Below are 57671 nucleotides of genomic sequence, written 5' to 3'. Positions count from 1 at the left end.
AATAAACCCCATCCGTCAGGAAGCGCATCTGCAAACACACCATGAAGGCCAAGATGAGGGCTTTTTGGTGCGGCTTGAACACTGAGGTTTTCTTGCAAAGAAAAAGGAGAAAGATTGCCAAGCCTAGCTAGGTAACTAGCGTCATATTGAAAAAATACTCCCTCGCTATTTTGAGCCAATACGCCCACACCAACCTTGCTTCCATCAGACAATTGGCGACTTACATCAAGTTTTTGTATCACCTTAAATGCCATGTTTTAGCACCTCTTCAATAGATTTAGGTGCCTGTGACGACTCCCTTACCTCCAAAGTAAGCTGATAAAGACGCGTTAAGTCATCTAACGACTGCCAAAGCAATAACAACTGGCGAAAAGATATCTGCCCAGTTAACTCAAACTTCTTAATGGTTGCGGCAGGAACAGTGCTACGCAGTGCAAGAGCATCACGAGACAACTTAGCCTGCTCTCTCAACTTACGAAGATGACTTGAATAGGCAAGCTGCACATCAGACTCAGTCAAAAGTTTATACATAGAAAACCAAAAATAGATACAATAACATCCAATTTAGCACAAATAACACAATATTGGATACTATAATATCTATAATTTAACTGTGCATGATTTAAAAAATAAACAAAGTTAGCGCACAATTAACCTAAGGACATAATAAAAAGTGAGGTTGTAAAAAGCTTGAAAGGTAAAAATTAGGTGGCAATGGAGTACGACCCCTTTTATTCTTTTTTTAGAATAAATTTACCATTTTATTAACATGACGATTAAACGGCTTTGACAGGAAAACCTTAGTTTCGCTAACCCCGTACCCAATATTTACAAAATACTGCCGATACCACTGACCACTATGATAAGTAAAACGACCATTTATATGAAAGCTAGCGGTTTCACCTTTAGATAGGTTTATAAGATTACGGCGAAAACCTCCCCTATTTGGCGCACCATGCTCGTGGTAACTATAGCTAAAGAATACATGTAACCTATTATCGGACTCTGTAAACTCAAACGACCAGTATTTCTTTTGATTTGGAATAACCAAAGTTTCACTTTCAAGGTTAAAACCATTATCTTCGGTTGCCTTGACCTCATGAACAAAGATAGCTGCATCATTTTCAATATGAGGTAACTCTAGCACCCTTGGAACAGAGTTCCTTAGTTTTGAGTTTGGCATCCCTCTTGAAGCTTTGGTCCAATGTGTTTGTATGTTTTGTACGATAATCATGACTTAACGTGTAATATTACTTTGTAGACACCCATGTTAATTAACCTCCATAAAACCCTGCAATCGCATCTTAAAATCAAAGCTTGAACCTTAAGATGGATGTGCAGTTATTTTATCTCTAGTGTTTTGATTTAAATGATTATTTTTTAATTTGTTACAATGGGTGTTTCTGTAAGTACGCTGGTGGCTTAGCTTGTTATGTATTAATTTTCACCAACTCACTAAACCTACAAAATGACTTTGTAAATCTTTCACTTTCGACCACTTTATTGAAGTAGTAATCTAAGTAAATGATTAACTCTAACCTTTTGTCTTCGATAAATATATCACTCATAGGATGAGGTTGTTGAGAATTAAATATAGGATTTTCATATTCTGGGAATTGGTCGATAGTTAGATCAAAAATATGACCATCGACTTCTAACCAAAGATGGTAAACATGATCATAAGCTGATTCAGTGAGCCCACGAATTATTTCAAATTTATTATCAGGGAAGCGCAAAAATAAATAGTAGCCAAGAAACAATGAAGCTCCTTCACAGCAGTTTTCTGGAAAGCTGAAAAAATGAGGGATATCCAATTCGTCTCTATTCTCTAAAAAGACATTTCTAACAATTTTTGATATTTCGACTATCTCAATAATTTTCACCAGACTTTTGGATTAATACATAAAACGCCTAAATAAGGGACTAAAAACTAGTTTGCTAAAATGTGTAGCGAAGTGAAATATAGCCAGCTGTTTCTGTTCCGTTTAAAGTTCTTTTTAGGCCCCCCGAACTCGGAGTGCTTACCCTAGATCTTTAATAGCAAAATCAGGAAATTCAAAGCATTGATCTGATTCCATTGGTTTTGCTATTTTATTCAATAACCCTAAATTAAACCTAACTTCATCATCTGTAATCCGAAATTTTGCTTGAGGAGAAAGAAAAATCACAGGTATCTCAGACAGAAATTCAAACAATAAGGCTGTTCTATGGCGTCCATTGATGAACTGAAGTTTACCATTGTAAAAAAATAGAATTGGAGGCAAAAACTTATTCTCTACCTCAAACCAGTTTTTATGGTACGCCTGCTCAATATTTAAAGATTTTCGGCAATTAAAATCTTCTTTATCAACATATTCGTTAAAGTAATCACGATTGAGAACATAATATCTATCTCCACTATCAAGACAACTACGATTCTTTGAAATAGAGACTCTCAATAATTTCTCCTCTTGCCTAACGAGGGTGTAGAAAAACCCTCACCTTAAAATAAATATATGTATCAAAGTTAGAGCTTTAAGGTGGATGTCCAGTCAAAATGTCCTAAGCAGCATCTCTTGTACTTTTTATCGCTGCCACATGGACACTTTTGATTTCTACCAATTTTTACACGCTTATTCATAGGTTTGCTTTTCGAGGGAAACTTAACTTTCCCGTTCTTTACCTTATATGTGTCATCTATAGCGCGTAAATCAGCCACAATTCTATCCATTTCATCAGACTGCTGGTAAGCAGATACGTGATAAGTAGCAAAGCTAAAACGCCTTCTTGTAGGACTAAAGCAGACTCCGTGCCACGTCTCTGCTTCTATAGAGTACTTTCTCTTTTCACAGTGGGTCACTAATTTCTTATATGCTACATCAGGAGGATCTTCATTACAGTGAATGGTTAAGCCAGTTTTTTCTTCTAGAAGCGGAATTGTTATATCATGATGTCTTTTATCTTGATTATAGAGGTTAATCATTTGCTCGATTGCACCATTGAGCATGTTGATACTTTCCTCACCCAAAGAAAGAAAGTGGTAGCCTAAGTTAAGTAAACCATATTCCTCAGAGCACTTTATATCGTCAATGATAGAACCTATGTGAGTTCCTTGGTGGATGGTTAGCATACCTTTTGGAATTGATGGGCAGTCCTCACCTTCTCTTCTTGCAAGCATAGCCAATTCTAAATCTGATGAAATATCATCTTCTAACATTACTAGGTCAGGCTTACCTTCAAAATATAGATTTTGTTTAAGATAAATGCTCAGTATTACAAGCTCATGATTAGATAATATTGAGTCACCAAAATCAGCTCTTTTTCTTATATAGTCTAAAAAGAATAAAGGTGTATCTAGGATTTCTGCAAGGAGGTCAATGAGAAAAACATCCATAATATATGGCGTTTTAATCTTTTCTGTAGTGGTATATGTTAAAAATTCCCTAGCTTGTGCTGCAAGGGCTGGGTAATAGTCAGAAACCACACATATCGGATGTATAGTTTCAAAATCATTCTGTAAATTTACTATATTTCCATCAATATCTTTTAGCTTGACATTTTCTTTGCTCAATAGTTTTGCGCAAAGATATGCTTGATCGTAAGCATCTTGTACTGCTTTTTTGAAGTCTTCTTCTAGCTGCAAGCTATTTCCTTTGCGAGCGGCAATTGTGAGTTTTTTTGACTTTGCTTGAATTACAATTGCAGTGTTACCAAATACGACAAGGACATCAATTTCCGCGGCTTTATTTCTCCCGTCGAACATATCGATATTTGTATATACATTATTTCTAGCAAAAACCTCAGAGAGTCTTTCCGCAGTGTAATCTTCAGTAAATGCACCTCTGTTTTTGCTAGCAATACTCTTATATTTATTATCTGAATTGAACCAAAAGAAGGGGCTTTCATATTGAGACTCCAAAAGGCTATAGCTCTGAAAAGCAACATAACTATCTACTTCTAGTTTTAGAATAGGAAAAGCATTCTTATAATTAAAATCATCAATACTGTTAAATTCATCCATCCCCTCGTTAGACTCAGACGAAAACGCTTCGATAATTGATTCAATTTGCTCTATCTCTACATCACAGATATTTTTCAGTTCAGATACATTGAACTGAAAAATTGGAAGGTAATTATCTAGAGCCAAACTCTTAGCTTCATTAACTAAAATATTAACTTTATTTATTTGAAGCGCTTCAATTGCACCAAAAACTTTGGCTATATCATCAAAATTAAAACCCTTGTTATCTAAAATCCATTGCGCGTCTTTTTTGTAACGAATTTGAGCCAAATCTCTATACTGATGTTTATATACACCTTCACCCGCATAGAAAATCGCTTCTCTCATAAAATGGGTTTGCGATGATTTTTCAGTCGCATTTCCAGTCAAGAAGTTTGATAAATCAATTGGCCCTAAAAAGCTTCGGTGAAGCTCTTCTAATAAATGCCATATTTTTGAGGCACATTCTTCCAACTCATCTCTAGGTAATGGGTCAAGACTAACATTACTCTTACACATCAAACCTATGATTGAAGATAACTCCGTGCGGGATAACCTAGATTTGTCAAACTGTTGTGATAGTGTTTCCGCGGTTAGACCTTCACCGGCAGTGTGTATGAATGTGTCTTTGAAACAGAACAGCGCAATTACATGAATGAAGCTATCAGTTGAACATAAATTTTCTAGCTCATTGAAAATTTCATCCTCAGTTCTAATTTTTGACTCACCTACCATTATCGTTCCTTCGAATTTATTGCCTAAGTTAATTGGAGAAAGTCATTCTTCAATTTATGACTGACGTTTAACGAGGATGTAGAAAAAGCCTCACCTTAAAATTTATTCTAAAAATTGAGCTAATTTGACTACAAAAACGTGGCGCTACGTGAAATCTGTATAGGTTTAACCATTAAACATCAGAAATATTTAACGTAGCGCGTTGCCATTTTCTATCTCTGACCTTTTTCTACAGCCTCAACAGTCCGCATAACGGGCAAATATACGTTGGCTAAAATACCGAGCCGAGCCCACCTGTATTTGTCCCCCGCTAGCGAAGCGAGTGTTTATTCGTTTGTTATGTTCTCTCAGGTTAATACCACTTTTGAGGCTCTTTATAGTCGCCGCCATTAGGAACAACAAAATATTCTGCACGGCAATTGGGGTAAACGACCTTTATATTTTCACTTGAGCCTTTAACTTGTCCACTTTTACCAAGTAGTGGAAGGTTACGAGTAAAACTACACAGCAAGCTCGCATTATTTCCGGTTGCAAAAGCAATTCTCATTTCATTATTCAACTCAAGCGGTATTTCATTTTGGTTTTGTGGCATAAATTACTTCTAGCACATGACTTTAACCTTAGAAATACTACTGTCGTATCAGTGGCACTAAAACTTTTCGTCTGGTTACAGTGTTTTGATTTGTAAAAAGTCAAATTGGCTTGAAATATAGACTAAGCAAAGCTAATAAACTCACAAAATACGGAAAATAGAGATCTAGGTTTTCTCTGCTTTTGATAAAAGCATTAAACTGATAGTTCGCCTCGAACATAAGAAGTGAAAGAAATTTTCTTCTAGTCCATTTTTTATCGTATCTATTTAGCTCTATATTGGCTGTATAAAAGCAGTCAACGCCATATTCATCAACATTCTCCGAATCATAAGTTAAGTTACGCTTGAAGAGACCAGTAACCTTATAGGAAGGGGATTGAATTCCAGGTTCATCACCTACGTATACCTTAATTGCAGAGCTTAACAAACCAGTGAAATCATGTTCATGGGGATTAAAATTCAACACTCTATAATCACTTAATAAACGAGAACTCCAAAAGTTAAAAAGCTTTTCATGAAACTCCCTTGCATACCCAAAATATCTGAGGGTGAGATAAAGTATAGTGCCCACAAAAAGATAAGATAAACTAGTAGCCTTGGTGAATTTTAACTTGAAAATAAATGTGTTAGCTTCTTCAAGTGTGGCGCCAGTAATATTTAGCGCGATAAATACGACACAAACAGATATCAGAACTTTACGCTTTTTCTTGAGTCCTTCATCATTATCTATCTGGTTTCTGAATTCTTGTAATTTTTTCAAGATAACCTCAATCCTTGATTGGCACATAACAATATTAATATCCGGAAAGGTTCCGTATTTACACACGGAACCTTTTCGCCTTCCCACATCCCCCAGTTCTACCACAGCCTCTAACATATTGCACAGGTTAACTTTCTTGCCTTTGCTTTACCCGCGACTACAAATTCCCCATAAAATTATTGGCTTGTTGAGTGTTCGAGCAAGGACGCTCGAACAAGGCAATCTTTTATAGCTGGGAGCGGCTTATTGCCGCCTCAACATCAAAGCCAAATATTTTATGAATTTAGAATTTGTCTGTCGCAGAGCGTTTCTTGGTTACTTCTTTTGGCGTTTGAAAAGAAGTAACTGGTGAAGCAGGGATGCTTTATCAAAATCCGCAATGGATTGCGGTGAACGAAGTGAATAATCTCAATAAGCGAAGCGCATAAATAAACAACAAGCGCAGCGTTATACTACTTGCCCAGCCACCCAACCACTACTCCAAGCCCACTGAAAATTAAACCCACCTAGCCAACCTGTTACGTCCATAACTTCGCCTACAAAATATAGGCCTTTGACTTTTTTGGCTTCCATGGTTTTTGAAGAGAGTTCGTCTGTGTCTACGCCGCCTAAGGTCACCTCTGCGGTGCGGTAGCCTTCGGTGCCATTAGGCTTGAGTTGCCACTGGTGAAAGGCAAGGGCTGCTTGTTCTAGCTGTTTACCTTGGTATTGTTTTAGTGGCTTGTTCTCAACCCCTAGGTAGGGCAATGCAGCTTGTACATAACGTTTAGGGTAATGGCTAGAGAGGGCGGTACTTAGCTGTACATCAGGCTGCTTTTGTTGGGTTTTTTGTAGTTCTGCCAATAAATCCCCATTGGGGAATAAATCAAATTCTACAGTTTCTCCAGGCTCCCAAAACGACGATATTTGCAGTACGGCTGGGCCACTTAAGCCCCTGTGTGTAAACAGGATGTTTTCGTTAAATGCGGTGTTGTTGCAACTGGCACTGGCATCTAAAGAAATACCGCTTAGCTCGGCCAGTACTTTTTTGTCTTGTTCGTGCAGGGTAAAAGGCACTAAGCCGGCTCGTGTAGGCAACACCTTTAAACCAAATTGTTCTGCTAGTTTGTAACCGTAGGGGCTAGCGCCAAGTTTGGGCATAGACAAGCCGCCCGTGGCCACCACTAATGATTCTGTTTGAAATTGCCCTTTGGCGGTATTCACCTCAAACCCGATATCGGATTTTTCAACCGCTAGAATTTCGCATTGATTGGTAATAGTTACCCCTGCTTTTTCGCACTCGGCTAGCAGCATATTTAAGATGTCTTTGGCGCTGTCATCACAAAAAAGTTGCCCTAGGGTTTTCTCGTGATAGGCAATGCCATGCTCGCTAACCAGCCCAATAAAATCCCACTGGGTATAACGACTTAACGCTGATTTACAAAAATGAGGGTTGTTAGATAAAAAGTTTTCATGGCTGGCGTACATGTTAGTGAAGTTACAGCGGCCGCCACCGGACATAAGTATTTTGCCACCTAGACGTTTGGCATGGTCAAGCACAGTGACATTGCGCCCGCGTTTAGCGGCCTCGATGGCACAAAACAATCCAGCCGCCCCGGCCCCTATTACGATTACATCTACGTTCTTCAAATTTTTATCTACTTATGAAAGCCATGAGGATCGGCGCAGATTATAAAGATTTTCAGCTCAAAAGCCTAAATTATATCTTTGCTAAATATAAGCAAGATACAGGTCATCACCCTCAAGCTATTAGTAGCTAACAGCTTGAGGGGTATAACTAACCTAGCCTTTTTGCAATGCTTCAATACGTTTGTCTAAGGGTGGGTGACTCGAAAATAATTTTTGCACCTTACCTGCACTAATAGCAAAAGCGGCCATTTCGTCTGGCATGGGAGGCACGTCTTGATTTTGCTTTAAACGTTTTAGTGCTGCAATCATGTTGTTGCGCCCTGCAAGGTTTGCTCCTCCTGCATCGGCCCTAAATTCTCGGTATCTTGAAAACCACATAACTATCATCGAGGCAGCTATGCCTAAAATAATTTGAGCAATGATAGATACAATCCAAAACGCTGGTCCGTGGCCTCGCTCTACCTTAAATACTACCCTGTCTACCACATGGCCGATAATGCGAGATAAAAACACCACAAAGGTATTAAGCACACCTTGAATGAGCGTCATAGTGACCATGTCACCATTGGCAACATGGCTTACTTCATGGGCTAACACAGCTTCGACTTCGTTTTCAGTCATGCTATCAAGTAACCCAGTACTTACGGCCACTAATGCATCGTTTTTATTCCAGCCAGTGGCAAAGGCATTGGGGCTAGGATGGTGAAAAATTCCCACTTCTGGCATACCAATTTTGGCTTGTTTAGCTTGGCGTTCTACAGTGCGCATTAGCCATTGTTCGGTTTGATTACTTGGGCGCTTAATTACCTGCACATTCATGCTGCGCTTGGCCATAAACTTAGATATCAACAAAGAAATTATCGAGCCACTGAACCCAATCACTGCCGAGTACACCAGTAACGCTTGTAAATCTAAGTCAACACCGTTTTGCGCCAATAGGCCTTGAAAACCTAACAGACTAAACACCACACTAATCAGCGCCATTACGGCAATGTTAGTGGCTAAAAATATTAAGATCCGAAACATAGTAACACTCCGACGTTACAACCCATCTATTGAGTGTTTAATATGTGGTCAATCTGCTAATTGCTCAATAGCCACTGTGAAATATTATTTTTGTAAATAGTCACAATGGCCCTGCACTAGCAAGCTCCGCTTTGGTGATTTTAGCAGCGGATGTGCTACAACCAGCCATTTTGATGGGCTATTCTGGCAGCTTCAACGCGATTTTTAGCATTTAATTTACTAGATGCCGATGACAAGTAATTACGCACTGTACCTGTAGATAAAAATAGTTTTTCGGCAATTTTTTCGGTACTTAGTCCGTCTTTTGCCAAACGCAGCGCATGGCGCTCTTTGTCTGATAAGGGGTCTTTTTCCATCCAAGATTCAACCATCAACTCTGGCGCAATGGCTGTTCCTCCTTGGTGTACTTTGTGGATAGCATCAATCAAATCCTGCGAAGGCGAGTCTTTTAACAAATAGCCTTTTACCCCTGCATCCATGGCGCGGCGTAAATAGCCACTTCTTGCAAAGGTTGTCAGAATGATAGTTTTACTTTGTACTTGGGTGTCATGAAGTTGCTGCGCAAGCTCTAAGCCTGTCATATCCGGCATTTCAATATCGGTAAGCACTATGTCGACTCTTTCAGAATCTGGGGATTGCACATAGTCAAACGCTTCTTTTCCGTTAGCACAGCTTTGCACCACATTTAGGTTATCTTCTAAGTCTAAAATAGTGGCTAGCGCATTAAGCAACATGGTTTGGTCTTCAGCCAATAATATATTGATAGTTTTCATCTTGATTAATCCTTATCTAGCGCTGGTAAGCTGATTTCGATCAATGTGCCAGCTACCTCGGCACCACTTTGAATATGTAAAAAGCCATTAAATGGTTGCATACGCTCAGCAATGCCCTTTAGGCCATTACCATGCTTTTGCGTAGCGTCAATGCCCACACCATTGTCTTGCACACTTAGTATTATGTTTCCGTTTTGCTTGCTAAGTTTGGCTGTTACAGAGTCGGCCTTAGCGTGTTTAATAATATTGGTGACGAGCTCTCGCAGTACAATTGCCAGCTCTTTGTTTGCCGCTACCTCTAACTCAATTTGTTGTTCGTCGATATTTTCAAATTCATAGTCAAAATTAATATCTAAATTGGCAAACACATTTTTAGCATTGGCAAGCTCACTGAGTAAATCACTGGTGCGATAACCCGATACCACTTCACGTACTTGGCTTAGTGCATTGCGAGAGATATCTTCAAGTTGCTTTATTTCACTGCGGGCTTTTTCAATGTCTTTATCTAGTAACCGCCCTGCCAAATCGGCTTTAAGCGTAATTACTGAAAACGTGTGGCCAATTAAATCATGTAGGTCGCGGGCAATGCGCTCACGTTCGGCAACTTTGGCTAATCGCTGGGTTTCTTTACGGGATAAAATCAGCGCTTGTTTGTTTTCGTGTAAGGCATATTGATAAATATTAACTAGGCCAACAATTAAGGAAAACACCAAAGCGGGCACATAAAAGTAAAACTGAAACTTAAAAATCCAGCTTATCAACACAATCCACACTAAGATGGCAACCAGTACACTAAGTGCATATTTTAGTGGCTTTAACCGGCTACAAAATGCTGAGCCGTAAATAAACAAACTAGTAGCACTGGCTGAAATAAATGCCGAGAGCGTCGCAATCAATATAATGGCCACAATGTGATAAATAACGCTTTGCCCTTTGACCCAAAACGCATGAAAATAAAGACCTAAAAACGCTACTGTGGCGGCCATTATCCACACTAGATCCATTTTATTTTCATTCAACACTGCAACAGGGATAAAAAATAGCGGTAAGTAAACCAGCCAAATATAAGGTGCATATCGCTCGTCTAATCCCTTAGGTAATAACCTAGCATCTATTTTTTGCAGCAGTTGTTTCATCACATTTACTCTACTATTTATAAAATTGCCGTTCTCGTCACTTATCTAAGGTCTTCAATTAATTCGCTTTTTTACGAGAAGCCAAAACAGCAAACACATAAAATATACCACTAAAGAGTGCCAAAATAAGCACATGCCCTGCAACTGAACCACCTGCATCTAAGCCCACCACTTTTAACGCCAATTGCGATAAATGATAAGGAGGTAAAAATGCTGCAAAAGATTGTAAAAACTCTGGCAGCATAGCAATGGGTATCCACAAGCCAGACAAAAAAGACATGGGTAAGTACACCATATTAATTACCACAGGCGCGCTTTGAGCTTTTAAAGACAAGCCCAAGGTCAGCCCTAGTAAGCAAAAAGGTAAACCGCCTAGCACTAAAATAACAGACAACAAACTCACTTGAGACAGGGTTAAACTAATGTCCGTAAGGCTTGCTGCTATGCCACCCAGACTTAGGAGGATCAATACAGAAAACCCCATAGATACAAAAAGGCGACTGATAACTTGTGCGCCACCTGGCATAGGAGACGCCGATTTAATATCTAACCAACCTTGGCCTCTTTCTATTGCTAAGCCAGCACCAAACGAAAATAAAGCTGGCCCCATTACCCCAAATACCCCGTAAGTACATAATAAGTAAATAGCGGCCTGAGGGTTATGACCATTCATCAATACCCCAAAAAATATATAAAATAGTCCCGGGAATAAAATAGCGGGCAATGCAAAGGCTAGGTTACGGATAGACTTAAGCCATTCGTACTTAGTTTCTTGCCAATATACGTTTACGTTTTTGCTGAAAGTCATTGTTTGCTCATTGTTTGAATGTGATTGAAGAGTGTCCATTGGGTTTCTCCTTAAATATCAATTATTGGTTAAGTTGTTTAAATGCTTCTTCAAGGCCGGCGCGCTCTACCGTGACATCCTCTAAATCAGGGTATTGAGCTAATATTTGTTGCAGGCTTTGGCTAGCGTTACTGGTTTGAACTTCAATGTACTTACCGCTTTTAGAACAGCTAACTACGCCTTCAAAACCTTCAAACACGGCGGGGTCTAAGTCTGCACAAAAACGGATAGTGGTATGATTAACACTGGCTTTTATTTCTTCGCTGCTGCCTCTTTTTACGACCTTGCCATCTTTTAACAGTAAAATTTCGTCTGCCAAGGAGTCAGCTTCTTGCAGGTAATGGGTGGTGAGCACAATAGATGTACCTGCACGTTTAAGGTCGCGGATGGCCTGCCACATACTTTGTCTAGACTCCATATCCATACCCACACTTGGTTCATCTAAAAACAGTAATTTGGGGTTACCACAAATACTTAACGCAAATAACAAACGCTGCTTTTCACCACCCGAGAGCTTTTTAGAGTATCTGTTTTGCATCTTTTCTAAGCCTGCATAAGCAAGCACTTTTTCGTAAGGCATGGGGTTAGGGTAATAACTTTGAAAAAGACGAATATGCTCTTTAATTTTTAAAGTTTCAGGTAAGTTAGCCACTTGCAACATAGCGCCAATTAAGCGCTTAGCCTCAAGTGAGCCAGCCTTAGCATTGAACAGATTCACATCACCCGAATCATGACTAAGACGCCCTAATAGAATATTGATTAAGGTTGTTTTACCCGCTCCGTTTGCCCCTAAAATTGCGAGTACTTGACCTGCTTGTATTTCAAGATCCAAATCCACCACTGCAGGTTTCCCTGAAAAAGATTTGTTTAACCCTTTAGCAAAGGCAATCATATTTTGTTGAGACATGTGTGCACTCCGATTACTGTAATTAAGTCGTTGTAAATCATGGGTACACTATGAATCACTTCTGCTCAGACAATCAGAGGCAAGTGTCATCAATTTAATATGACAAATGTCATAAGTTGTCATACCTCAAAAACTTGTCACACTATTTCGACTTGCAGCGGGTATCTTATTTCACACAAACAAAATGCAGACACTAGTAGCACAACAAACGCTAGCAGATCCTAGTACTCAACCCCCAAAAGTGTCCGAGCGAAAACGCCTTAAAAACTGCGGGATATTAGGCAATGCTCTAGGGATACTGCTAGGGTTTAGTGGCTTAGTTTATGGCCTAATAGCCAGTGGTAGGTTAATCATTTAAGGGACCGAAATTTACATAAACTCAGCGCCTATGTACTCTAGTGAACAAAATTAGCAATACGAGACTACTATGCTTGATACTTTTATCGCTGAAGATGGACAAAGTCGTTGTACTTGGTGCCAGTCAACCCAGCAGTATATTGATTACCACGACAATGAATGGGGTTATCCCGTTGTTGATGATCAGCGTCTATTTGAAAAAATCTGCTTAGAGGGGTTTCAGTCTGGCCTTAGTTGGTTGACTATCTTAAACAAGCGAGAAAACTTTCGGGCTGCCTTTGCTAATTTTGATTTTAACCAAGTGGCTAAATTTACCGAGCAAGACGTTGAACGTTTGGTGTTAGATGCCGGTATTATACGCCATCGCGGTAAAATCACCGCAACCATTAACAACGCTAAACGAGCACAAGAAGTCATAGCAGAATTCGGTTCACTGGCTAGCTACTTTTGGCAGTTTGAACCAAAACGTGATGAAAGTATCGCCCCTGAGTTTATGGCCACTTGTGAAGAGTCTATCGCCTTATCTAAAGATTTAAAAAAGCGCGGCTGGAAATTCGTCGGCCCTACGACTATGTATGCTTTTATGCAGGCTATGGGGATGGTGAATGATCATGCCCATGGCTGTGAATTCAGAGCCAAGGCAGCACAATTAAGAAATACGCTAACAAGGCCAAGTATCAAATAAATTAAGGATGGGTAAGATTCCCAGCTTTACTGCGGAGTTAGCTTTACCTCATCTAGCTTTGGATGCCACAGGGTCACCCTATTACGGCCATCAAATTTAGATTTGTATAAGGCTTTATCGGCTCTGGCAATCAACTGCACTGGTGTTAGTTCGTCTGACTGACTATAAGCTATGCCAAAGCTACTGGTGATTTTTATGCCGTTAAAGTTTGCCGTTTCTATTTTTTGGCGTAATTTTGATGCAATGTTTTCAGCATAAGGTAAACCTACGCCCCGCAAGACAATACAGAACTCTTCACCGCCATATCTGGCTATTAGGTCACTCTTTCTAACTGAATCTAGCAAAATCTTTGAGAAACTTCTGAGCACATCATCTCCAGTTTCATGGCCATGGAGGTCATTCACCTTTTTAAAGTGATCTACATCTACCATGATTATGGCCAGTTCGTCGGTTATCTCGTCGTTTTGATAATGGCTTTCAAAAAAGTCAAACAAGCCGCGACGATTATAGCAATTGGTAAGTTGGTCATGGGTTGCTAAATAATCCAGCTCAATATTGCGTTTTTTAGACGCGATAAAGATACGGTAAACATAAATACATCCGCATAAACAAATTAGTAATAAAAAGGCCAATAGAATATTAGCGTAGCGTTTTTTAACTAGTTCTAATTCAGCAATCCTGTTGGTTTGCCCAACAATTTCAATCTCACTATTCTTTTGCGCCAACTTAAGCTTATCAAGGTCAACTTGTTTTCTTAAGGTGGCCAGTTCTGTTTCCATGCTAAAAGAGTCCATTTTAGCTTTTACTATGGTTAAGTTTTGCTCTTCATACTCTTGTGAAATAAGCCAAGCCAGCCTTAGCTTTTCCTCTGCATATGATAATGCTTGTTTATAATCTTGGTTTGCTTTGGCTAATCTTAAAAGGGAGGTGTATGCATCTGACTCTTCATTAAGAAAGCCTTCCTCAACAGAGATTTCAATGGCTTCATTGAGTATCTCAATGGCTTCTTGATTATTGGTATCTGCTAATGCTCTTCCTAGCTTGTTAAGTACTTTAACCTTGTTGATATCTCTGATGTCATTAGGTCCGCCTGCCACTAACGCCAAGGCATCTTTGTAGTATTTTATGGCCTCTTCTCGCATGCCCTGAGCATACTTAATCTCACCAATAATACGCATTGCAATTGTGCTTTTAAGCTTATTATTATCTTGCTGATAAATATCGTAAGCTTTTTGGGCCATATTTAATGCCAGATCAAAATTCTTTTCTTCAAGCTCGATTATGGCTAACTCTCTATAGGCAGAGGCTAAAATTTTAGCGGGCACTTTGTCTTGCGGTAACTCAATGGCTTTTGTATAGAAGACTTTAGCCTGCTCATACTTATATAGGCGGGTGTATAAAAACCCTATTTGAATCAAGCTGTCGGCGACTTTTTTGATATTGTTGGTTTCTAAATAAATTTGGTAGGCCTGAATACTGTATTCTAAAGAGGTTTCATAACGATTGAGGTATCGATAGGCTATACCAATTAGGGTTAAATACTCAGCCGCCTCTTGGTTATCATTTAGCGTTTTTTGTATGTCGTAGCCCTTAAAGGCATAGTCGAGTGCAGCTAAATAATGTTTATTTCTAAGTTCCGCTCCCGCTACATTTTTATATGCTCTGGCTATCCCATTCTCATCACCACGTTGCAGTTGCACATCTAGGCTTTTTTTATGAAAAATAACTGCTTTTTCATCATCATATAAACGTTTATAAATTTGCCCAAGCTGATGGTACGCCGCACCTTTAAGTTCTAAAGCTTTGTTATTATTGAGCCCCTTGAGCTGCTCAATCACTTTAAAGTAAACGTGTTCTGACTCTGTATAAAGCCTCTGTTCGTATAGAATACGTCCCTGCAACTCGAATACGCGAACCGATAACAAGGGGTCATCTGCTTGTAATGCAATAGGCAGAGAACGCTCTAGTGTATCAAGAGCAAACTCATAGTTTTTTTCAGATAAAATTAATTTTGAATAGCTAACTATAGTCAGTATGTATTGGCGGGTATTGTCTGCTTCAAGATAATACTTAGCAGCTTGAGAATAATGATATTTTGCCGCTACTATATCTTTAAGTGGTTTTCGGTATAAGTCTGCGAGTAGTGCATGGGCGTTTGCTAAATGGGATGGTTTGGCAGTTTTAGAGAGCTTAATCAGGTCTAGTGCAATGGCTTCACTTTGCAGGTTATCAACCCCCACTAAGGATTTAGCTTTTTTCAATAAGTCAGAGGGCTTACTTTGGCTGGCATTAGTAGAAACCGAGAGGGCGTGGCCAACAGCAGAAAACCAAAAGCTGCTCAACATAATCAAAGCAGCTAAAAGATAAAAATGTATACGCACAGCCTGTAAGTTAATCAATATTTAGATTTAATCCCGTCCTAGAAAACTTTACCCAAAGCTAAAAAAGCCTAGTAGCCTCTACACTGCACATATAAACACCACATAACAAATTGATGATAAAACAGCCTATCCAATATTTATATACTTAAACCCTTTTCTATTGAAAATAGATTTGTTTACAAGCTTTAGTCGCCAAGGGGTTTTAATAAGGATTGCAGTGTATTTGAGTCTAATCCTACTGACTTTTCGCTGAGCTGATCAGACAGCACCGCATTTGCCAAAGCGCTTTTATTGGATTGTAACTCTAATATTTTTTGTTCGATTGAGCCTTCTATTACTAGTTTATATACAAATACGGGTTTGTCTTGGCCTATACGATGGGCACGGTCAGTGGCTTGGCTTTCTACTGCCGGGTTCCACCAAGGATCGTAATGGATGACCACATCTGCTTCAGTTAGGTTTAAGCCTGTACCACCTGCTTTTAAGCTAATTAAAAATACAGGCACCTGACCATTTTTAAAGGCATTGATGACTTTTTGTCTGTCTTTGGTAGCCCCAGTTAGTTTTACGTAGCCAATATCTTGTTTTTTAAGTTCTGGCTCGATGAGTTGCAACATAGAGGTAAACTGCGAAAACACTAAGATGCGGCGGCCCTCAGCCACTAACTCAGGTAGCATATCCATTAAATAGGCAAGTTTAGCGGACTCTTTCACTTTTTGAGCGGTAGACAAGGACAATAACTGCGGGTGGCAGCACACTTGTCTTAGCTTTAACATGGCATCTAGAATTTCAATCTGGCTGCGCATTAACCCTTTGGTTTCAATAATGGCCTTTAACTTACTGTCCATAGTTAAACGCACATTTTCATAGAGCTCTGCTTGCTTACCTTCTAACCTAATACTGCTAATAATTTCTGTTTTTTGCGGTAACTCTTTGGCTATTTTGTCTTTGGTACGGCGCAAAATAAAAGGTTGAATACGTTGATTCAAAACCTGCTGCCTTTCTACTGACTTTTGCTTTTCTATTGGTGTTCTAAACAGTTTTGTAAACTGAGTTTGGCTAGATAAAAAGCTTGGCAGTAAAAAGTTAAACTGCGACCACAGTTCGCCAAGGTGATTTTCCATTGGCGTACCCGTCATACATAGCTTGTGCTTGGCATTTAGGGAAAGTAGCGCACTATAGAGCTTGGTTTTAGGGTTTTTGATGTACTGAGCTTCATCTAAAATCAGATAGTGAAATGCTAACTTTTCATAGTACTCAATGTCTCTGACAATTAAGGCATAGCTGGTAATGATAACGTGCTGCTGGTGCATGTTTTCAAAGTTACTTTGGCGTTTATCACCATGCATTACTACATGATTAAGGCCTGGGCTGAATTTTTCTATTTCAGACTGCCAGTTAAACACCACACTAGTGGGCGCTATAATAAGCGCTGGACTACTAAGGCGGCCAGCATTTAACTCAATGGTAAGGTTTGCTATGGCTTGTAAGGTTTTACCCAACCCCATGTCATCAGCTAAAATCCCAGATAGTTGGTATTCCCGTAAAAACTGTAACCAGTTTAAACCCGTTTGCTGATAATCACGTAAAGTCGCGTTGATATCTTCAGGACACTTAACAGGCTTTATACCATCAAAATTTTTCAGCTTGTTGGCGACTTCTCTTAGTGCTTTTTCACCGCGGCTAACTATGCCTTGGCCATCAAGTACATCTAAGGTTTGCGGGCTTTGTAACCGAGATAAAGTTAGCTTGCCTTGTTTATCAAGGGCATTTGGAAGGAAAAGCTCAACAAACTGATTTAACAAAGGCTTGATAACGCTCAATTGCAGGGGCAGTGAGTGACCTTTTCCCATGCTGATATACACAAACTGATCTTCGTTTGCGGTTGTAGATAACAGCTCTTCTTTTGATAATTGACTGATGGCACTTTGCAAAATAGGAAATAACGCCCTTGGCTTACCATTAATCTGAATATCAATTTGCAAAGAGAAGAAGTTGTTATCTTGCTCTTCTATTTCTGCATCAATACTTCCCACGTCACTGGTAGAATAGTAAAACCCATTAGCGGTACTTACCTGCCAACCTTGGGCACTTAATCCCGGAATAACTTGATGTAGCACCCTAGGCCAGTCATTTTTGTTTAACCTAAGAATATACTCATTGGGCTGAAACCCACTTGGTGAGTAGTCAGGCAGAGACTTAAACCCTGCTTGATGCAGTATTTCAATGGCTTGCTTTTCAAACCATATATTTCGCGTTAGCGGATCTGCATCTGTTTCAATGACGGTATCTTCACTATGGGGGTTAACATCCACTTCGTTATAAGCAAACACTAACTTAGCCATAGAGCCGTCAGGGGTATATTGGGGAGAAAAAAGATGCAGCTTTGGTGTTGGTGTAAAGAGGTCTTTGTCTACCTCGATACTTGGCGCACCTATAACATCAAACTCATCTTGCATAAAAGTTTTAAGCTGCGGCAATACCCAGCTTAACTGTTGTTGGTTCACCACTGGCATTTTCAACATAGACACTGCTCGACTGGGATCCATGGCAAAATCAATGTAGCCGATAGTATGCTGTTTGGTATCTAAGTAACTAGGTGGATTCGTATAAAGGACTTCAACCGAGTCGTTTTCAAGTTCATAGTTTAAACTAAATGAGCCTTTACGTTTTTCTTGCCAATTAAAGCTAGCTCTACAATCTGTCCCCAGGGTTAACGGAGCGCTATTCATGTTTTTCCAATAACAGCGACCGGTTTCGATAACACGCTTAATTAAGGAGAAATCTTGATAGCAGCCACGGGCATTTTTGGCACCAATCAAATCCGCCAAAATATGTCTTTCATTATTGCTTAAGTTTTTATCTTTAAGATCATGGTCAGACAAGTAAACATTGCGCATGCTTTTACTTAAATCGCCACTTTTAAGGGCTCTCGAGCGACAAATAGATAATGTCACACCATGCTTTTTATCAAACTCTGTAGATTCAAGAATATAAACATACACTTCACTAGAATAAGGTTCGGCTTCGATGCTAGTGGTTTGCAGCGCCGTTAGCCACTCCTCAACTAGGGTGTTAGATGCCGCACCAAAGTTTGAAGAATCATCTAAAGAGAGGGATGTTAATGCCGCGGCATGTTTACAAAAATAGCGTACAGGACAGGTACAGTATGCATCGACCTCGTCATTTTCTACCTCTATGACCACCTCAAAAGTATCTGAAGAGCTTTCACTGCGAACCGTGCCAGACACAGAAACGTCAGTTACTTTAATAGAGTCTTTATTGACGTAACCGAATTCGGCAAGACGCTTACCTTTATTCCAGTCACGGGTAGCAAAATGTTCTTTAACAACGGACAACGAAAGCATATAAATCTCAAACAGCGGAATATTAGGCCAATTCAAAACACCTATTTAAAACATCCAAGGGTAAACTAGCAACAGGTAAATCAATATATCGTATCTTTGCTTTATCACTGCCGCAAGGCTTTGAGCTTAAGATATCAGATGATTGTAACCTTTCTAATTACAAAGTACCTGATTGCTATCTTGATTTTGCTGTTTAAGATTTAAATATAAGCGTATACCGCAAGTCCATTAAATAATTGACCACTACGCATAGTTCCAGCGAATTCAGAACAAAACTCCGTTATTAAGTCATGTCTGTTCCTTTTTTAAAAAGGAGAACGCGGTGCTAAATTCGCTGAGATATTCCCAATCGGCGACAATTACTCAATGGAATTGGTATTACATTGTGGATTTAAGGGTAGCGATATCAGTAAGTAGGTAATCTATAGAAGCACTGTTAAGGCCATTATAGATACCGCGAATATGTCTATTTTTATCAATTAATAGCAAGGTTTCGGTATGCAAAAAATCGTTAGTATTTTGAATATTACCTAAATCTTCACTAGCAAAATAAGCGCTTTTAGCTAACGAATAAATACGTTCTTTGTCACCTGTCACTAAGTACCAAGTTGAACTTTCAATACCATGCTCTTCAGCATAATCTTTGAGTATCTCTTTAGTATCTGTGGTGGGCCGAATTGAGTGCTGCAGTATTTTTACATCTGGATCATCTAAGTAAGTGGTTTGTACTTTGTTCAATTTAGAGCGTATTTTGGGGCAAATACCTGGACAAGTGCTAAAGAAAAAGCCTGCCACATAAATTTTATCTTCAAAGGTTTTTTCAGTAACAGAGTTACCATCTTGGTCTGTAAAGCTAAACGCTGGAATGCGATGAAAGCTTTTAAGTTCAGGGCTATCGGCGTCTAACCAATGGGGTGAAAACTCTTGGCTGTTGTAATAAGGCAAGCTCTCTGCTGCATGAACTGATGCTCCCAACAAAGAAATTAGTAACAGCCAAACAGGGCTAGATACTCTCATCGAATTTTTCTCCCTTTGCTTGGGCTTGATAATAACCCGGTGAAATAACTTCATTTTCCAAGCCAACACAACTATTTGCTTTTTTAAGTCCATAGGTCCGCCCATTCTTATACTCAAAATTAGATGATAACTTGCCGTTTTCGCGCCAAGCTTGCTGTAGCCCAGCCGGTTTACCCATCTTGTAATTAAACCGTTTAAATTTGGCACCACTTCGATACCAGCGCCAAGCAACGCCTTCTGGCTTGCCTGTGATATAGAAAAACTCAGACCGGCGCTTACCGTTTACCCACCAACTTCGGCTAAAGCCGTCTCTTTGACCATGGTTGTAATTGGCGTGGTAAGCCAGTTTTCCATTGGTGAACCACTTTTTGGCAAAGCCTTGACGCCGACCATTTACAAACTCATCTGCTGTAGCCAGCTGACCAGAATCAAAGTAACTAACCATTACCCCAGTAAAAGGCTTATTTTGGTATACCCGCTGGCCTTGCTTATTAATGCTAACGTCTGCTTTGAGCACCTTGGCATTAGGCTGATAGCACAGCACTAGCCAAACAATACCAGCCACCAATAAAGTCAGTATTACGCACCATATGAGGGTGGGTTTATTAGTTGATATCACTCGGTGTACCCTGGAAATTACCTGGGAAAATCAAATAGTATTCACCATTAAGATATTGCTCATTAGAGATATGATAATGGTATTCCCCTTCCTCTGACTCTGAATAAAGGGTTAAGCCAATGTGACCATTTGATTCATCAAGATCGCTGGGATACTCCCCAGTTTCATAGTCTCTGCGACCATAAATGAAAAAACCATCCGCCATAATTCCAACGAGTCCGTCATCATCATACGAAATAGCCTTTGGCTCGATATGATAATGGTAGGTTTCTGGCCCCGTGTGGGCACCATTACGGTCAAACCCCTGAATCACTCCAAAAGATACGTCACCATTGCCTTCAGAATCATTAAAAATAGGTGCGCCACTAATTGCAATGCCAATTGCACCGAGGGGTGTAGCCGAAGGCGTGGCTGCCAGCTCTGGGGCTACAGGCACAGTTAAATCATAATCATTAATATAATCTTCAATGTCACCTGGTGATCTTTGTTGATTAAATAACTCTGCATCTTCTGGTTCAACATACAAACCACTGGCATTAGCTGCATCCCAATAAGAGGAGGTATGATCAGGTTTACCTGCAGACTCTAAAGACACAGTACAGCCGTCTTCAGATAACACTACAGTCACGTTTGGTGCGGCGACAAATTCTAAAAATGCACTAGAAAGCTCGGTAACAGGGGCATCACACGCAGTAGAAGTATCTGTATCTGTGTCGGTATCAGTGCTGCCGGTATTAATACTGCTACTTTGGGTGTCAGAAGAACCACCACAAGCTGTCATCGCTAAGGCAATAAGCAAATAGCTAAGTAAACTGAATATAGGTTTAGTAAGACTCATAAATTTTCTCTTTTAAAAATAGGAGCTTAGTAGGCGGGCACCAATAAGGTATGTTCTGCCGAGGGGCAGCCACCACTAGTTAATGGCTAAGATAGCAATAAACACACAGACAGATTGTGTAAACAATATGCAATATTTAGATAGTGAAAGGGCTAAAGCCAAGTTGTTAAGACTGACTTTAGCCGCAAGGTGCAGAAGAGGTAGAAGGGGTTAGCTAATGGACAAAAAACAGAACGATTTCTACCGCAATCAAAATAATAATAATCCACTCTAAAAACGAAGAGTGTTTATGGTTTTGTTCCGCCGCTAACATCTCATGTAGCTCATTGATGGTAGCCAGTTTCATTGTCAGTAACTCTACTCTCGGTTTTAAGTCTAAGTACTTACTTACCGCTAAATACTTGTGCTCCTCTTCTGGGTATTCCCAAAAAAATTCCGGCGTATCGAGCAAGTTAAAATGCAACAATATGTCACTTTTAGTACTAAATAAGGCTCCCCGTAACATAGACAACTTTTTACGACTTAAGGGAATTTTGCCTGTACTTGCTAATGTGGTTGAAAGATAAGCATTGTCTTTGATGGTGCGCTCTGCCAATACTTCAAACCTGCCCAATTTAGCAGATTGAGCTAAACCGTGACTTACCGCCAATAGTGTCATGGTGGTGTGATCTGACAAATAAATGCAATCGTCTACCAATGCCAAATTGCCACTTTCGGATAACTTAAAGTGAAACGAATCGCTATCTTTTTGAGGGTTGGCTTTTATAACATGCTCACTTATCACCTCTGTTAGCTGAGCTTTTTTGCTTTCGCTCAGCCCCCAAAATAAAACCACACCGTAATCAAACACAAAGACTTGTCCTTTAGGTGTACTGACACTTAAAGCGTCGCGGTAACGTTTCACGAAATAGGTTTTACTGATCTTATTGATTAGCGATTCAAGACGTATATTATTACCTAGTAATGACACCTCTACCATATCGGTTGCAAAGTTAATCATTGGTTATTGCTCCTGTAAGCTAGCTTTAGATATCACTAAAGCTGTACGTAATTTTGTTTTTCCGTAGCTTGAAAGCTTCATAAAGTCATCAAGAGCCACGGGTATATGTTGGCAATCAAAACCCGCAGCATGATGCTCGGGCACACTTGGGTCATGTAAGTAAAAACATTCATCATCAAGGGCAGTAATGGTGACCCAATGGGGCACTTTGTATCCGTCCATCTGATAGGTACTGATAAGGCTCAGCACCTTGCTGCCATTTTTTAATGCTTGTTTTAAATCATGTAAATCAAAGTCTTCAAAGCTAATGGGTATCTGGTGTTGTTGGGCTCGTTGCAAAAACTGTTGCTCAACCAATTCAACGGTTTGTTTTTTCACATCTTGTCGCACCCCAGAGGTAAACAAAGGCAATGCTTGATTGATGTAAACCGCAACGTTAAAACCACGATGTTTCGCTGACAAAGCCAGGCCCAAAGGGTGACAACCTCCGTGGCCCGCCATCATAAAAACCGTGGTGGCCTCGCGCCATATATCAAATTCTAATTGTTGATCCATTTCAGTTGCCGATTCTAAGCTGGCCATAGCCATCATTAGCGCTGCGGGGCCGCAGGTAAAATCAGTGGTCTGTGCATACCAAGGATAAGAAGGTAACAACTTAACCGCAGAAGCCTGCTTGATAGACTTTTGCATACGAAAAGCATCACGGTTGTTCTCATAGTACCCTTGGTAATCTCCAAAAATTTTATAACCTAAGGACTGATATAGGCCGATTGCACTTTTATTGGTTGTCTCTACCTCTAACCTTAAAAATAGTTTACCTGCCAAAAGCGTTGCCTTTTCGAGCGCTTCCATAAGAGCGCGCCCAATACCCTGCCCTGCATAATCTGGGGCAATGGCAATCGAGTACAGCCTAGCTAAACCAGTGCCTTTGCGCATAATAACCAAACCATAACCCACTATGGTTTCACCTTTATAGGCAACCAAAAACACGCGATTTACAGCTTTTATCCAATATAGAAAGCTGCGTTTACTTAGCCTGTCTGTTTCGAAACATGCCGTTTCAATAGCAATAAGCGAGGCTAAATCGGCCATAGCGACGTCGCGAATAGCCACAGCTTGAGTGGCTTGTAAGTCTAACTGCGCCGCCATAATTAACGCCCCCTTTGCTCAAGACGGTTAGCAAACTCTTGCATCACTTGCATGTATAGCTCGTAACCTAAATAGCTATCTTCAACTTTATGTTCAATGCTAGGGTTGTCATTGACTTCAATAACATAAACCTTGTCACCCACTTGCTTTAAATCAACGCCATAAAGGCTATTACCAATAAAAGAACAAGCTTTGATGGCGGTTTCTAATACTTCTCTTGGCACCTCAAATGTCGCCATGGTTTCAAAGCCACCAGAGGAAAACCGTTTAGCGCCATGGTTGTATATTTGCCAGTGGTTACGGGCCATATGATAACGACAGGCATAAATAGCTCTGCCATTTAATACACCAATGCGCCAGTCATACTCTGTATACAAATACTCTTGCACTAAAATAATGGCCGACTCACCTAACCACTCATTTAACTTTTGCTCTAATGTTTTACGATCAGCAACCTTAAGCACACCTTTTGAGAATGAGCTTTCTGGCAACTTCAATACCATAGGGTAGCTAAAGCACTGCTCTAAGCTATCTAAGGTATCTGGAGACGCATCTGACACAAAGCGTGTGTTTGGCGCAGGCACTGAGTTGTAGCTAAAAGCATCATGTAAAAACACCTTATTACAACAACGCAAAATCGATGTTGCATCATCAATTACCACCAAGCCTTGTTTTTCAGCTTCACGGGCAAGTTGATAGGTATGGTGGCAAATTGCTGTGGTCTCACGAATAAACAAAGCATCATACCTGGTCAACAAACCTATTTGCTGTGCTGAAACAAGTTCCGCATTGATACCAAACTTTTTGGCAGCCTTAACAAAGTGCTGCAAAGCTTTGCTGTCACTTGGAGGCGTGTCTTCTTCAGGATTTACCAAAATAGCAAGATCCCAACGGTAGCGTTTTCTACTTTTATGACTGCGCCACACTTGGCTAGTGAAATGTGCCAACCTTTGCTGCAACAATTCTTCTTGTTCATCATTTAACAAAGGTAAGGCACCTAACTTGGTGTTCACAAATAAGGCTTGGTCACGCCAATTTAAGGTCAAAACCAAAATAGGAGCAGGATATTGCTCAAATATGTATTGAGCAATTTTTTGCACCCTTTCATCTTGATGCCAACCAAAATACACCACAACCTGATTTGGCAAGTCTTTGGTTACCGCTTTCGCTATTGCATGGGGAATGGCGACTGCTAATCCAGCTTCTTGACCGGTTAAATCATTAATTGTACTTACACTTGGCAACACATGATGCTGCCTAGCTTCTGCCAACAAAGAACAGTAATACCCCTCACTTAAATATTGAGTGGTATCACATAAGTTTATTAATCGAGTTTTGGCATTGCCTTTTTTAGGAAAGTCAGCCAAATATTGGGCAAAACTCACCACAGTGGCATGGGCGCTACCAATATTGCTGTCACCATTAAAGACAATTAAATTCTTACTCATAGAAGTATCCAAGTACATTATAAAAAGCGTTTACACGCTGAAATTTTGCGCATCCTACGTTTTTTAATAGAATTGTGAATACTTTCACTATCTAAATTTTTTTGTCGTATCGAGAAAATAATTTGCGGTAATTTGTAAGGCAGCGCAGCCTAATTTAAAGTCCGTAAATTGTGTTTTTTCCTTGTATCTACCGCCCTTTCAAGGTATCTAAACATACCCTAATTAAATCCTAGTGATTATGGACATTCGATTTTTAGAAACCTTTTTAGAAGTATCTGAAACCAGGCATTTTGGTAAAGCAGCTGAAAACTTATATCTCACCCAATCTGCGGTAAGTGCTCGCATCAAACAGCTTGAGGAATACTTCAATTCTGCGCTATTTGTTCGTAACAGAAACAGCCTGCAGTTGACATCTGCCGGTGAGAAGCTATTGCCCTATGCAACAGAATTAGCAGAAACCTTAAAACAAACTCGCCTAGCCATGAATGAAGAAAGCATTCAGTACTTGAGTATTGCCTGCACCTCGAATGCATGGGAGTTGTATTTAAAACAGCAATTACAGCACCTTAATACTGCGCTGCAAGCCGTGTCTATTAGGGCCGAAATATTCAATAACGAACAGCTCAGCAGAATGGTTCACGAGCATAGTGTGGATTTAGCAATCACTACCCTGCCATTTAAATCTGATGATGTAGAAACACTAGAATTAAATGAATCTGTGCTGTCTATATATCAATCTACGGTAGGTACATCGTTAGATGATCAAATACAAAGTATTGCCTTTGATTGGGGAAGAAAAGTCAATGAGGCAATTGACAAGGCTTATCCAGAATTTAGAAAAGCTGAGTTGCGCACAGGCTCTTTGCAGGTAGCGATGCAGTATTTAGCTAGCCACACCTGCCAACTTGCTTTACCTCATGATATAGCAGAGCCATTAGTGCAAAAAGGAGAACTGAAAAAGGTGGCAAGCTTGGCGCCAACCTCTGTTAAGTGTTATTTGATTTATCTAAAAGAAACTAAAAATGCATGGCTTAATGATTTTGTAAAAACCTTTAAAGCCTAAAAAAATAGGAGCGTGAAATCGCTCCTATCTCAGCCATAACAAGCACTGTAAAATCGAGGAATCTATTCTACTTTAGCTAGCGCTTGATACCCTTCAGCATCTAACTCTTCGTTGATGCATTCTAGTATAAATTTTTTAAGCTCTTTTTTATCAATACCGTCTTCGGTGGCTAGCTCAACACAATACTCTTTAAGCTCGGCAATCAATTCAGGATCTGCTTTCGGTAGCTCATCGGCTAGTACCGCTGAGGTCAACAACAAGCCCACAGTCAAAACTAAATTTTTCATTTTACTCTCAACTCAATAACTTAATGTAATTCAGCGAATTGGCGACGCCTTTGGCTTGCTCTACGCTGTGAATTTTTCTTACTTTTTTTCGTCACAAAATCATACTCTTCGCTGTATTCAGCATTAAAACGATGCTTTGCAGCACCTTTACTTGATTGTTCATCTTGCTTTTTAAAGTGAAAATGTTTGCTCATATCCCATTCCAAAAATAGTAGTTGCTTATACATCACCTTGGATGCGATCGCATTATTGGCAGAATTTTTAGAAATGAAAAATGAAATAAATTGCTCTTGAGAAGCAAAAATATTGATTAAGGATTCACAATATTAAGCAGGTGCAAACCAATAATTCGCGATGGAAAAAGTCAAAGCTTCACTTGCTTTGGCCTCACTTTCCCTTGGAACGGTAACTGCATTATTTATCTACTGGGTGCTGCTGTTGGCTACCTTAAATTGGTTTGTTCACAACAAACTTTTAAAAACACCATGATTTATCCAGGTTTTTATTTTTAATATACACACTTAGCCCTCGGGATATTTTCTATTAAAAACAATAATTTAGGTTTGTAATTAACATTTTTAAAAACTAAGGTTGAAAATATGATTTTAAGTTTTACAGAAAACAAAAGGAACAAGCGAAGTTTACTTTGCTTTAGGTTAAACATTTTACTTGCACTGTTTTTGTTCGCCACCACTATACGAGCACAGGGCTTTCCCGATATATCAGAAAAAGTTAAAGGTACTCAAGCAATCAAGGGCTACTTTACTTTGTATTGGGATGACTCAACTGGAAAAATGTTTTGGGAAATTGACAAGTTAGATACGGAGTTTATTTATCAAATATCCATGGGCTCAGGCTTAGGTGCAAATCAAGTGGGTATAGACAGAGGACAACTTGCTAGAACATACGTACTAGCGGCAAAACGTGTTGGCCCAAGAGTCTTACTTATAGAACCAAATTATCGTTACATTGCAAAGAGTGATAACCCATTAGAACGCCAAGCAGTAAAAGACGCATTTGCTCCTTCTACCTTATGGGGATTTGACATAGTAGCAACCTCTAAATCGAGTGTTTTAGTAGATGCCACAAACTTCTTTTTACGAGATGCTCGTAACGTCATAGGCAATATAGCAAGACGTAAACAAGGTAGCTTTTCTTTAGATAAATCAAAAAGTGCATTTTATTTAGAAAGTACCAAAGGCTTCCCTGAGAACCTCGAAGTAGAGTCAATGCTGACCTTTGTCAGTAAAAACCCAGGAAACTATATAAAAGATGTAGCTGCCTCTGGCGAGTCTATTAGCTTACGTCAGCACCATTCTTTTGTGAAACTCCCTGATGAGAACTACACAATTCGCTTATCAGATCCAAGAATTGGAACAAACGGACCAACGGTACAAGACTTCGCCACTTCGATAGGCGAGGATATGCAAATTCGCCTTGTAGCTCGTCATCGCTTACAAAAGAAGAACCCTAATTTAGCTCGCTCTGAAGCAATAGAACCTATTGTTTATTATGTTGATTCTGGGACACCTGAACCAATTAAAAGCGCACTAATAGAAGGCGCAAGTTGGTGGAATCAAGCATACGAAGCAGCTGGATTTATTAATGCATTTCAAGTTCGTGAGTTACCCGAAGACGTTGACCCACAAGATATTCGTTACAACATGATACATTGGACCCACCGTCGTACTCGGGGGTATTCTTATGGACGATCAGTAATCGACCCTCGCACCGGGGAAATTATTAAAGGCAACGTAAACTTGGGTAGTTTACGTTTAAGACAAGACTACTTACACGGACAGGGTTTAGTCGCAGGCTTTGAGTACCTAGAAAAGGTAGCTGATAATAACCAGGCCTCAGTTAATTTAGCCTTAGATAGAGTACGCCAACTATCTGCCCATGAAGTAGGACACACCTTAGGTTTTCCACACAATTACTTGGCTAGTGCTACCGGACGAGAGAGTGTAATGGACTACCCTGCTCCACTGGTAGAAATCACAGCCGATGGCAAACTCGACTTATCTAATGCATATGTACAGCGCATAGGTGAATACGATAAGTTAGCAATACGTTACGCATACGAACAATTTTTACCCGGTGTAGACGAGGCGAGCGCATTAAACAAAATTGTCCAAGAAAGTATCGATAAAGGCTTGTTATTTATGTCCCACAGTAACAATAACTTTAGAGGGGCTGGTCATCAGTATGCTGGTGTTTGGGACAATGGTGAAAATTTAGTTGACCAGTTAAAACACGAGATAAAAGTCCGTGAAATTGGCTTACAAAATTTCAGCGAGGCAATGATCCGCAATGGAGAAGCGCTTTCTGACTTAGAGTATGTGCTTTTACCCTTGTACATGCATCATCGTTTTCAACTCAACTCTGCAGCACAAAGTATAGGTGGAGCCAATTATGTCAATACACTAAGAGGCGATGGCCAAGTTCCCTTCACCATAGTCAGCCCCGAGGAGCAAAGAGATGCGCTAGAAACAGTATTGTCCACCCTAAGTGTCGATTTTCTGGCTCTACCTCCCAATATACTAAAATTGTTACCTCCTCCAGCACAAAGACACAATCAAGGGGAAACCTTTCCCGGTCGTACAGGTGTATTATTTGATGCACTGGCCGTAGTAGAAGGGGCAGCAGACTTAACGGTACAGCAGTTACTATACCCAGAGCGTATGGCACGACTTGTAGCATATGGAAGTATGGGAGATTACCCTAATCTTGAAGAAGTCATTGACCGCTTAATTGAGGTGACATGGGAAGTAGACCCACCTAAAAGCAAGTACGAGAAACAAATACTCAATATCATCCAACGGGTTACTATTGATAAATTAATGATACAAGCTAGCAGTGAATTGACATCACCAGAAGCTCAAGCAGTATTGGCTGACAGACTAGACAAGTTAGCAAGCTCATTGGCTAAGAAAAGAAAGCCAACTGCTTATCAGAGTTATGCTGTTGAAAAAATTCGTAGATGGCAGAAACGCTCAGAAAATTCTATTCCCACCGAAACAGTAAAACCCCCTAAAGGTGATCCTATTTAGTAGTTAGTCCTTGGCAAGCGCCTTACTTTGGTGCTTGCCTTCTTTGTTTAGAATCGAAATTTTGAAGTTTAAATACTGGCTGGAAAACATATCAGACTAGATAAATATCAAACCGATTCGCCTTTCCGGCCATCTCTACCTTTGGCTTTTTGCCTGCTAGATAGGGGGCGCCTGCTGGGCGCTTCACAACCACTCGTTTTTTAGCAAGTGCCAACGCAGGCGCTAATAGCAAATCAGCGTCTTCATCTGGCCCTAATAGCTGTTGAAATAAACGCATTTCTTTTTTAACCGCTGCGCTTTTTTTACGATGGGGAAACATAGGATCTAAATATACTACGTCTGGTGCTAGTCCTTGCCAGTTAGCCAATAACTCAGTTGCAATACCGTGGTGTAACTGCATTTTTTCAGGCAACCAACTTGATAACTCCTCATGGCTCGCTGCTCTATGCAGACCATCTTGCAACAAGGCAGCTACCACTGGTGAGCGCTCTATCATATCGAGTTTGCAGCCAAGGCTCGCTAAAACAAAGGCATCTCGGCCTAGGCCAGCTGTTGCATCAAGTACATGCCAATCTGTTTGTTTTTTAAGACCTACTGCTTTAGCTACTGCCTCTCCTTTACCGCCACCATGTTTACGCCTATAGGTTGCACTGTTCGATGCAAAGTCTACTAATACGGCTCCAGTTTTAGGTTCATCTAGCTGCCTCAACTCTAAATGACTATCTTGCTGAAATAGCGCTAATCCTTGCTCTGCAGTTGGGGTGAATCTTAAATTCCAGCGAGTAGCAGTGGCTTGTGCTTGCGTGATTAAGTCATCACTTGCCCCTAAAGGAACCGTAACAGGGACAGTATGTTCAGGTATTAATTTAAGCATGGCCAAAATGCTCTTTGTTACCTAACCACCGATTAATAATGGCTTGGGCGTTCGATGGGTATTGCTGCCATAAATGCTCTGCAATATTTTGAACCTGAGGGATAAGCTCAGCGTCACGAATTAAATCTGCGATTTTTAGGTCTGCAAGGCCAGTTTGCTTAGTCCCTAATAGCTCTCCTGGGCCACGTATTTCTAGGTCTTGTTGGGCGATATAAAAGCCGTCATTAGACTCTCTCAGCACAGCTAAACGTTTATTGGCTGTCTTCGACAGCGGGCTTTGATACATTAAGACGCAATGGCTTTCAACGGAGCCTCGCCCAACTCGCCCCCGCAATTGGTGTAGCTGCGCCAAACCTAGCCGTTCTGGGTTTTCAATGATCATCAGGCTCGCATTTGGAACGTCTACCCCCACTTCTATAACAGTGGTTGCTACTAGTAAGTCCAAAGTGCCGGCTTTGAAGTCATCCATAATCTGTTGTTTTTCATCAGATTTTAAACGCCCATGGACTAATCCTACTTTTAGCTCTGGCAAGGCGGTTCGCAATAAAATGGCGGTATCTTCTGCAGCTTGGCTTTGTAAAAACTCTGACTCATCAATTAGGGTACATACCCAATAGGTTTGCCTTCCTTGCTCCACACTGACTTGACGAACCCGGTTGATCACCTCATCGCGACGAGAGTCGGGTATTACCACTGTTTTAATTGGTGTACGCCCAGGTGGTAGCTCATCAATAATAGATGTATCTAAATCTGCATAAGCCGTCATAGCTAATGTTCTTGGGATAGGCGTAGCTGTCATAATAAGTTGGTGTGGAAACGCCCCTTGAGACTCGCCTTTTTTGCGCAGAGCTAAGCGCTGCCCCACACCAAACCTGTGCTGCTCATCGACTATCACTAAGGCTAAAGATGAAAACTCCACTGTATCTTGAAAAATAGCATGGGTACCCACTAACATTTTTATTTCGTTATTCGCCAGCTGAGCCAATACTTTCTCTCTAGCTTTGCCTTTTAACTTGCCCGCCAGCCAACCTATTTCGATACCCAGTGGTTCAAACCATTGCCTAAAGTTATTTGCATGTTGTTCTGCCAGTAACTCGGTAGGTGCCATCAAGCCCACTTGATAACCAGCGTGTATAGCAGATATTGCAGCTAATGCGGCAACTAAGGTTTTCCCAGAACCCACATCACCTTGAACTAACCTCATCATGGGCTGGTTTTGTTGCATGTCATCTTGAATGTCTGTGGTGACCCTTAACTGGGCATGAGTGGGTTTAAAGGGCAAACTAGCCAAAAATTGATTTAGCAAGCTTGCGGCTGGGCGAATTGGATAACTTGCTTGTTGTTGACTCTGCTGGCGCACCTTTAGCACACTTAAATGATGTGCCAACAGCTCTTCTACCACTAAGCGTTGCTGAGCTGGGTGCTTACCTTCTTCTAAGAGACTCAAAGTGACATCAGGCGCAGGCCGGTGCACTAAATGTAAGGCTTCTCCTAGGCTAAGCTGATGTTGATATAATCCTTCAGGTAATAACTCTGCTAATCCGCCCTTATCTAGTAAGGCCAATGCCTGTTCAGTTAAGCCTCGTAAGGTGAGCTGCTTAATACCATCTGTTGCTGGGTATACTGGGGTAAGTGACTCTTGCATAGAATCTGGCTTGTCTACATTAATAGACTTATATTCGGGGTGCATAATTTCGAGACCAAACTTCCCTGCTTTTACCTCACCAAAGCAGCGTATTGTGGTACCAATCTGTAGGTTGTTTTTTTGAGCTGCAGAAAAATGAAAAAAACGTAAGGTGACTGTACCAGTACCATCACTTACCCGAACCACTAACATACGTTTGCGGCCAAATTGAATATCACAAGACATTACCTCGCCTTGAATACTAGTATGCAAATGGGGCTGCAGATCTGCTATGGGATAAATTCGGGTGCGGTCTTCATATCTGTGTGGCAAATGAAACAGCAAATCCTGAACAGTAAGGATCGACAATTTCGCGAGTTTTTCTGCCGCTTTGCTTCCCACACCTTTTAATTCTGTCACCGGCTTTTGCGCTAGCCCTAACATGGTATATCCTTAGATAGTTTAATTGTTTACTACCCCTTTAAGCTTATAAAACAACCTATACTTCCCCTAACAAAATAGGCCGCCAATCTTTAAAGAAATTCAAGAGATCCGCAAGTAATACCCGCAACCTTTTTCAGAAACTTGAGCATAACTGGAAATTAGGGATTACACATCTACAAATCCTTGCTAATCTGATTTATATAAAGACCTAATAATTAAGTAATTTTTATTGATGGAGCAATCACGCACTTAACTTTACATGAATAGAATATTAGTTCAGAACGTTAAATATCGACGAGATATTATGAGAGCTCTAGCTTTATTCACCTTTGTAGGCGGGATAGTGTTTGCTGTACTTAACTTTATGCGAGGGTTAAACCTGTTAGCTAGTCTAGAGCTTACCTACAGCATATTCTCTATATATTTATGGTTTATTGTCCCTACCACGCACCACTTGTCTAGATGGATTTTATCTTACATCATTCCGTTTTTCTTAGTCATGATGTATGCCTTATCGCTCCCCAATACCTCATCCGCTGTTTTTGTATGGGTATTAATCATTCCCTTATTATCTTATTTACTGTTAGGGCGTCACCATGGTTTTTGGGTATCACTTATTTTTATATTTTTGGCTATTGTGCTTTATAACACCCGCTTTTTTGACTCCACTATCAGCTTTCCCTTAAATGCGGCGATGGCCATCAATGTTAGCTTAAGCTCACTGTTTGCTATGACTATTGCACATGTATATGAGCTTAATCGCGAAAAAAATGAAACACGCTTAATTGAATTAGCAGGCACAGATAAGCTAACAGGTTTGGCAAATCGAATGAAGTTAGATACGAGCTTTTTACACATATCTACGCTAGCCAAACGTCATAAATTACACTTTGTTTTAGTCTTATTTGATTTAGACTTTTTCAAAAATATTAATGATCAATATGGCCATGATGTAGGAGATAAAGCCTTAATTTTTGTGGCTGATTTTTTGAAGAAAAATACCAGAGAAAGTGATTTTCTAGTAAGAATGGGCGGTGAAGAATTCTTCTTAATGATGACCTGCTCTGATGCAAAAGAAGCCCATCAACATGTTGAACGTATTCGCAAAAGACTTGCAGAAAACCCTTTAATACACGACAACCTAAAGATCCCCATCACCCTAAGCGCAGGCCTTGCTACCTACAACCTTGATGGAACAAACCTTAATACATTGATTAAAAAAGCTGACGAGCGCTTGTATACAGCTAAAAAGAATGGCCGTAATCGTATCGTTTTTGAATAGCCATTGATTCTTCAATTATCAGCCAAGAGTGCCTATCTGAAGCATTGTTAGTTACCGTACTGCAACTCTTGCCACCAAGTATCGTCTGCCTCTATCACCCCTTCAGAATTAACATAGGGGTACGTTAAGCCTTTACGATCGCATATCTTTTTAAGGTTTGGAAAGCCACCAGCAAACAAGGTACGTTGACAACTTGCTTCATCGAGTAGCGGCTTATTATACATCCCTGCTAACTGTCTTTGGCGCTGTGCCTCATATAAAATTAGTGCTGCAGCCACTGATACATTCAGCGATTGCACCATACCCACCATAGGAATAATAATTTCTTTATCTGCCAAAGCCTTAGCTTGAGCACTCACGCCCAGTTTCTCTTGGCCTAAAAGGATGGCTGTAGGTTGGGTATAATCAACCTCTCGAAAATCCACTGCTGCAGGACTTAAGTTTGTCACTAAAACCTGCATATCCTGCTGTTTTAGAGTTTCAACAGCACTATCGATACTCGTATGCACTTGTGTTTCTACCCAGTGCTCACTGCCCATAGCAGTGGCTTTTAAAATGGCGCTCTTCCTTAGACCTGAAGCACTTTGTGGGCTTTCAACATCTTCTGAAACCACAGCATGAACCTTATGCACACCAACCGCATCACAACTACGCACAATCGCCGAAGCATTATGGGGTTTGTACAGCTGCTCTAAACATACAGTCAGGCTTGGTTGTCTTAGGGAGAGAAGTCGCCTAATACGGGCATACCGTTCAGGCGACATACTAGATTGGAAAGTCATTTAGGTATGAAACTACTATGGGCTTGTAAATTGATAGCCCTTATAATTCCATCACACCATCAATTTCAATTTGTACCCCTTTAGGCAATGCACTGATCTGCACCGCTGCCCTAGCAGGGTATGGCTGGTCGAAATACTGACTCATAATTTCATTCACTAGAGCAAACTTAGACAAATCAACTAAAAATATAGTTACTTTGGCTAAATCATTCACAGTTCCACCAGCAGCTTCACATACAGCGCTAACATTTTTAAACACTTGATGAGCTTGTTCTACAAAGTCTTCTGAAATGACTTCCATGGTTTCAGGAACAAGTGGAATTTGTCCCGATAAATACACTGTATTGCCACTTTTAACTGCTTGGCTATATGTGCCGATCGCCTGAGGCGCCTTGTCTGTATGGATTACCGACTTAGACATGATAATTTACCTTTTAAAAATTAAGATTTATGAAGATTTGTTTTATTTTGCTTGGCTTGGCTGTGTCGTGATACCCGTTGCACTTCAGGCATAGCGCGTATTTTGCGCATTACATTGGCTAGCTGTAACCGGTTTTCAGTCATCAACTCAATATCAATGTAATAAACGTTACTTTCTTTCTCTTCCGTTTGCAGGCTTACGATATTTGACCCACAACGAGCCACTGTATTAGTAAGTGTAGCTAAAGTGCCTTGATGGTTTACCAACTCAACACGCAAAGAGGTATGGAATTCTCCTTTAACATCCTCATCCCAGCGCATCACTAAAACTCGGTGCGGCTCTTCTTTGGTAAGCTTACGGATATTACTACAACCGTTTTGATGGATAACTAAACCTCTTCCTGGGCTTAATACCGCCACAATTTGATCCCCAGGAATTGGGTGGCAACATTGAGAATAAGAGACAAGTAACCCTTCTGTACCGCGAATCGCAACCTTACCTTCTTTATCAGACAAGTCTGTAGACTCACCCAACAAGCGCCTAGCTACGATTGCACTTAGTTCTTTTCCTAGGCCAATATCCGCTAATAATTCGTCGAAATTATTATGCTTAGTTTCTAACACTACCCGATTAATATCTTCCTCAGATACTTCATCTAATTTAACTTCGCCTAAAGCATGTCTAAGTAAACGATTACCCATCACGATAGCTTCTTCAGCCCGTTGATTTTTAAGATAATGACGAATGTTAGAGCGTGCTCTTGCTGTCACCACAAAATTTAACCAATTAGCATTGGGCTTGGCTCTGGGCGAGGTAATAATTTCAACAGTTTGCCCATTCTCTAATGGCTTACTAAGTGAATAGGGACGCCTCTCTACTTTTACGCCAACACAGGCGTTACCAATATCAGAGTGAACAGCGTAGGCAAAATCAACGGCCGTGGCCCCTAAAGGCAATTCAATAATTCGTCCGTCAGGTGAAAAAACGTAAATTTCTTCTGGAAACAGATCTGTCTTAACATTTTCAATAAACTCAAAGGAAGAGCTGGCACTTTGCTGTAACTCAATTAAAGACTGCATCCATTTACGGGCGCGCACTTGAGCTGTGGTACCTGAGCTTTCTTTCTCATCTTTGTATAACCAATGGGCGGCCACACCTTTGTCAGCCATATGGTCCATATTTTCAGTACGAATTTGAATTTCTACTGGGATCCCATGGGGGCCAATCAAAGAGGTGTGCAAAGACTGGTAGCCGTTAATTCTAGGTATTGCGATATAGTCTTTAAAGCGCCCTTCAATAGGTTTATATAGACCGTGCATAGCACCAAGAGCCCGATAACAATGATCAACTGATTCAACTACCACCCGAAAAGCATAGATATCCATCACCTCATTGAACATCAGTTCTTTATTCTTCATTTTGCAATAAATGGAATACAGGTGTTTTTCGCGGCCAATAACTACAGCTTCAATTTTTGAGCCTTCTAGGCGAGCTTCTACTTCTTTTCGCGTGTTTTCTATAATTTCTTTACGATTGCCACGCGCCTGCTTTACCGCTCCCATCAAAGCACGGTGCCTTAATGGATACATGGCCTGAAAACCTAAATCTTCAAGCTCATTTTTAATATCATGGATCCCCAACCTGTGGGCAATAGGTGCATATATTTCTAGGGTTTCGCGAGCAATTCGGCGACGTTTATCGGGGCGTAACGAGCCCAAAGTACGCATATTATGGGTTCTGTCTGCAAGCTTGATCAGGATAACCCGTATATCTTGCACCATAGCCATCATCATTTTACGGAAGTTTTCAGCTTGTGCTTCAAGCTTATTACTAAAGTGTATCTTTTCTAATTTACTAACGCCTTCAACTAATTCAGCGACGGTTTCACCAAACTGTTCGCTTAAGTCTTCTTGGCTGTAATCAGTATCTTCAATAACATCATGTAATAAGGCAGCCATGAGGGTTTCATGGTCAAGGCGCATATCCGCTAAAATGCCAGCTACAGCTACAGGATGAGTGATATACGGATCACCACTAGAGCGCATTTGGCCATCATGAGCGTCTCTTGCTAAAACAAACGCACGCTGGGTCTCAGCAACCTTGTCAGGTGGCAAATAAGATTCAAGCTTTTGTTTAAGACCCTCAAACAGATACACAGTAACTACTTTTATTAATGAATGAATAATCTAAGAATACGGGGAATTTCGGGGGATGCCAACGGCAATAATTAAATTTATGAGAATTGTCTAAAAAAGCTGAAAATACTTACCCCGACTGTATATGAAATAGACTGACGAGGTAAATATTTATCGTAAAATGTTAAGATTAAAAGCCTAGTGAATTAACCTAACCTTAAAATCAAAAAATCTTACTGCTCGGCTAAGATATTAGCGACTGAATCAAATTCAGCTTGGTCTTGCACTTGTTGGTCACGTAAAGAATCTGCTTCTAATGTATCAGCAGTCACTAGACCTTCTTCAATTTCACGTAGGGCAACAACCGTTGGCTTATCTGTGCCACGATTTACCATAGGTTCTTTTCCTTCAATGGCAATTTGACGTGCACGACGAGCGGCCACTAATACTAAATCAAATCTGTTGCCAACTTTATCTACTGCGTCTTCAACTGTTACGCGGGCCATGATGATCTCCGTCGATGGTAATATATAAAAAAAGGTCGCGTAGTGTACTGGCTAACGCAACAATTTTAAAGCTATTTGATCAAATATTGATTATTTATCCGTCAATAGATTATCAAACAAGCTTTCATAGCGAATAATTTGCTTTTCTTTACGCAAGCGCCTAGTTGTCACTATAGCTTCAAGCTCATTTAATGCCGCTTCAAAATCATCATTTACCACAATAAAATCAAACTCATGGTAATGGGATATTTCAGATACTGCTTTCGTCATACGCTCTGCAATCACCTCAGCAGAGTCTTGCCCTCTTTGAGTTAAACGCCTTTGTAATTCTTCTTTTGATGGCGGCGCAACAAATATAGTGGCGGTATCAGGAATTTGCGCTTTAACTTGCCTAGCACCTTGCCAATCAATATCTAAAAACACATCTATTCCTTTGGCTAAGGTCTGTTCGATAACCACTCTAGATGTTCCGTAGTAATTACCGAAGACTTCTGCCCACTCAAAAAACGAGTTTTCAGCAATTAAGGCTTCGAATGCAGCATGATCAACAAAATGGTAATGCACGCCATCAACCTCGCCAGGCCTAGGAGCTCGAGTGGTGTGGGAAACAGACACTTGCATAGCATTGTTATGATCATCAGATTCTTGATGTTTTTCCAATAAGGCCTTAATAAGGCTAGATTTTCCTGCACCTGAGGGAGCAGCAAGAATGAATAAATTTCCGAGAGTTTGAGGCATTTTTATCTTTTACGTATTAAATGTTATGTCGCAGTTAGTTGGCAATGGTAGCATAGTCTATATCAAGGGCCGAGTGCCTAAGTTTAATTAGTCTTAACAGGTAGCAACATGAACGACAGCCAATATCATCAAATGACAGATGACTTACTTATCGATATTGAAGAAATGTTAGATGAATGCGAAGTCGATATTGATTATGAATCAGCAGGCAGCATTCTGACCATGACCTTTGTAAATGGTACAAAAATTATCATCAACAAACAGCCACCATTACAGCAATTGTGGATGGCCACTAAGTATAATGGTCATCATTTTAATTTTGAAAATGAGCAATGGATAGACGAACGCACCGGCGTAGAGTTTTGGTCATTTTTAGATGAAGCTATTTCAAAACAAGCTGAAGCAAACGTTAATCTTAGAAAATCTTAAGAGCCTTAAATATGAGTCAAGAATTGTTACCTTATGTAGAAGTTAATCCTACTCAAACACCTAAAGCAGTTGTAATTTGGTTACATGGTTTAGGGGATTCTGGAAACGGCTTTGCGCCAATTGTTCCCGAATTAAAATTACCAGAAGATTTAGCTATTCGCTTTGTTTTCCCCCATGCACCAATCCGCCCTATTACTATAAATGGCGGTATGGAAATGCGCGCTTGGTATGACATTGCAAGCATGGACTTTAACAACAGAGCAGACAGCAAGGGCGTGAAAGAATCGGCAGCCCAAGTTGAAGCCTTAATTGAAGCAGAAATCAGCAAGGGTATTCCCGCAAATAAAATTATTTTGGCTGGTTTTTCTCAAGGTGGCGTGATCGCCTTACACCTTGGTACGCGTTACGAAAAAACCTTAGCTGGTATTATGTCTTTGTCGAGTTACATGAGCGAGCCTGAAAAACTTAGCGCCGAAGCCAGTAACGCTAACAAAAAGACTCCTGTATTAGTGGCTCATGGTACTCAAGATGAAGTGGTACCAATCATGATGGGAAATAGTGCATTTAAAGTCTTAGAGAGTAATGGATATACAGCGACTTGGAACGAATATGCCATGCCGCACAGCGTGTGTAAGCAAGAGATAGATGATATTTCTGTATGGTTACAGCAAAAATTAAAGTAGTAAGTATTTATTAACTTGGTTTTATTTTAATACTAGATGTTTGATTGAAGCCTTGGCAGGCAAACCAAATGAATTAGGTGTTGTCTGCCTTTGATATTAACTGACTAAATTGCGCAAGAGCTGACTTTATCTCAACTATGTTGAAGCTGTCAGTTGCCTCGATAAGCTTCTCAGAAAAAGCCTGCAAGACTTCAGATTGATAGGTTTTAGATAGTGCCAGCAGTTCATTTGCAAACTCAGCAATATCACTTAAATTATTGCTTTGCTTGAGCTGCTCACACCTAACTAAAAATGTATTTTTGAGCCTACTATTGAGCTCATCACCAAACCCTAACTCCACTTTTTCAGTCGACTCAACAGCTACCACTCTATGACTCAAATGTTTTTGTAATTCGGCTACTAACTCTTGCTTTAATACGGGTTTACGTAAATACCCAATAAAGTTTTCTCTTCTTTGTCGTTCGTAATCATCTCGCATCACCGAGGCTGTCAATGCCACAATGGGAAGTGTTGGTTTTGAAAGCTTGATAATATTAGCAGCTTTGTAACCATCCATGACTGGCATTCGAATATCCATAATAATTAAGTCAAAATACTGAGCTTCACTAATATCTACAGCTTGTTGACCATTTTCAGCCTCGACACACTCGATATTTAAGCTTCTAAAGATCTCGATTAATAAAGCTCGGTTATCTTCTATGTCATCTACAACTAACACCCGTGCTGGCTCAAACTCTACCTTGGCACTAGATTGAACCAGGTGTGGCAAACTTGTGGGCGTTTCATCAACTGCCAAAATATCCACAGATTTTAAAAACACCGAAAAACATGACCCTTGATTAGGCGTACTGGTTACTGAAATTTTGCCGCCCATAAGCTCAATCAAACGTTTACTAATGGTTAACCCTAGCCCTGTACCACCATATTGTCTGACACTCTGTCCCTCATGTTGTTGAAAACTCTCAAAAATATGCTCCAGCATATTATGCTCAATGCCTATACCTGTATCTTCAACATCAATTCGTAAGTCTAACTTACTGTGAATGGAGTTTTCGTTTTCAGCAACGACTCTAAGAGTGACACTTCCAGACTCGGTGAACTTAACTGCATTACCAACTAAATTAAACAACACCTGCCGAATACGTGCAGAGTCTAGTAGCAAAGCTTGGGGGATCCTTTCATCTACATCTAGCATAAAGTCCAGCCCTTTAGCACGGACATTCATAGTAAAAACGTTACCGATTTCATCAAACACATTATGTGGATTACAAACTTCTTTAGAGATATTAAGTTTACCCGCCTCAATTTTAGACAAGTCCAAAATGTCATTAATCAATAACAGCAAAGAGTTACCAGCAGATTTAATAGTAGAGATAAAAGATTTCAGTTTAGTATCTTGAACTTGCTCGTGAAGTAATTCAGTAAAACCAATAATTGCGTTCATAGGCGTACGAATTTCATGACTCATATTGGCTAAAAATTCAGACTTGGCATTATTAGCTGACTCTGCATGGGTTTTAGCCTGTTGCAGTGCTCTTTCCATAGACACACGCTCATTCAAATTAACGATTATGTGTAGCCACGCATCTTCATTGTGATATTGAATGGCAATAATCGACAGCAAGCCTTCTATTGTTTGCCCATTTAAAGTAGTGATTTGCGTCTGTTGCTCAAAGGTGTCTTGGCTATTGCCTTGATAAAAACACGAACCAGAAACAGAGCCTAAACTCTCTTGTTGTAAGCCCAGAGATTGAATCGCATTTTCATTCGCCATTAGTAGCAAATTAGTTGCTGCATCCACCACATATACAATCACAGGAATGTTATTGATAACCACAGATAAATTCCGCTCACTTTGTATCAAAGATAACTCTGTGGCTGCCCGTAACTGTACTTCTCGTTTAAGACGGCGATTCCAAAAAAACACTAATGAAATAATCAAAATAGCAATTAATGAAATAACAAAAATAAGTTGATAATCGGTTTTGACAAGAAACTCTTTATTGCCCCATTTATCTAAAATTTGCTGTTTTTCTACAGTACTGATACTCGCCAAGGCTTTATTAATTAGGGGAATTAGTGGGGCCAAGTCTGGTTGTACAACAAAACCAAGCTCAAGGGTGTATTCGGTTTTCCCTACTACCTGCAAGTTGGTATAGCCATTTTCAGCAACCAAATAGTTTATTTGCGCAAGAGGGCCAATAAATACGTCAGTTTTACCCACATAAAGATCCTCTAAGCCAGCCTTCGCAGAGGCAACCAACTCGAACTCAGAGTTAGGGTAACGTTTGATTAATGCATTTGTGCTTGCATAATCGTCAATTAAACTAATGCGCTTATCTAAAACATTACTAACATTATCTATATATTGATGCTCATTTCGCATCACTATAACGAAGGGACTTTGAATAAAACTATCAGTGAACAATAAGTCTTGGAACGGTTTATAGGTGCTGGCTGCTACACCAATATTAACCTTATCATCCAACATTAAATCTACGCTTTTTTGCCAGCTGTCAGTGTTAACTTGAATAAAATCAATATTCAAGGTTTTGGCCACTATGCTGTAATACTCAGGCAACATTCCTTGATGCTCACCACTTTCATCAATTGACTCAAATGGCATCCAGTTAGGATCCGCTACAAAAGTAAGATTACTATGCTTGAGTAGCCAAGCTTGCTCAGATTTAGTTAACTCGACTCGAGGTAGATTTTCTGTGTGCCGCTCTATACCCCACTTATCAATAATACTGTCAAATTTGCGCCCCTTAATGTGCAATAAAGCCTGATTAATAATATCGGCTAAGGGCTGGTAATCATTTCTTACTGCAATATGTAATGAGCTAGAAGGTACATTCGGAAGAGGCTTAAATGGAATAATATTGCCAATGTCATTTTGCCTAAGTAGGTAACTCACCACTGCATGGGAATCAAACATCACATCTGCTTGGTTTTTTAAAATTAAATCAAGCGCCTGCCTTGGAGAGTCCACATAAATAAACTGCATATCCGGAACTTCTTCACGGATTTCTTGCTCCATAGCTGCATCACGAACTATGGCCAAACGTAACCCAGAAAGCTGCTCCAACTCTGTAATAGCCAAGTCGTCGCGAATAAAAAAGTAATTCAACAACTCAAAATAAGGCAGCGTAAACAATAAATGAGGGAGGCGTTCTTCAGTTTTAAAGGCCGCAACCAAGAGATCACTTTGCTTTTGCTCAACATTTTCTAACGAGGCCTCCCAGACGTTAGTGGTAACAGCAAATTGCAACCCAGTTAACTGTGAAATCTCTGCTAACAGGTCTTTACCCACACCATCATAGTCACCGTATTCATTTTGAAACTCAAAAGGCGCCCACGCATTGTCACCAGCCACATTAATAACTGGATGGTTTTGAATCCATTGCTTTTGTTGTTTAGTAAGCGTGAGTTCTGAGGAGGAGGAAAGCTCTGCTGGCAGGCTTGTCTCACCTCCAAACCAGCGGTTTTGGATATTACGGTGCTGCTCTGTAGAAATAGCAGCTAACCCTTTTTGAATAATGCTAGCGAGTTCTGGGTAAGCCTTAGTTGACGCAATATGCAGTGTTTTTTTACCTAAATAACGGGCGGATTTAAAAGGAACAATAGTGTTTATTCCCTCCAATTGCAGAATGTAAGTAAGGGCTCCGTAGGTATCAAATAACAAATCTGCTCGATTTTCTAAGACTGCATCGATTGCAGCAGATATGGTCGGCACATCAATAATTTGTATTAGGGGAAAATGTTCTTGTATGAGTGCTTTATGGGCGAAGTCAGTAGGGATAGCGACGCGCTTGCCGTTAAGATCATCAAGGGTACGAACCGCTAAATCTTTACGAACAAAAAAGTAGTCTAATGCCTCAAAATAAGGTTCAGAGAAATTTAAAAAAGCCTCTCTATCTGCGGTTTTGTAGACCGCAGCCAATATTTGAACCTGATTATTTTTAGCTTTATTAAGATTGCTCTTCCAGTCATCTATGGAGACTTGAAACTTTAGGCCCGTATTATTCGAAATAAGCTGCAAATAGTCAGCAGCAATTCCCTGATAATTTCCTTGCTTGTCTGCAAAGTCAAAAGGGGCCCAATCAGGTCCACCTCCAACAATGACATTTGGGTGAGCCTCAATCCAGGCTTGTTCTATTTGAGTTAATGGGACTTTCATGCCGCCTGCAGCATCTTCTGCCTGAACTGGTTGCAGGGCTAAAATCAAAAACCAAACCACATACCACCAGTGACGACATTTCATATTATTGATTCATTATCTCTAAAAATTCAGGTAGATGAGTAATTAATATATCGACTAAAGCTGGGTCAAAGTGCTTTCCGCGATTTTCTTGAATGTATTGCACTGCGTCATCTACAGTCCACGCACTTTTATATTGCCGCTTATGGGTTAAGGCATCAAACACATCCGCCAGCGCCACTATTCGTCCGAAGATATGAATTTCATCTCCTTTTAAACCCCTAGGGTAGCCAGTACCATCCCATTTTTCATGATGCTCGTGGGCAATAATTGCCGCAGCAGTGGTTAAACGACGTTTTGAATTTTTTAGCAATTCATAACCCTTTTCAGCATGGGTTTTCATGATTGCCATTTCGTCATCGGTTAACTTGCCAGGCTTATGTAAAATATCTTCAGGAATGGCTATCTTGCCTATATCGTGCATGGGAGAAGCTAAAAATATACTGTTAACTTCTTCTTCAGATAAAAAATCAACTTTTTGAGCTAGCAACTTACAAATGTCAGCAACACGTTTTATGTGCTGTCCGGTTTCGTCTGAAGTTGATTCCATAACCTCCATTAAAATGTAGATCATTTCACACTGGTTATCTTCAATCTCTTTGGTGAGCCTACGGGCTTGTAAATTAGCTTTTACCTCAATCTCATTACTGCGGTTTTTTAAAGCTTGCCGTGAAATGGCCAGTTCGATATGGGTTTTCACTCTAAATAAGAGTTCATTAGCGTGAAAAGGCTTAACAATATAATCCACCCCACCCACTTGAAACCCTTTTGAGATAGCATCTACATCCGCTTTTGCTGTAAGAAATATGACAGGGGTATCTTTTACGTGATCGAGTTGCTTGATTTGAACACAGACATCATACCCATTAATTTTGGGCATCATGATATCCAACAAAATAAGATCAAAAGCATGATTTTTTATAAGGTCTAATGCTTCTTGTCCATCGGAGGCGAAAGAAAACGTATAGCTTTCTTCTTTAAGGATATTCATAGCCACCTGAATGTTTTCAGATACATCATCAACAATCAGGATATGTATGTCTTTACCGCTTTTCAAAATGTCGTCCCTATCATCAAAAAAACTGCTTATGTACAAGTCTTCAGGAGTCTACAACATTCCATAACTATGGTTAAGAAAAAAACAGCAATAAAATTAGTGACTTTGCAGCCATAAATTAAAGGGATATGTAAGGCGACCATGTACAATAAAAAGCGACTATTAGCGGCATATTTAAGGTGCTAATAGCCCGTGATAAAAATGTGATGAAATCATATGAATCAATCTCCGGTTTTATAATGCAAGATTGTTCACTTAAATAGGAGAACCCCATGAACAAATTTTTGAAAACACTTAGCGTATTGGTTTTTGGCTTATTCGCGCTTCCAGCTTTAGCTGCGGACAGCGCGGTAAAAACAGGATTTTTTAATAACACAGCAATTGAAGGCTATGACACTGTAGCTTATTTTACTGAAGGAAAAGCAGTGAAAGGCAGTGACAAGTTCACATTCACATGGCGTGACGCTGACTGGCATTTTTCTAGCCAAGAAAACCTAGCGTTATTTAAAGAGGCGCCAGAAAAATATGCGGCACAATATGGTGGTTACTGTGCTTGGGCAATGGCTTCGGGTAAAACAGCAGGTATCGACCCAGAAGTTTGGCACATAGAAAATGGTAAGCTGTACCTAAACTACAACAAAAAAGTACAGGATGACTGGTTTAGCGATCTTCAAGAAGACATACTTGCTGCGGATCAAAAATACCCAGAAGTAACCGACGTCAACAAATATCAGTAATATCACTGAACCTTAATAGCAACCCAGCCTGTTTTAACAGGCCGGGTTTTTATACATTTTTAAAAACCCTAATTTGTTTTTAGCCAAGCCGCCATCAGCCTGATAAGATCCACGCAATAAGGTCAATCATACGATCACGTGATCACTGTTATTTAGGAAGTGTTATGGCAATCCGTACTATCCGTATCGCAACACGCAAAAGCGCCTTAGCGTTATGGCAAGCCGAATATGTAAAATCCGCTTTATTAAAGGCTCATCAAAACATTCAAGTTGAATTAGTGCCCATGAGCACCCAAGGCGACAAAATCCTTGATACACCTCTGGCTAAAATTGGCGGTAAAGGCCTATTTATAAAAGAGCTAGAAGTTGCCATGAACGAAGGCCGTGCTGATATTGCGGTTCACTCCATGAAAGATGTGCCTGTTGAGTTTCCTGAAGGCTTTGGGTTGCACGCTATTTGTGAACGTGAAAACCCCTTTGATGCATTTGTATCTAACACTTTTACAGACTTAGCCTCTTTACCCCAAGGTGCAGTGGTAGGTACCTCAAGCTTACGCCGCCAGTGTCAATTAAGAAAAATGCGCCCTGGCTTAGTTATTAAAGACTTACGAGGCAATGTTAATACTCGATTAGCCAAGCTAGATGCTGGGGAGTACGATGCAATTATTCTCGCAGCAGCGGGCTTAATTCGATTAGGCATGCAAGACCGCATTCGCTATGACATTCCAGCAGCAGAGTCATTACCTGCAGTAGGACAAGGCGCAGTGGGTATAGAATGCCGTAATGATGATGCTGAACTTATTGCCCTTTTAGCACCGCTTAATCACGCAGAGACTGCAACCCGAGTTCGCTGCGAACGCGCCATGAACGCTAAGCTAAATGGCGGCTGCCAAGTTCCAATCGGTAGCTTTGCCACCCTAGAGCAACAACAAGTTACCTTAAAAGGATTAGTTGGCTCACCAGATGGAAACACCTTATTACAAGCCACTGCTAGCGGAACATTTGAACAAGCAGAACAGGTTGGTGAGCAAGTCGCACAGCAATTACTTGACCAAGGGGCAGGTGAAATACTTGCAGCCCTACACGCAGACTAAGCTTTGAGCTTTTTATTACTAAGGCCACAAGGTAAATGTGTTAAAAGCGCATTAGCACTTAACAATGCGAATATAGCAACCGTTGCCTGTGGTCTTATTGATACCCAACTCGACTCCCAGGCTATTGAGCTTTTACCCGCTAAAATTGCAGCCCTAGATAAAATCTCTGCAGCGACTATTTATGTCATAGTCACCAGCACAGTGGCTGCAGAGCAATGCATTAAACTTAAAAACACTTGGCCAGAGAAAATAATATTTTTTGCGGTAGGCAATAGCTCTGCCGATATATTACGAAAGGCCGCTTTTGATGTTATTACACCAATTGAAGCCCGCACTGAAGGGCTATTGGCTCTACCTCAGCTCAATCAAGTCTCAGACAAAAAAATCATTATCATGAAAGGCTATGGTGGCCGAGAATTACTAGTGGATACCTTAAAGAAACGAGGCGCACTGGTTGATGAGTGGGAAGTCTACAAACGGGTTAAAATAGCCAAGCCCGAGTCAACACAAGACTGGCAACAAGAGCAAATTCGTTGCATTATTGCAACCAGTGGCGAAGTAATTCAGGCAGCCTTTGAATATTTTGAGCAAACTTGGTTACAAACAAAAGACTGGATTGTGGTAAGTGAACGTACCGCAGAAATCGCAAAAAAAATGGGCGTAAGCCACATAAGTGTCAGTCGCGATGCCAGTGATAAGGCAATCATTCAATGCGCACAGCTTTATTTGACTCGCGCGGGACATTCTACGGAGCTTTAGATGGCAGATAATAAAGATGAATTAAGTGCAGCAGACCAAAAAGCGTTAGCTGAGCTAGAAAAACAAGTGGCAAAAAGTAAAACCGATACAAGCGCTGCAACCAAACCTACCCCAAAAGATGAAAAGCCCGGCGCTAGATCCAGTGCAAACTTTAAAACCACTAGTGCCAACCTAAAGCCAGCAAGCGACAAGCCCCAAGCAAAAGCTAAAACCGGCTTGTTATGGTTAGTGACGATTATCAATTTATTGTTGTTAGTTGCTATCGTAGCAGCAGGATACTGGGCATGGCTGCAGTGGCAAGCGCAATCCAAAGCCCAAGATAACACCTTAATTGAACAGCAAAATGTTGTTTCCGCTCAAGCACAAACAGTCAAGCAAACCCTAGCGGCAAACCAACAACTTAAAGTTGAGTTGCAAGCACAAAACCAAGGGCTGCAAACAAGCGTTAATAGCCTAGTTGAACAACTACAATTAACAGACTCACAAACACAGAGTAACCAAAGGCAGTTAACCGAGCTTTCTGGAAGACGCCCCGCAGATTGGTTATTAGCCGAAGCTGATTATTTAGTGCGTATGGCTGGCCGTAAATTATGGCTGGAACACGATGTAAAAACCGCCATTATGATGCTGCAATCTGCAGATAGCCGAATTCAAGACCTAGACGACCCAAGTTTATTACCGGTTCGTGAATACTTAGCTGCAGATATACAAAACTTACAGCAGATAAACCAAGTATCCACTAGCTCTATCGCCCTTGCACTAGGCGCCATGCTAAAACAAGTCGATAGTCTGCCTTTAGTATTTTTTGAACGCCCTAAAGAAGAAGTAACCGAGCAAGCTGTTACAGACTCTGTAGATGACTGGCGCAGTAATTTTATGCGTAACTTTAAAGAAGTGACCAAAGACTTCTTTAGCTATAAAAAAGTCACCACAGACATCAAACCGTTTATGTCTGAACAACAGCGCTGGCTACTTAAAGAACAGTTAAGCTTTGCCCTAATGCAAGCGCAAATAGCTGTTTTACAAGAAAACCAAACCTTATATCAACAAGCGCTGCAACAAGGCTTTGCGTTACTAATTGAACACTTTGATACCGAGCAAGACATAGTTGTGCAGTTCACAGAAAGTTTGAGCAATTTACAGCAGACTGATTTTTCCCGTGATTACCCATCACAGCTAGAAGCCGCGCCCTTGCTGCAGGATGTCATTGAGAGTCGCTTAGATAGCCGTTTTGTCAACGGAAGTAACTAATTATGAATCAGTTAATTCGAATTTTTGTGGTGTTTTTTGTGCTACTGATAGCATTAGTCATAGCGGCCATGTTTTTTGATGACAGAGGCTACGTGCTAGTTGAATTTAGTGGCAGCATAATAGAAATGAATGTGATGTCTTTGTGTTTATCACTCATCTTTATTTTTATAGGCTTTATGCTAATTAACTTCATCATAAAACTATTATTAGCCGCAGCTAGCGGCTCAAGAAGTTGGTTTGGCAGTTGGGGACACCGTAAAAATCAAAAAGCCTTTACCCAAGGATTACTCGCTTTGGCAGAAACCAACTATATTGCCGCCAGAGAGCATTTACAGAAAATAGAAAACGTAGACTTTGATGGCTTAAATTTATTAGCCGCAGCCGATGTAGAGTTACAACTAGGGCAACCAGAAAAAGCCAAAGCCCTATGGAAGAAAGCCACCTCTTACGACAAAGCTTCACTGGCAGCCAACCTATGTTTAATCCGTGATGCCCTAAACACACAAGATCACGCCACAGCATTGAAACTTATCGAAGAATTAGATCCTCAACAGCAAAGCCAAACACCGGTTATCAAACTTTGGGCGCAGGCACTTTACCAATCAAGAAAATGGCAAATACTTAAAGATAAGTTAAAAGGTTGGAAAAAAGCCTTAGGAGCTGATTACGAAGTATTTATGCAACACGCTTCTACAGGTAGCTTTGCTGAAATCGCCAGTAAAGAAGGCGCGGCTCAACTAAAACAAAATTGGCAAGCATTACCCAGAGCCACACGTAAAGATCCTGCTCAGCAGGCTTCCTATATTCAACAATTAATAGACCAAGGGCTTCATTCAGACGCTGAAAGTGCCCTAGTCGAATATCAAAAATCAGGCCCACATGCCCTACTGTTACCCTTGTTTAAACAAATTAAATTGCCTAACCCAAGCTTAGCCATTAAAAAGCTCGAAGCATGGTTAAAACAAGATGCCGAAAACGTAGAACTACTCTCAGTGCTTGGGCACATTGCCCATAACGCAGGTGACGACCTACTTGCTGAAAAAGCACTAGCTAAAGCTATCAAACTAGGCAGCCAACAAGCAGACTTAATGCTTATGGCTAGCATAAAAGAGAAGCAGCACGACGATAGCCAAGCCCTGCAACTATATAAACAAAGCATGCAGCAAGCTAAGTAGTTCAATCTCATAGGTATAAAGATGTTAAAACTAACAGCACTTACGTTTGTGGTTGCGCTAGCGTGGCTAAGCCCAGCCGTACCCAAGTCCACTCAACCCGCTTTCGAATTAATTACCTTAGGTGATACAGGCGGCATACAAGATGGTAACTTAAGTGCATTTTTACTACGGGCAATGTCAGAAGAAAACTACATAGCCTTAGACTCTGGCACACTAGTCAATGGGATAAATGTCGCCATAGAAAACCACGCCTTTGAAAATATAACCCGCAAAGCAGACCCTAAGCTTTCAGCCGCAGGCAACATATTACACCACCACGTAAAAGGCTACTTACTTAGCCATGGCCACCTTGACCATGTAGCAGGTTTGCTGATTGCATCACCAGACGATAGCTCTAAACCTATCTATGCCCTGCCCTCAGTAAACAACACCATGAGTGGCAACTATTTTAACTGGCAAGCATGGGCCAATTTCACCGACCGTGGAGCCATCCCCCAGTTAAACAAATATCCGGTTATTGATTTAACTGCACAGCAAAAGGTTTCACTACAAAACACCCAACTCAAAGTCACGCCTTTTAGCTTGAGCCACCCTTTAGAATCCACCGCCTTTGTAATAGAAAAAGACCAAGACATGTTTGTTTACTTTGGAGACACAGGCCCAGACGAAGTGGAAAAAGAAGGCAAACTAGCAGCCATTTGGCACTACCTAGCCAAACAAATGCAAACCAAAACCTTAAGGGGTGTAGTCATCGAAGTATCCTTTGATAATCAAAGGCCCGACAACCTCTTGTTTGGGCACCTCACCCCTAAATATTTACACCAAGAACTCAGTAAGTTTTATGAATTGGTTAGTGATAAATCCCAATTTAACAATATGCAGATCATTATTAGCCATATCAAATACAGCCTTAAGAGTGACCTAGACCCAAAAATTAAGATTAAACAACAACTAGATGCCGCCAATCCACTAGGCTTTAACTTTGTTATTGCAAAACAAGGGCAACGACTGGTTTTATAGTCAGTGAATAAGCTAAGTACTAATAAATTTAAATAACAGTGGAAAAGTCAGAGGTTTTCATTAGAATCAGCGCTCGCTTGACGTGAGAATGATTTATATACAGCAAAAATGTTTGATTAATCATATACACAATAACGATAGTCAACCCCCAAACTCAACCCTATATTGAGTTTTACAATCAGACTGCAATGCAGCTAAAAAACTGTTTGCACCCGTAGCTCAGCTGGATAGAGCGCTGCCCTCCGGAGGCAGAGGTCGTGAGTTCGAATCTCGCCGGGTGCGCCATTTTTAAAATGTCAGATAAAGACTCCTAACTATTAATTAACCTTAGCAATTCAAAGTTTCTTTTAACTTAAGCACCCTAGCGAATTCAACTCATCCGTTCGACTAATTTGTCTGGAACAAATTAGGACAGCTTTAGCTGGTCGCGAAGCGACGAAGCACATGGATGTGCTGAGCAATCCTCTCGGGTGCGCCGTTTTTAAAGGACTGCAGCCTGATTTTGTTTTCTTAAAATTCTCTTTTTTGAAATATGTAGCAAATGTGTAGCAAATGTGTAGCAAATAACCTCACTACTACCTGTATCAAATACGCGTTTTCCTAAATAGGTTTTTCTATTAAAGTAGAGGGTATACTCACTGTAAATTTCAAACTTAAAAATTAAGTAAATTGGGAAAGCGATGATAGACATATTAGGACAGAGAAGGGAGTCTGACGTTTCTGGGCAATTACTAGAGGCAGTCATTAAAAAGTTTAATTTCTCAGGCCAGTTTTATCATGGATTCCCTGTCATTTCTTCTCCAGAAGGCGGTATAACGTTAGATGGGCTTCTATGTTCGAAAGAATACGGGGTAGTCATTTTTCATTATCTAAAGGAGGAAAGCGTAACAGAGGATCTTGCTGAGTTAGTTGATGATGTTCATTTAAAAGTCACAGCAAAACTATCTGAAGTGAGAGAACTCACTAAGAGCAGAAAGCTTGTTGTCCCTGTAAAATCTATAGTTTACGCGCCATCTGGTATTAACTACGAAAGAGGTGATATCGAGAATGAAGTTTTGCTCTCCACTACCGAAGAAGAACTCAGGGAAAATATTGAAGGTTCTATTTGGGAGTATCCAGAACTATTTAAAACGGTTCTCTCTAGACTTCAATCTCTATCAAATTTAAAGCCCAAACGTAAGCGCTCGTATGTAAAGGAAGCGGATTCAAAAGGCGCAGTGCTAAAAAGCTTAGAGAGAGCACTTGCAACTTTGGATACAAATCAGACAAGAGCGGTTCTCGAAAATATAGATGGTGTCCAAAGAATTAGGGGGCTCGCGGGCTCTGGGAAGACGATAGTTTTAGCAAGAAAAATAGCGCACATTCATTCTCAAAATCCTAATTGGGATATTGCTGTCACATTTAATTCAAGATCGTTGAAAGAGCAACTAAAGCGACTGATAGAGATCTTTTACTTTGATGCGACAGACGACCAACCTGACTGGGAAAAGGTCAACATTATTCATGCATGGGGAAGCCCAAAAAGTGAAGGAATGTATTTTAACGCTTGTCTTTTGCACAATGTGCCCTACAAAGACTTCTCCCAATCCAAATATCTTAAAACTGCTGAAGAAGATAATTTTCAAGCGGTGTGTCGTGATTTTTTAGAAAGAACGCAGTCTGATAAAAAACTTTACGACTTAATTTTGATTGATGAAGCTCAAGATTTTAAACCAGAATTCTTACAGCTTTGTTATAGCCTTTTGGGCCCTAAAAAACGACTTATCTACGCATATGACGAGTTGCAAAACCTCGGTGATTCCGCAATGCCTTCACCTGAAGAAATTTGGGGTAATGACGAATCTGGTAAGCCAAGAGTTACTTTTTCAGAGAAGTCGCAAGACATAATACTTGACGTGTGTTACCGAAACCCCGGTCCAGTCCTTACCGCCGCTCACGCGCTAGGTTTTGGAGTTTATAGAAAGCCAATGATTCAAATGTTTGAATATGGCGAATTGTGGAAAGAAATTGGATATGAAGTAACCAACGGCAGTATAACTGAAGGTCAAGAGGTAACTCTTCAAAGGTCCTCTGAGTCAAGCCCTGCTTTGTTAGAAAGCCATAATTCGTATGACGAACTAATCAAATTTAGAAAGTTTGATAGTATCCAGTCCGAATATGATTGGGTCGTTGACGAAATAGTCAAAAATATTAAGGAAGAAGAAATTCTACCAAGCGACATTGTTGTAATTCATCCTAATACTATGAAAATGAGACAAGAGGTTGGGTACATTAGAGATGAGCTTTTCCAAAATGGTATCAACTCATCAATTGCTGGAATCACCAGTTCTCCAGATGAGTTTTTTTCTGACGATAGTATTACCTTTACATCAATTTATAGGGCCAAAGGTAACGAAGCTGCAATGGTTTACATAATCAATGCAGATTACTGTAATTCTGTTTTTGAGCTCGCTAAGAAAAGAAATATTTTATTTACCGCAATGACAAGAACTAAAGCCTGGCTCAGAGTTGTTGGAACAGGTACAAAGTTTGAAGAGTTGATGGACGAATATAACAAGGTACGAGAGAAAAATTTTACACTTCAATTTAAATATCCTACTCAAGAAGAGCGTGAAGAAATGCGAATCGTCAATAGAGATATGACTAGCACGGAGAGAATGCGAGTTTCGCAGGCGCGCAAAAATGCAGAAAATTTAGCCGCATTATTAGGAGGAGAGGTTAACTTAGAAGATATACCCGAGGACGTTAGAACAGCTTTAATACAAAAACTTCAAGGATAAGCTAATGCGCTGCGCTGAGGCAATGGATGACCTTAAATCTATAACATCGAGTCTTATTCGACATGGTTTTAGTGAAGATCAAAACTATCCTTCAATGAAAAAGGTTGGAAACCAATTTCACATAAGTTTTGCTGGCTTTCAAGATATCTCAATTGCATTAAAAGATGTTGCTTATCAAGAGATTTATCATAAACTCGATGAGTTGAGACAATACAATGTAAAGTTGCTTGATGGCGCATTAATACAGATTTTTTATTGTTATGAAAACGATGAATTAACCAAACATCGTCTGTGCTACTTTCCAGCTCCAACTTTTGAATCCTTCCAGAATGAACCTGAATTATATCTAGATGAAGGTAATATTTATGCCGATATAATCCAAAAATCTATATTACCAGTCCCTATTAGGTTTGACTTTGCTCCTAATGATGCTGAGCCAATTATACACCCTTCAAGCCATCTGACATTAGGGCAGTATAAAAACTGTAGAATTCCAGTAACTTCACCATTGTGTCCATCAACTTTTGTAAATTTTATATTAAGTTCTTTTTACTCTACTGCTTACCTAGAAATTCCAGCGACTTTCAGCTCAAGAAGATTACAAAAAACAATTCACGTGGACGAGCTTAGTTTTCTCCATATTAATGTATAGACTCAAGTAGACTTATTTACAGAACTCCAAGTGAAGGCATAAAAGCCGCTCCGACTTTTCCCAAGATCCATGTTTGAATTCGGGTAATGATTTCATTGCATTTGTACTTTATGCCTTTGAGTTTAAAAGTGAATAAACCGTCAAGCCAACTAGTTTTAATCAAACCTGTTTCTCAGCCGCATCTAACTTACTAAACTTCTGGTTTTTGAAATAAGATTTGCACAACATAGCTGGAAACCTTTACTTCGGCGCTATTTATTACAATTTCTTAGCTGCTTGCTGTCTAAGCCCAGAAAAAATTGCCTCCGCCACGTAGGCTGGAAAGTTATTGGGAATTTTAGCTTCGACTTTAGCAATAGCGTTTTCAACATTATCGATAAAGTATTCATAGTGAGAAGCAGCTTTGTCTGTAGGGTATTTCACATACTTGGCAGTCGATACAAAATGACGGAGCTGAATATCGTTCCATTTCCAGTGAGTGTTTTTGCCTTTTAAAGACATGGCCATTTTGATTTTTTGCGGCTGTAACGCACTTTTTGACATCATAGGAAACGCTGACAAGACGTCATACAGAGGAGTCATTCTATATGTGTTTTCAGGCTCTAAGAATACGCTAAAATTCTTTCCATGACCGTCAATAGCAGCGATTAACCAAAAGAATATCTGAGTTTTAAAAAATGAGTCTCTATCCTCCCGATTAGACGAAGCCGTTAACAAATTTAAACAGTCTGTTATTCCTGGACCACCATCTGCCTGATATTTTTGAGCAGATGAAATGCCCATTGCTTGACAAAAATCTTCTTGGGGGAGACGCATCAGCCATGAACCATCAGATGCATATTTACGATCAAAGCGTTCAACGCTTAAAACTTTTTGGTCACCAAAATAAAGCACCTCTGAATTAGCCACATTAAAACCAAAGGCTCTCGCTAGTTCTAGGCAAATAAATTCGTTCTCACAGCTATCGGTTAAATCGATACCCACTTGTGGTAACTCGCCCATGGGTAATTTCATTATGTGACTTGTTGGTGTTGAACCTATGGGTTTTGTCCATTGTTGACCGATTTTAAGCAAAGCGGTTTTCTCTTGAGCGCCGGCAATCGAAATCCGAAAGTCATCATCATCATTTTCCATCCCTAGTGCTGTATGTTTATAGCCTTGTAATAATTTCTCAACGTCTTGCTCTGACAACACCTTGTAGTTTAGTTGGTTTACAGACTCTGGTTGCTCTGAAGATAATTGAATAGCACCCACACAATCTTTGCCTATCGCCGCTAAAAGATCGAAGGCATGTCCAGAGCCGACATTGAATCTAGCTTGTATTTTATTGCGGATGCTTGGGTTATCGGGAAGCAAATTATCGAAGAAGTTATACACTAGATCGCCCGCGTATTTTTGCTTTGTAATGGGTAACGACAAAGAAATAGGACGCGCGCCTGGGCGCTTCATCCACTGCTCGGTATAAGAAAAATGTAGCCCTCCGTGCCTATCTTTTAACAGTGTGCCTACTTTGACCCCATTAAGGCTTACCAGCAACTGCATATTACCATTCCTGATCCCAGCCGCTTTCGGTCTTTTGATTGCTGTGATTTTCTTGCTTGGGCTTAAGCTCAATGGAGAGGCCTAGTTCATGGGCAATTTTAAAAAGAGTATCAATACGGGCGTTACCTGCTGAGTTTTCAATAGCAGAGATGGTTTTTTGCTTTAAACCAACATGCTCCGCCACATCGGTTTGCGTTCGTTGCTGCTTATTTCGATGCAGCTTTATATAGTCAGCCAGTTCTTTTGAGTTGTTAAGCTTCATTATGTCTCTCCACTCTTAACCCCTTGAAGGTATATCTATAAAACTATACCCTAAGAGGTATACCAAGTTAAATATACCCTAAGTGGTATATTTGTCAAATTATACCTTGTAGGGTATTGCTACCAATATAAAAGACATCAAATGACATGAGGAAATTTGTCAGCTTTGTCTAACCAATAATTAAACAGTTTTTGTAGCGTTTTGGTATTCATACCCAAAACGGTTTCTAATTGTTTGATTGTTAGCTGATCGCACATATTGCTTTGCTCTAATGCTATAAGTTTGGCGAGTTTTACTCTACTAGGTTTGTTACCCATGAAAAAATAAATCAATGCCCAACTTGTAGCATAATATTTTGATTGATTGACAGAATTCCAATCAGCTCTTGTTGAAGGAAATAATTGTGGCAGTGGAATAGGTTTTTTACGTAACTTTCCATTGTTAAGCCAGTCAGGGTTGGGTGCTATTTCTGCACTACTTAAATTGGTTGTTATCATTTCAAGGTATTCAGCAATTCCTTCATTCAACCATTTATTTGTAGTACCTATTACTCCACGGTTAATACCATGAGCAGATTCGTGAATAGCTGTTTTAAAAGCGCTTTGGAAAGATCCATAAAAGATTACGGCTTCATTGGTACCATTATCGTAAAAACCTGTCGTTGTTCTAGAGTTTGACGCATGTTTAGCCCGATAGCGTTCAAACCCTTTTTTTGAAGCAATAAACCTAAGATTTATCGACACTTTTTTTAGGTTACTTTTACCTATGAGCTGCCCATAAATAGTAAACATTTTATGAATGGCACGAGAGAGCTTTTCTTTAAACTCAAACGGCACATCTGCCCCCACTATGTTTAACGAGAAGTAATTAAAAACTTGCTCACCAGCTAACTCCAACTCTTCGACACTAAGGTTATCCGGTTTTTTATCACTAAAGTGTGTTACTCCTTGGGAGTCTTTCCATGTGTATATATTTGATTGAGACTTAACTTTTAACTCACCCAAAGAGTGATCTTTGCAAACTCTGCGAGGACGAGAAATCTCGTTTATTGTTTCGGCTTGAGGGGCTAAGTTCAAAGAAGACTCATCTATCTTTGAGCCGATACTTAATACCTCTTGGGTAATGAGTGGTGGTGACTCTTCAAAATAAGAAAGTACTTTATTGACGAATGGAGGAAGCGCTACCTTTTCATTTTCAAGGTACTTCACAAATAAGCTACTAGCGCCAAATGCGCCGGCAACAACCAACCCGATTTTAAGCCGCTTAAACCAGCTCAATTTACTTAGCTCGCTTTCTATCTCTCACCCACAATTGCGAACTATGTGATTTTTTCATTTCAAATAAGTCGATAGCCGCAAACAAATCACTGAGCTTTTTAAAGCCGTAATTACGCTGGTCGAAAGAAGCATGATTTGAAATATGTGAACCAATTGGACCCAATCTTGCCCAACCATCATCTTCTTCTACCGCCTCGATTGCTTGGCGTAGCAAGTTCATTAATCGGGAGTCACTTTTAA

Annotated in this window: 52 protein-coding genes and 1 tRNA gene (2 of these 53 running past the window's edge); 16 read left to right on the top strand and 37 right to left on the bottom strand. The window is 40.2% G+C overall.

From position 1 onward, the window contains the following. The 14 genes from ACMUMK_RS01045 to ACMUMK_RS00980 all read right to left on the bottom strand — a co-directional run. Window positions 1-254: the beginning of a type II toxin-antitoxin system HipA family toxin gene (locus ACMUMK_RS01045; RefSeq protein ID WP_414699274.1), read on the bottom strand. Its footprint begins 1033 nt before the window's first position; only the first 254 of its 1287 coding nucleotides appear in the window; its start codon is at window positions 252-254; the stop codon falls past the left edge of the window. Next, window positions 244-531 carry a helix-turn-helix domain-containing protein gene (locus ACMUMK_RS01040; RefSeq protein WP_133468024.1) on the bottom strand — a complete coding sequence of 96 codons (288 nt, stop codon included), beginning with the start codon at window positions 529-531 and terminating at the stop codon, window positions 244-246. The genes ACMUMK_RS01045 and ACMUMK_RS01040 overlap by 11 nt, the downstream gene beginning before the upstream one ends. Before the next feature lie 211 nt (window positions 532-742). Next, entirely contained in the window at window positions 743-1234 is a 492-nt protein-coding gene (locus tag ACMUMK_RS01035) for a hypothetical protein (RefSeq protein ID WP_289029727.1), read from the bottom strand. Between the two features lie 196 nt (window positions 1235-1430). Further along, the gene (locus ACMUMK_RS01030) at window positions 1431-1814 is read right to left on the bottom strand and encodes a hypothetical protein (protein ID WP_414699273.1); all 384 of its coding nucleotides are present in this window, start codon (window positions 1812-1814) and stop codon (window positions 1431-1433) included. Between the two features lie 207 nt (window positions 1815-2021). Beyond that, window positions 2022-2438: a hypothetical protein gene (locus tag ACMUMK_RS01025; protein ID WP_414699272.1), complete on the bottom strand. Its 417-nt coding sequence runs from the start codon at window positions 2436-2438 to the stop codon at window positions 2022-2024. A 68-nt stretch (window positions 2439-2506) separates the two neighbouring features. Further along, complete coding sequence (locus tag ACMUMK_RS01020; protein WP_414699271.1) at window positions 2507-4714, bottom strand: NERD domain-containing protein; 2208 nt, start codon at window positions 4712-4714, stop codon at window positions 2507-2509. 352 nt (window positions 4715-5066) lie between these two features. Next, the gene (locus ACMUMK_RS01015; RefSeq protein WP_414699270.1) at window positions 5067-5306 is read right to left on the bottom strand and encodes a hypothetical protein; all 240 of its coding nucleotides are present in this window, start codon (window positions 5304-5306) and stop codon (window positions 5067-5069) included. Between the two features lie 100 nt (window positions 5307-5406). After that, window positions 5407-6066, bottom strand: a complete 660-nt coding sequence (locus ACMUMK_RS01010; protein ID WP_414699269.1) for a hypothetical protein — start codon at window positions 6064-6066, stop codon at window positions 5407-5409. 447 nt (window positions 6067-6513) lie between these two features. After that, on the bottom strand, window positions 6514-7695 hold the full coding sequence (locus tag ACMUMK_RS01005; RefSeq protein WP_414699268.1) for an NAD(P)/FAD-dependent oxidoreductase: 1182 nt from the start codon (window positions 7693-7695) through the stop codon (window positions 6514-6516). A 153-nt stretch (window positions 7696-7848) separates the two neighbouring features. After that, the gene (htpX, locus tag ACMUMK_RS01000; protein ID WP_414699267.1) at window positions 7849-8721 is read right to left on the bottom strand and encodes a protease HtpX; all 873 of its coding nucleotides are present in this window, start codon (window positions 8719-8721) and stop codon (window positions 7849-7851) included. 155 nt (window positions 8722-8876) lie between these two features. Beyond that, window positions 8877-9494: a response regulator transcription factor gene (locus ACMUMK_RS00995; protein WP_414699266.1), complete on the bottom strand. Its 618-nt coding sequence runs from the start codon at window positions 9492-9494 to the stop codon at window positions 8877-8879. A 5-nt stretch (window positions 9495-9499) separates the two neighbouring features. Beyond that, window positions 9500-10630 carry a sensor histidine kinase gene (locus ACMUMK_RS00990; RefSeq protein ID WP_414700306.1) on the bottom strand — a complete coding sequence of 377 codons (1131 nt, stop codon included), beginning with the start codon at window positions 10628-10630 and terminating at the stop codon, window positions 9500-9502. Between the two features lie 58 nt (window positions 10631-10688). Beyond that, window positions 10689-11477, bottom strand: a complete 789-nt coding sequence (locus ACMUMK_RS00985; RefSeq protein ID WP_414699265.1) for an ABC transporter permease — start codon at window positions 11475-11477, stop codon at window positions 10689-10691. A gap of 22 nt (window positions 11478-11499) precedes the next feature. Continuing rightward, window positions 11500-12384 carry an ABC transporter ATP-binding protein gene (locus ACMUMK_RS00980; RefSeq protein ID WP_414699264.1) on the bottom strand — a complete coding sequence of 295 codons (885 nt, stop codon included), beginning with the start codon at window positions 12382-12384 and terminating at the stop codon, window positions 11500-11502. Window positions 12385-12568: 184 nt separating this feature from the next. Between ACMUMK_RS00980 and ACMUMK_RS00975 the strand changes: the two genes are divergently transcribed. Together ACMUMK_RS00975 and ACMUMK_RS00970 are read left to right on the top strand one after the other, a co-directional pair. Beyond that, window positions 12569-12742: a hypothetical protein gene (locus ACMUMK_RS00975; RefSeq protein WP_414699263.1), complete on the top strand. Its 174-nt coding sequence runs from the start codon at window positions 12569-12571 to the stop codon at window positions 12740-12742. Window positions 12743-12811: 69 nt separating this feature from the next. Continuing rightward, the gene (locus ACMUMK_RS00970) at window positions 12812-13426 is read left to right on the top strand and encodes a DNA-3-methyladenine glycosylase I (RefSeq protein ID WP_414699262.1); all 615 of its coding nucleotides are present in this window, start codon (window positions 12812-12814) and stop codon (window positions 13424-13426) included. A 26-nt stretch (window positions 13427-13452) separates the two neighbouring features. Here the strand turns inward: ACMUMK_RS00970 and ACMUMK_RS00965 are convergent, their stop codons facing one another. The 8 genes from ACMUMK_RS00965 to ACMUMK_RS00930 all read right to left on the bottom strand — a co-directional run bounded on the left by ACMUMK_RS00965 (window position 13453) and on the right by ACMUMK_RS00930 (window position 25246). Further along, complete coding sequence (locus ACMUMK_RS00965) at window positions 13453-15771, bottom strand: diguanylate cyclase (protein WP_414699261.1); 2319 nt, start codon at window positions 15769-15771, stop codon at window positions 13453-13455. A gap of 221 nt (window positions 15772-15992) precedes the next feature. Beyond that, window positions 15993-19175, bottom strand: coding sequence for an SNF2-related protein (locus tag ACMUMK_RS00960; RefSeq protein ID WP_414699260.1), 3183 nt, complete (start codon window positions 19173-19175; stop codon window positions 15993-15995). Between the two features lie 378 nt (window positions 19176-19553). Further along, on the bottom strand, window positions 19554-20192 hold the full coding sequence (locus tag ACMUMK_RS00955) for an SCO family protein (RefSeq protein WP_414699259.1): 639 nt from the start codon (window positions 20190-20192) through the stop codon (window positions 19554-19556). Continuing rightward, entirely contained in the window at window positions 20179-20811 is a 633-nt protein-coding gene (locus ACMUMK_RS00950) for a toxin-antitoxin system YwqK family antitoxin (RefSeq protein ID WP_414699258.1), read from the bottom strand. Before ACMUMK_RS00950 ends, ACMUMK_RS00955 begins: the two co-directional genes overlap by 14 nt. Further along, window positions 20798-21649: a YHYH protein gene (locus ACMUMK_RS00945; RefSeq protein ID WP_414699257.1), complete on the bottom strand. Its 852-nt coding sequence runs from the start codon at window positions 21647-21649 to the stop codon at window positions 20798-20800. Before ACMUMK_RS00945 ends, ACMUMK_RS00950 begins: the two co-directional genes overlap by 14 nt. A gap of 214 nt (window positions 21650-21863) precedes the next feature. After that, complete coding sequence (locus ACMUMK_RS00940) at window positions 21864-22649, bottom strand: RMD1 family protein (RefSeq protein ID WP_414699256.1); 786 nt, start codon at window positions 22647-22649, stop codon at window positions 21864-21866. Window positions 22650-22652: 3 nt separating this feature from the next. Further along, a complete protein-coding gene (locus tag ACMUMK_RS00935; protein ID WP_414699255.1) occupies window positions 22653-23798 on the bottom strand; it encodes a peptidase C39 family protein in 1146 nt (381 codons plus the stop codon). Between the two features lie 2 nt (window positions 23799-23800). Continuing rightward, window positions 23801-25246 (bottom strand): RimK family protein, encoded by a 1446-nt coding sequence (locus ACMUMK_RS00930; RefSeq protein WP_414699254.1) that lies wholly within the window; start codon window positions 25244-25246, stop codon window positions 23801-23803. 238 nt (window positions 25247-25484) lie between these two features. Between ACMUMK_RS00930 and ACMUMK_RS00925 the strand changes: the two genes are divergently transcribed. Next, complete coding sequence (locus ACMUMK_RS00925) at window positions 25485-26309, top strand: LysR family transcriptional regulator (protein WP_414699253.1); 825 nt, start codon at window positions 25485-25487, stop codon at window positions 26307-26309. Window positions 26310-26371: 62 nt separating this feature from the next. Here the strand turns inward: ACMUMK_RS00925 and ACMUMK_RS00920 are convergent, their stop codons facing one another. Together ACMUMK_RS00920 and ACMUMK_RS00915 are read right to left on the bottom strand one after the other, a co-directional pair. Next, window positions 26372-26596 carry a hypothetical protein gene (locus tag ACMUMK_RS00920; protein ID WP_414699252.1) on the bottom strand — a complete coding sequence of 75 codons (225 nt, stop codon included), beginning with the start codon at window positions 26594-26596 and terminating at the stop codon, window positions 26372-26374. A gap of 20 nt (window positions 26597-26616) precedes the next feature. Continuing rightward, window positions 26617-26790, bottom strand: coding sequence for a hypothetical protein (locus ACMUMK_RS00915; protein WP_414699251.1), 174 nt, complete (start codon window positions 26788-26790; stop codon window positions 26617-26619). Window positions 26791-27195: 405 nt separating this feature from the next. On the opposite strand from ACMUMK_RS00915, the gene ACMUMK_RS00910 reads away from it, so the two are divergent. After that, window positions 27196-29646, top strand: coding sequence for a zinc-dependent metalloprotease (locus tag ACMUMK_RS00910; RefSeq protein WP_414699250.1), 2451 nt, complete (start codon window positions 27196-27198; stop codon window positions 29644-29646). Window positions 29647-29737: 91 nt separating this feature from the next. On the opposite strand, the gene ACMUMK_RS00905 is transcribed toward ACMUMK_RS00910, so the two are convergent. Together ACMUMK_RS00905 and recG are read right to left on the bottom strand one after the other, a co-directional pair. Further along, window positions 29738-30520 (bottom strand): class I SAM-dependent methyltransferase, encoded by a 783-nt coding sequence (locus ACMUMK_RS00905; RefSeq protein ID WP_414699249.1) that lies wholly within the window; start codon window positions 30518-30520, stop codon window positions 29738-29740. After that, window positions 30513-32588, bottom strand: a complete 2076-nt coding sequence (gene recG / locus ACMUMK_RS00900; protein ID WP_414699248.1) for an ATP-dependent DNA helicase RecG — start codon at window positions 32586-32588, stop codon at window positions 30513-30515. Before recG ends, ACMUMK_RS00905 begins: the two co-directional genes overlap by 8 nt. 259 nt (window positions 32589-32847) lie before the next feature. Here recG and ACMUMK_RS00895 point away from each other — a divergent pair, with 259 nt between their 5' ends. Beyond that, the gene (locus ACMUMK_RS00895) at window positions 32848-33870 is read left to right on the top strand and encodes a GGDEF domain-containing protein (protein WP_414699247.1); all 1023 of its coding nucleotides are present in this window, start codon (window positions 32848-32850) and stop codon (window positions 33868-33870) included. 47 nt (window positions 33871-33917) lie between these two features. Here ACMUMK_RS00895 and trmH read toward each other — a convergent pair whose 3' ends face one another. From trmH to gmk, 5 genes are all read right to left on the bottom strand, one after another. Further along, window positions 33918-34634: a tRNA (guanosine(18)-2'-O)-methyltransferase TrmH gene (gene trmH / locus ACMUMK_RS00890; RefSeq protein ID WP_414700305.1), complete on the bottom strand. Its 717-nt coding sequence runs from the start codon at window positions 34632-34634 to the stop codon at window positions 33918-33920. A gap of 58 nt (window positions 34635-34692) precedes the next feature. Next, the gene (locus tag ACMUMK_RS00885; protein WP_414699246.1) at window positions 34693-35073 is read right to left on the bottom strand and encodes a RidA family protein; all 381 of its coding nucleotides are present in this window, start codon (window positions 35071-35073) and stop codon (window positions 34693-34695) included. A 20-nt stretch (window positions 35074-35093) separates the two neighbouring features. Beyond that, window positions 35094-37229 carry a bifunctional GTP diphosphokinase/guanosine-3',5'-bis pyrophosphate 3'-pyrophosphohydrolase gene (gene spoT / locus ACMUMK_RS00880; protein ID WP_414699245.1) on the bottom strand — a complete coding sequence of 712 codons (2136 nt, stop codon included), beginning with the start codon at window positions 37227-37229 and terminating at the stop codon, window positions 35094-35096. Between the two features lie 212 nt (window positions 37230-37441). Further along, entirely contained in the window at window positions 37442-37714 is a 273-nt protein-coding gene (gene rpoZ, locus ACMUMK_RS00875) for a DNA-directed RNA polymerase subunit omega (protein ID WP_414699244.1), read from the bottom strand. Window positions 37715-37804: 90 nt separating this feature from the next. Next, window positions 37805-38452 carry a guanylate kinase gene (gene gmk / locus ACMUMK_RS00870; RefSeq protein ID WP_414699243.1) on the bottom strand — a complete coding sequence of 216 codons (648 nt, stop codon included), beginning with the start codon at window positions 38450-38452 and terminating at the stop codon, window positions 37805-37807. A gap of 108 nt (window positions 38453-38560) precedes the next feature. Here gmk and cyaY point away from each other — a divergent pair, with 108 nt between their 5' ends. Beyond that, on the top strand, window positions 38561-38881 hold the full coding sequence (cyaY, locus tag ACMUMK_RS00865; RefSeq protein WP_414699242.1) for an iron donor protein CyaY: 321 nt from the start codon (window positions 38561-38563) through the stop codon (window positions 38879-38881). Window positions 38882-38892: 11 nt separating this feature from the next. Beyond that, entirely contained in the window at window positions 38893-39564 is a 672-nt protein-coding gene (locus ACMUMK_RS00860) for an alpha/beta hydrolase (protein WP_414699241.1), read from the top strand. A gap of 73 nt (window positions 39565-39637) precedes the next feature. Here the strand turns inward: ACMUMK_RS00860 and ACMUMK_RS00855 are convergent, their stop codons facing one another. Together ACMUMK_RS00855 and ACMUMK_RS00850 are read right to left on the bottom strand one after the other, a co-directional pair. Then, entirely contained in the window at window positions 39638-43828 is a 4191-nt protein-coding gene (locus tag ACMUMK_RS00855) for a transporter substrate-binding domain-containing protein (protein WP_414699240.1), read from the bottom strand. A gap of 1 nt (window position 43829) precedes the next feature. Further along, window positions 43830-44882 (bottom strand): HD domain-containing phosphohydrolase, encoded by a 1053-nt coding sequence (locus ACMUMK_RS00850; protein ID WP_414699239.1) that lies wholly within the window; start codon window positions 44880-44882, stop codon window positions 43830-43832. Window positions 44883-45154: 272 nt separating this feature from the next. Between ACMUMK_RS00850 and ACMUMK_RS00845 the strand changes: the two genes are divergently transcribed. From ACMUMK_RS00845 to ACMUMK_RS00805, 9 genes are all read left to right on the top strand, one after another. Further along, a complete protein-coding gene (locus ACMUMK_RS00845) occupies window positions 45155-45619 on the top strand; it encodes a YHS domain-containing (seleno)protein (RefSeq protein WP_414699238.1) in 465 nt (154 codons plus the stop codon). A gap of 164 nt (window positions 45620-45783) precedes the next feature. Further along, the gene (gene hemC, locus ACMUMK_RS00840) at window positions 45784-46713 is read left to right on the top strand and encodes a hydroxymethylbilane synthase (RefSeq protein WP_414699237.1); all 930 of its coding nucleotides are present in this window, start codon (window positions 45784-45786) and stop codon (window positions 46711-46713) included. Window positions 46714-46716: 3 nt separating this feature from the next. Continuing rightward, complete coding sequence (locus tag ACMUMK_RS00835; protein WP_414699236.1) at window positions 46717-47472, top strand: uroporphyrinogen-III synthase; 756 nt, start codon at window positions 46717-46719, stop codon at window positions 47470-47472. Then, a complete protein-coding gene (locus ACMUMK_RS00830) occupies window positions 47473-48723 on the top strand; it encodes a uroporphyrinogen-III C-methyltransferase (protein WP_414699235.1) in 1251 nt (416 codons plus the stop codon). A gap of 2 nt (window positions 48724-48725) precedes the next feature. Then, entirely contained in the window at window positions 48726-49898 is a 1173-nt protein-coding gene (locus tag ACMUMK_RS00825; protein ID WP_414699234.1) for a heme biosynthesis HemY N-terminal domain-containing protein, read from the top strand. Window positions 49899-49919: 21 nt separating this feature from the next. Continuing rightward, window positions 49920-50918 (top strand): MBL fold metallo-hydrolase, encoded by a 999-nt coding sequence (locus ACMUMK_RS00820; RefSeq protein WP_414699233.1) that lies wholly within the window; start codon window positions 49920-49922, stop codon window positions 50916-50918. Between the two features lie 208 nt (window positions 50919-51126). Further along, window positions 51127-51203: transfer RNA gene (locus tag ACMUMK_RS00815), tRNA-Arg, on the top strand. 395 nt (window positions 51204-51598) lie between these two features. Continuing rightward, complete coding sequence (locus tag ACMUMK_RS00810; protein WP_414699232.1) at window positions 51599-53698, top strand: DEAD/DEAH box helicase; 2100 nt, start codon at window positions 51599-51601, stop codon at window positions 53696-53698. 4 nt (window positions 53699-53702) lie between these two features. Beyond that, window positions 53703-54350: a DUF2290 domain-containing protein gene (locus ACMUMK_RS00805; RefSeq protein WP_414699231.1), complete on the top strand. Its 648-nt coding sequence runs from the start codon at window positions 53703-53705 to the stop codon at window positions 54348-54350. A gap of 258 nt (window positions 54351-54608) precedes the next feature. On the opposite strand, the gene ACMUMK_RS00800 is transcribed toward ACMUMK_RS00805, so the two are convergent. The 4 genes from ACMUMK_RS00800 to ACMUMK_RS00785 form a co-directional block, all read right to left on the bottom strand. Then, complete coding sequence (locus tag ACMUMK_RS00800) at window positions 54609-55892, bottom strand: type II toxin-antitoxin system HipA family toxin (RefSeq protein ID WP_414699230.1); 1284 nt, start codon at window positions 55890-55892, stop codon at window positions 54609-54611. A 1-nt stretch (window position 55893) separates the two neighbouring features. Further along, complete coding sequence (locus ACMUMK_RS00795) at window positions 55894-56154, bottom strand: helix-turn-helix domain-containing protein (RefSeq protein ID WP_414699229.1); 261 nt, start codon at window positions 56152-56154, stop codon at window positions 55894-55896. A 137-nt stretch (window positions 56155-56291) separates the two neighbouring features. Beyond that, complete coding sequence (locus tag ACMUMK_RS00790) at window positions 56292-57431, bottom strand: DUF4124 domain-containing protein (RefSeq protein WP_414699228.1); 1140 nt, start codon at window positions 57429-57431, stop codon at window positions 56292-56294. Between the two features lies 1 nt (window position 57432). Beyond that, window positions 57433-57671, bottom strand: partial view of an NYN domain-containing protein gene (locus ACMUMK_RS00785; protein WP_289029661.1) — the 3' end only. The gene runs 469 nt beyond the window's last position; only the last 239 of its 708 coding nucleotides appear in the window; its start codon lies off the right edge, out of view — the gene reads right to left on this strand; the stop codon is at window positions 57433-57435.

Origin of the sequence: Paraglaciecola sp. 2405UD69-4 (assembly GCF_047525415.1) — a bacterium.
Lineage (GTDB): Bacteria > Pseudomonadota > Gammaproteobacteria > Enterobacterales > Alteromonadaceae > Paraglaciecola.
This window is presented reverse-complemented; position numbering and strand designations above follow the sequence as displayed.

What these genes read in the sequence shown, in the direction of transcription:
- ACMUMK_RS01040 (WP_133468024.1), bottom strand. Translation starts at nt 531, where the DNA reads ATGTATAAACTTTTGACTGAGTCTGATGTGCAGCTTGCCTATTCAAGT.
- ACMUMK_RS01035 (WP_289029727.1), bottom strand. Translation starts at nt 1,234, where the DNA reads ATGATTATCGTACAAAACATACAAACACATTGGACCAAAGCTTCAAGA.
- ACMUMK_RS01020 (WP_414699271.1), bottom strand. Translation starts at nt 4,714, where the DNA reads ATGGTAGGTGAGTCAAAAATTAGAACTGAGGATGAAATTTTCAATGAG.
- ACMUMK_RS01015 (WP_414699270.1), bottom strand. Translation starts at nt 5,306, where the DNA reads ATGCCACAAAACCAAAATGAAATACCGCTTGAGTTGAATAATGAAATG.
- htpX (WP_414699267.1), bottom strand. Translation starts at nt 8,721, where the DNA reads ATGTTTCGGATCTTAATATTTTTAGCCACTAACATTGCCGTAATGGCG.
- ACMUMK_RS00995 (WP_414699266.1), bottom strand. Translation starts at nt 9,494, where the DNA reads ATGAAAACTATCAATATATTATTGGCTGAAGACCAAACCATGTTGCTT.
- ACMUMK_RS00990 (WP_414700306.1), bottom strand. Translation starts at nt 10,630, where the DNA reads ATGAAACAACTGCTGCAAAAAATAGATGCTAGGTTATTACCTAAGGGA.
- ACMUMK_RS00985 (WP_414699265.1), bottom strand. Translation starts at nt 11,477, where the DNA reads ATGGACACTCTTCAATCACATTCAAACAATGAGCAAACAATGACTTTC.
- ACMUMK_RS00980 (WP_414699264.1), bottom strand. Translation starts at nt 12,384, where the DNA reads ATGTCTCAACAAAATATGATTGCCTTTGCTAAAGGGTTAAACAAATCT.
- ACMUMK_RS00975 (WP_414699263.1), top strand. Translation starts at nt 12,569, where the DNA reads ATGCAGACACTAGTAGCACAACAAACGCTAGCAGATCCTAGTACTCAA.
- ACMUMK_RS00970 (WP_414699262.1), top strand. Translation starts at nt 12,812, where the DNA reads ATGCTTGATACTTTTATCGCTGAAGATGGACAAAGTCGTTGTACTTGG.
- ACMUMK_RS00965 (WP_414699261.1), bottom strand. Translation starts at nt 15,771, where the DNA reads ATGTTGAGCAGCTTTTGGTTTTCTGCTGTTGGCCACGCCCTCTCGGTT.
- ACMUMK_RS00960 (WP_414699260.1), bottom strand. Translation starts at nt 19,175, where the DNA reads ATGCTTTCGTTGTCCGTTGTTAAAGAACATTTTGCTACCCGTGACTGG.
- ACMUMK_RS00955 (WP_414699259.1), bottom strand. Translation starts at nt 20,192, where the DNA reads ATGAGAGTATCTAGCCCTGTTTGGCTGTTACTAATTTCTTTGTTGGGA.
- ACMUMK_RS00945 (WP_414699257.1), bottom strand. Translation starts at nt 21,649, where the DNA reads ATGAGTCTTACTAAACCTATATTCAGTTTACTTAGCTATTTGCTTATT.
- ACMUMK_RS00940 (WP_414699256.1), bottom strand. Translation starts at nt 22,649, where the DNA reads ATGATTAACTTTGCAACCGATATGGTAGAGGTGTCATTACTAGGTAAT.
- ACMUMK_RS00935 (WP_414699255.1), bottom strand. Translation starts at nt 23,798, where the DNA reads ATGGCGGCGCAGTTAGACTTACAAGCCACTCAAGCTGTGGCTATTCGC.
- ACMUMK_RS00930 (WP_414699254.1), bottom strand. Translation starts at nt 25,246, where the DNA reads ATGAGTAAGAATTTAATTGTCTTTAATGGTGACAGCAATATTGGTAGC.
- ACMUMK_RS00925 (WP_414699253.1), top strand. Translation starts at nt 25,485, where the DNA reads ATGGACATTCGATTTTTAGAAACCTTTTTAGAAGTATCTGAAACCAGG.
- ACMUMK_RS00920 (WP_414699252.1), bottom strand. Translation starts at nt 26,596, where the DNA reads ATGAAAAATTTAGTTTTGACTGTGGGCTTGTTGTTGACCTCAGCGGTA.
- ACMUMK_RS00915 (WP_414699251.1), bottom strand. Translation starts at nt 26,790, where the DNA reads ATGAGCAAACATTTTCACTTTAAAAAGCAAGATGAACAATCAAGTAAA.
- ACMUMK_RS00910 (WP_414699250.1), top strand. Translation starts at nt 27,196, where the DNA reads ATGATTTTAAGTTTTACAGAAAACAAAAGGAACAAGCGAAGTTTACTT.
- ACMUMK_RS00905 (WP_414699249.1), bottom strand. Translation starts at nt 30,520, where the DNA reads ATGCTTAAATTAATACCTGAACATACTGTCCCTGTTACGGTTCCTTTA.
- recG (WP_414699248.1), bottom strand. Translation starts at nt 32,588, where the DNA reads ATGTTAGGGCTAGCGCAAAAGCCGGTGACAGAATTAAAAGGTGTGGGA.
- ACMUMK_RS00895 (WP_414699247.1), top strand. Translation starts at nt 32,848, where the DNA reads ATGAATAGAATATTAGTTCAGAACGTTAAATATCGACGAGATATTATG.
- trmH (WP_414700305.1), bottom strand. Translation starts at nt 34,634, where the DNA reads ATGTCGCCTGAACGGTATGCCCGTATTAGGCGACTTCTCTCCCTAAGA.
- ACMUMK_RS00885 (WP_414699246.1), bottom strand. Translation starts at nt 35,073, where the DNA reads ATGTCTAAGTCGGTAATCCATACAGACAAGGCGCCTCAGGCGATCGGC.
- rpoZ (WP_414699244.1), bottom strand. Translation starts at nt 37,714, where the DNA reads ATGGCCCGCGTAACAGTTGAAGACGCAGTAGATAAAGTTGGCAACAGA.
- gmk (WP_414699243.1), bottom strand. Translation starts at nt 38,452, where the DNA reads ATGCCTCAAACTCTCGGAAATTTATTCATTCTTGCTGCTCCCTCAGGT.
- cyaY (WP_414699242.1), top strand. Translation starts at nt 38,561, where the DNA reads ATGAACGACAGCCAATATCATCAAATGACAGATGACTTACTTATCGAT.
- ACMUMK_RS00860 (WP_414699241.1), top strand. Translation starts at nt 38,893, where the DNA reads ATGAGTCAAGAATTGTTACCTTATGTAGAAGTTAATCCTACTCAAACA.
- ACMUMK_RS00855 (WP_414699240.1), bottom strand. Translation starts at nt 43,828, where the DNA reads ATGAAATGTCGTCACTGGTGGTATGTGGTTTGGTTTTTGATTTTAGCC.
- ACMUMK_RS00845 (WP_414699238.1), top strand. Translation starts at nt 45,155, where the DNA reads ATGAACAAATTTTTGAAAACACTTAGCGTATTGGTTTTTGGCTTATTC.
- hemC (WP_414699237.1), top strand. Translation starts at nt 45,784, where the DNA reads ATGGCAATCCGTACTATCCGTATCGCAACACGCAAAAGCGCCTTAGCG.
- ACMUMK_RS00830 (WP_414699235.1), top strand. Translation starts at nt 47,473, where the DNA reads ATGGCAGATAATAAAGATGAATTAAGTGCAGCAGACCAAAAAGCGTTA.
- ACMUMK_RS00825 (WP_414699234.1), top strand. Translation starts at nt 48,726, where the DNA reads ATGAATCAGTTAATTCGAATTTTTGTGGTGTTTTTTGTGCTACTGATA.
- ACMUMK_RS00820 (WP_414699233.1), top strand. Translation starts at nt 49,920, where the DNA reads ATGTTAAAACTAACAGCACTTACGTTTGTGGTTGCGCTAGCGTGGCTA.
- ACMUMK_RS00810 (WP_414699232.1), top strand. Translation starts at nt 51,599, where the DNA reads ATGATAGACATATTAGGACAGAGAAGGGAGTCTGACGTTTCTGGGCAA.
- ACMUMK_RS00805 (WP_414699231.1), top strand. Translation starts at nt 53,703, where the DNA reads ATGCGCTGCGCTGAGGCAATGGATGACCTTAAATCTATAACATCGAGT.
- ACMUMK_RS00800 (WP_414699230.1), bottom strand. Translation starts at nt 55,892, where the DNA reads ATGCAGTTGCTGGTAAGCCTTAATGGGGTCAAAGTAGGCACACTGTTA.
- ACMUMK_RS00795 (WP_414699229.1), bottom strand. Translation starts at nt 56,154, where the DNA reads ATGAAGCTTAACAACTCAAAAGAACTGGCTGACTATATAAAGCTGCAT.